We start from the raw sequence: 44,561 nt of genomic DNA on the forward strand, positions 1-44,561 counted from the left end.
TGCAAGGCACCATTGAGAGACACCTCAACAATCTCATCCTCTTCCAGTGCGATTGCGTAGCGCATGAAGCGGCTGCCATCGTTACCATTCAGTTCGCTGGCCGAAGTTATTTCGCCACGCAGGCGCTCATCAAGCGTAAGCTTTTCAAGGCCAACAATAGCCTCGGCAACAGACGGTTGATCAATTGTCTCAGCGCTTTCGGTAGCCGCTTCATCGACGGTCTGCCCCGGCAAGGGAATAATTTGAGCGGCGAGAAAACCAACGGCTGCGCCACCAACCGCCACCAATACAAACGTAAACGAAGAAGATCTAGCCATGAGCAGTTCCTTGTTGAGTCGCAATGACAATTATTAATTAGATAAGCACTCGTGATTATAAGATGCTTACTCAATTTAAGTGAGCGTTTCATGAAAAATACTGCATTGCACAAAAGTCTTTCTTGATCCATTTCACACCTGCACTGATAAGTCACTGAAACCCAAGGCAACATAAGTAGAGATTAAAAAATCTTGAAATTGAACCTATCTGCATCGATCTTCTCAAAGCTTGCTGACTCGTTGCGACAAGGGTAGTATCGAAAGGCCTATCAGGCACCTCATCAAGAGTGTGGGATTCGCAACACGCAAAACCGAGGTACTCCTATGGGAGCCCAAATACGACTGATCCGAACGATTTGCTTGGCAGCAGTAGTAGTAAGCAGTGCTGCCAACAGTGCTTTTGCACATGAGACAGAAACGCAGGAAGGCGTTGCCTCCTTTTACAGTGACCGCTTTCAAGGCGCGACCACTGCCAGCGGAGAGCCCTTTGACCAGCAGGCATTGACCGCCGCGCATCCGAGTTTGCCGTTTGGCACGAAGGTGTTGGTGACACGCCCGGACACGGGGCAAGAGGTAGAAGTACTGATCAATGACCGCGGCCCCTTTATTCAAGGACGCATTATTGATTTATCTAAACGCGCGGCTGCGAAGCTTGGCATGATTCGCCGCGGTACAGCGCCAGTGATGGTAACGCTGTTGGATTAACGGATAACACATCCTTGATTGTTGTGTGATACCCCTTAGCCTAATCAATGCGACAGCACACAAAGCACCATTAACACAAGACAGCAAACAGACAGGGCGACCAGCGATGGTTCGCCCTGTTTTCTTATGCGGCTTACTTCTCGATACATTAACGAACTTGCAAGCAGGCTAAGTGTCTCTATGCTGCAAGGAGTTCAACACGCTATTCGCAGGAGGCACTTATGCAGTCACAATTTTATACCTTGACCGATTACCCCAACGGCCTACCCGACCGGGCGCTATTCAAACTAGAGACACAAACGCTACCCGAACTGGCCGAGGGCGAAGTGCGCATTCGTAACCACTGGCTTTCCGTCGACCCCTATATGCGCGGTCGCATGAGCGGTATTCGTACCTATGTGGAGCCGTTTGAACTCGGCAAGCCGATGGAAGGCGGCGCCATTGGCGAGGTTATCGAGACCAATGATTCAAGCCTAAAAGTGGGCGACAAAGTCAGCCATATGGGCGGCTGGCGGGATATTGCCCAACTGCCCGCAGAAGGCGTCACAAAGCTACCCGACATCGACGTTCCCGAGCAGGCCTATCTGGGTGTGCTGGGAATGCCCGGCATGACCGCCTGGACAGGCCTCAACCTGATTGCTGAATGCAAGCCGGGTGACAATGTACTGGTTAGCGCGGCTAGCGGTGCAGTAGGCTCCCTGGCAGTTCAACTGGCCAAAGCAAAGGGCTGCCATGTGGTCGGTATTGCAGGCGCTGCTCATAAGCTGGCCTGGCTTGAGTCATTGGGCGTTGAACCGGTTAGCTATCGTGACCGCACAGCACAGGAGTTAAGCGACGCCATTAAGCTCGCCAGCCCCAATGGTATCGACGTCTATTACGAAAACGTCGGCGGCATCTGCCTAGAAGCGGCACTTAGCCAGCTAAATGAAGGCGCGCGGATTGCCGTATGCGGCATGATCGACAGCTACAATGCCAAAACACCTACCCCCGGACCCAGTAATCTCGCACAGCTAGTGGTGCGCAAAGCTAAGATGCAGGGCTTTATTGTTGCTGACCACTGGGCTAGCTACCCCTATTTCCTGAACGAAGTAGCCCCCCAGGTAGCGCAAGGTAAGCTTGTTTACAAAGAGACAGTGAAGGAGGGCCTGGAGAGCACACCTGATGCGTTCCTAGCTCTGTTTGACGGTGGCAATACCGGCAAAATGCTGGTCAAGCTATAAACCCCACGCCTTCTACCCAACCCTACCGCGGCATCAACTATGTGGCGGTAGGGTGTACCCGCCTTAGAAAAAACCATCAAATCGTTAGACCAATAGCGAATTGATTATTAAAATCATTAATTATAGCGGTGTGTTTTAACCCATCGGCACTGCCGATGGGTTAAAACGCGTTGTCGTTTCGTCGCTTGGCTCTTCAGGCTAGGCAATTATAGTCCGTTGAAATTTATACGTTTTCACAAGGGGACATCTCATGGAAGAAAACACGCGCGATCACGGTAAAGGGCCAGCGATAATCGTTGGCCTGTTACTACTTATTGTCGGCTTGGCGCTCGCTTTTGGCGGTAGCAAGCTCGTCAGCGTAGGCGGCAGCGCTTACTACTTAATTGCCGGTCTTAGTATTATTGTTTGTGGCGCTCTATTTGCTCTGCGCCGAGGCGCCGCGCTGTGGCTCTACGCGCTGATTCTTTTCGCCACCTTGGTGTGGGCATTGTGGGAGGTTGGCCTCGACTGGTGGCAGCTAGTGCCCCGCGTCGCCATTCTCTGCTTAATCGGCATTCTGCTGCTCCTGCCCTGGTGGCGTAAACCGCTGCATTCAAAAGGCGGCAGTCTGGCGCTTATTGGCAGCATTGCTGCCGCGGTTATAGTGGCCATTTCCAGTCAGTTTAACGACCCCGGCACTATCGAAGGGTCGCTGGCGAATAGCGACACATCAGCCGATAGCGTCAACCCTGCCCAAGTGGCGGGCGATGACTGGCCCGCCTATGGCGGCACCAATGCGGGCACCCACTACTCTTCCCTTGATCAAATCACCCCGGACAACATCGACGAGCTTGAAGAGGTATGGCGGATTCAAACCGGTGACAAAGCGGGCCCCAACGCGCCCCCCGAGATCACCAATCAGAATACCCCGCTAAAAGTGAACGACAGCCTGTATATCTGTACGTCCCACAGCCGGGCAATGGCACTATCTCCTGAAACTGGCGAAACCCTGTGGGCATTTGACCCCGAGATCAGCACTATGGGTGCAGATGACTTCTCTGGCTGGGCGCACATGACCTGTCGTGGCCTCGCTTACTACGATGCGGCCAGCTATTCAGGTACTGAGAACACACCTAACAACGAAACGGCTAACAACGACGCTACCCCAAGCAGTGCTACAGCGCTCTCTTTTGATATCTTCGATAGCAACGACATTTTCAGTCTGGATCTCTCCTTCTTGTCACTGATGTTTGGTGTCGAAGAAGAAAACGGCACGCCACAGCCAATGCTCAGTGAAACCGACGTTATGTGCCCACGCAGGCTCTACTTGCCCACGGCAGATGCGCGCTTGATTGCGCTGAATGCCGACACGGGTGAGCGGTGTGCCAACTTTGGCGATAACGGCGAAATTGATCTCACCAACAATATTGGCGATTTCTCACCGGGCGGTTACTACTCCACATCCCCTGCTACGGTGACCGAGAACCTGGTCATTCTAGGCGGCCACGTCACCGACAACAGCTCCACCGACGAGCCTTCCGGTGTTATTCGTGCCTTTGATGTGCATACAGGTGAGCTGGTGTGGAACTGGGATAGCGGCAATCCCGACAACACCGATCCGTTGCCAGAAGGCGAAACCTACACGCGCAACTCCCCCAACGTATGGGCACCGATTAGCGTTGATGAAGAACTGGGCCTCGTTTACCTGCCCATGGGTAACGCTACGCCTGACCAGTATGGCGCCGACCGCACCGAGAACGACGAAACTTACAGCGCGGGACTGGTAGCACTTAACGTCGATGACGGTCAGGTGGCGTGGGTTTACCAGTTTGTGCATCACGACCTGTGGGATATGGATACACCTGCGCAGCCGGTACTGATTGACCTAGCCACCGATAATGGCACCCAGCCCGCGGTTATTCAGCCGACCAAGCAAGGCAGCCTATACGTACTAAACAGGGAAACCGGCGAGCCGATTGTGCCCATTGAAGAGGTGCCTGCACCTCAGGGCGCCGTAGAAGGCGACTGGACGGCCGAGACGCAGCCGCGCTCAGCGCTCAACCTGCTGCCACCGCCGCTCACCGAGCGCGACATGTGGGGCGCTTCACCGCTTGATCAAATGATGTGCCGCATTCAGTTCAACTCTTTGCGCTACGAAGGCCAGTACACACCGCCTTCGCTGGAAGGCAGCATTATATATCCGGGCAATGTCGGCGTAATGAACTGGGGCGGTGTTGCCGTTGATCCCGAACGCCAAGCGCTGTTTACCGGGGCTAAATATTTGGCCTTCGTTTCCACGCTGGTACCCCGCGAAGAAGTCGAAGAGGCTGAAGGCTCTGCCAGTGAGCAAGGGCTGCAAATTAATGCAGGCGCGCCCTATGCCGTTAAGCTAGGCCCGCTACTTTCAGTGCTCGGCCTGCCCTGCCAAGCGCCCTCCTGGGGTGACGTTGCGGGCATCGACTTGCAAAGCAACGAAGTGGTATGGAAACACCGCAATGGCACCACCCGCGACAGCATGCCCTTCGGCCTGCCGATTGGTTTGAACGTGGGTGTACCTGCACTAGGCGGCCCGTTAACCACCGCTGGCGGTGTGTCATTCTTAAGCGGCACGCTGGATCAGTACCTGCGTGGTTACGACATCACCACTGGCGAAGAGCTGTATAAAGCTCGCCTACCTGCAGGTGGCCAAGCCACACCAATGACCTACACCGGCAAAGATGGCCGCCAGTATGTGGTCGTCACGGCGGGTGGCCACGGTACCTTTGGCACCAAGATGGGCGATTACGTGATTGGCTACGCGCTACCGGAGTAACCGGTTAGCTTAGCGACGTATAAGGGTAATCGCTAACGAGAACGGGCGGCCTCATCAATGAGCGCCGCCCGTTTTTATTTATAAAGCCTTTAAAACTTCTCTCTAGGAGGCTGACCGGCTTGGCCGATCGTCGCGAGAAGAACGGATTTTGAGCCAAATTTATCGATCGATTGAGGCGAATAGCGCGCCATTTAAGGAAATCGATCGAATAAAGTTGGCCAAAATACCGGGATTCGCAGTAGATCAGTGTTAAGTCGGACAGCCTCCTAGCACAACACCTGTTAGCAGAGCACTTTTTAAAAACGCACTTCTAAACCGCCATAAACACTGCGCCCTGGAGCAGGCTCATAGAATCGGCCATAAGTGCCGTTCAAGCGCACGTTGGCGTAGTGCTCTTCATCGAACAGATTGCGCACGCCGACATAAGCATTTAGCCGCGTATCGCTTCCTAACTGCCAGCCATCCCCCACCCGTAGGTTTACCAGCCAGTAGCTATCCACCTCTGTTTCGTTGGCATTGTCCGCCACCACATCGCCTACGTACTGTGTTTCAAGGGTGGCAAAGCGTTCATCTAACCCCTGCCACGTTAGCTGATTGACCCAGGTTTGCTCGGGCAGGCCGGGAATACGGTTACCCGCAAAGCTTTCAGTGGGGGTTGCGAACTGATCAAACTCATAACGGGCTAGCGTTAGGGCACTATTTAGCCGCCACTGGCTGGGCACCTGCCAACCCAGCGCCAGTTCAATGCCATCTCGGTCAGTGTCGCCCGCGTTTTGATAGAAGGTGCGGCCGCCGTCATCATAAGGCACCAGCTCATCACGTACGCGTACTGAAAACAGCGCTAAATCGTAATCCATCGCCAGCGGCTCTATATAACCTCGCAGACCCACCTCACGGTTCCAGGCTTTTTGCGGCGACACCGATGGGTTAAATCCGCCGCCCGCGGGGTTAGCGAACTCTGAGAACGTCGGCGTTTCAAAAGCGGTACCGGTATTGATATAAGCCTGATGCTGCGGGCGGTAACGATAGCTAAGCCCCGCTGAGCCGCTCCATTCGTTGAAGGTTTGCTCGCCGCTTTGATCGCCACCTTCATCGGCCAGATAGCGATCATCTATCTCTAATTCCACCCTATCAAAGCGCGCTCCCAGCGAGAGCGTTACCTGCTCTGACAGCGCTAAATCGCCCTGGGCAAAAACCCCAGCGGAGGTTGCCGTCTGGGTCTCTTCCGCCAACTGTTCGCCAACAACGCCTTGGCCATTTACAGCATTACGAAAGCGCTCGTCGTCCTGACGGGCTACATCCACTCCGGCTATATAGTTAAGCGGCAGGCTGGCTAGTGTGATTTCGTGGTGATACTCGGCACTCGCTCCCAGGTAATCACGCTGATAGCCGATGCGGCTATCGCCCACATAGGGCAACTGCTGCTCAAAATCGCGTTGTGCAACGAAGCCTTTTAAGTAGAACTCGCCAGGGCCTGCGGACAAATCTTCGTACTGTAAGCCAAGAAGTTGCTGATCAACACTTTGTCTTGAGTCGAGACGTGTAGGGGAATAGAACGCGGAGTCGACTGTACCTTGTGGATCATTTCTCACGATTTCACGTGTAATACCCCCCGCATCTTCGGAGCGCGGGTTATCCAGCAGGTTGATAATCGCGGTTAACGCCCGGTCGCTTCCTAACTCGCGGCGCAGCTTGGCATTCAGCAGGTATTTCTCTGTGGAGCTCTGCTCCCGGTAGCCATCTACATTGAGCGCCGAGAGGCTCACATGGTGCGACCAATCACCTTGAGCACCGCCTGTTTGCACGACCGCCTTACGGTAGCCATCGCTTCCCACCTCGGTACGCACACTTGAGCCAGGATTATCACGACCATCCGCGGTGGTGACATCAATCACCCCTCCCGCTGCATTACCGTACAACACAGAAGAAGGCCCACGGATCACTTCTATGCGCTCGGCACTGTCCAGGTCAATGGCATCTAGCTGCGCTTGGCCGTCGGGCAGCGTATAGGGAATACCGTCCACCATCACGGTAATACCGCGAACGCCAAACGGCGCCCGAGCGCCGAAGCCGCGAATGGCGATGCGCTGGCCCTGGGCAAAATTATCACGGTTCTGCAGGAATATTCCCGGCACGCGCACTAACGCCTCATCCAGCCGCGTGCGCTGCTGGCCTTGGGCAATGGCTTCGCGGTCAAGCGTTGTTACCGCAGCAGGCGTGGCGTACAGCTCTCGCGATAGCCGAGGCGCCGTCACTTCCAACGTGGCCAAGCTATTGCTATCGGCCGGACTCTCTTGCGCCCAGCTTTGGCCTGCACCAAGGCAGCTTAATAAGCAAAAAGACGTGGTAGTTACTTTTAAAGGTACTTTTTTTAACGACGTTTTTTTTAACGATACTTTGAACACGGGATTCCTTCCAAACAGCATAGAGCGGAATAAATGGCGGAGTTGAACGAATGTCTACTCGGCTAGTCACATAGGATTCGCCAAGGCATGGATAAATAGATGGATCGTGCCTACACTTGTACAAGTTACACCAATGAAAGCAAAGGAGGCTTCATGGCGTTTACAGCGACTGATCCAATCAAGATGATTTTTGCCGTAATACTTCCCCCGCTCGGCGTATTTTTTGAGGTCGGTTTTAAAGGGCATTTCTGGCTGAACATTATTCTAACGCTATTTGGCTTCGTACCGGGCATCATTCATGCGTTTTATGTGATATTGAAGCACTAGGTTTTAGAAACATTCGGTTTTAGAAGCATTCGTTTTTAACAGAAACGTGTAGCGAATATGACGCCGCCTAAGCTAACGCTTGGGCGGTTTTTTTATGTCAGCGTAGCGTTCATTTTATTAGTGTGGCACAGCGATATCTACCAAGTGAGTAGGCGGCATTAAATCAAGGCTTGCCTTCATGGTGCGCACTTCCTCCGCTGGCGGGCGGCCAAAGAAGCGCTTAAATTCACGACTAAACTGCGAGGGGCTTTCATAGCCTACTCGGCTAGCAGCTGCAGCAGCCGTCAATCCATCACGTATCATTAACAACCGAGCATGGTGTAGGCGGGTCGATTTTATGTACTGGATAGGCGAGGTTTGAGTGACCGCCTTAAAGTGTACGTGGAAGGCTGGCGCACTCATGCCTGCTTCATTCGCCAGGCTGCCTACTTCCAGCGCTTCGGCATAGTTGGCATGAATACGGTTGAGTGCCTTGGCAATTTTACCAAATTGCCCAAAATGGGAGAGCGCTGTTCGAACACTGCCGCCCTGCTCTCCCGTCAATACCCGATAACAGATCTCCCTAACAATAAAAGGGGCGAGAATATATGCATCCGTTGTTGAAGTAAGCGCACTCAGTAAACGTAATGTCGCATCTGCCAGCGGCTCTTCCAGCGGGCTAGACAGCATACTGCGCGGCGCCTCAAACTCATGCCCCCCTGACGCTTCCAACATCGTTACCAACTCGGCGATCACCACCGCATCCAGGCGGATAGCAATACCCAGCATTGGTTCGTCAGGGCTGGCTTCTGTTTCCGAAGTAAACGGCAAGGGAACAGATAGCACCAAATAGCGCTGTGCATCGTAGATATACACTTCATCCCCCAAATAGCCACGCTTTCGGCCTTGGCAGATGATGACGATACTCGGCTCGTAGAGTACAGAGGTGTTTTTAAGCGGGCGGTTAGAGCGCATAAAGCGTACGCCATCCAGTAGCGACTGGGTATACCCTTCGTGTGGTGCGAGTTGATATAAGCGCTCGACGATCTTGCTGTAAACCACAGAATCACTCTTCGATGTCATGTTAACCACCTCGGCCAGACGTGTCGGCACCTGAATCGGCCCTAAGAGCCAATAACGCCATAAGAGCAATATACATGCTTTGTTGCTTGTCTCGCCGCCCACATCTAACAATCAAATAGGATTAGGCAAGCATGCAATAGGATCGCCTATAAAGTTACCAGCCGTGGCAGCTTAATCTTCTTGGGGTACCCACTACCCTGAGGATTATCCAATGACTGCTTCATCAACCTCAACCCCGTCTTCCAAAGTCGTTTTACTGACCGGTGCCAGCAGCGGCATCGGTGAAGCCACTGCTCGCTGGCTTGCAGGTCAAGGGCACCGTTTGATTATTGGCGCACGCCGAACTGACCGGCTGGAAGCATTGACCCACTCCCTTCGCGAAGAAGGAGGCTTAGTGGACTTTCAGGCGCTGGATGTCACCGACCCTAAAGACATGCAGGCGTTTGCGGATTTTGCGATCAACTCCCACGGCCGCATAGATGTGATCATCAACAACGCAGGCGTTATGCCGCTATCACCATTAGCAGCGCTAAAGGTAGATGAGTGGAACCGCATGATCGATGTCAACATTCGCGGCGTACTCAATGGTATCGCCGCTGTTCTGCCCACCATGCAAGCCCAGGAAAGTGGCCAGGTGATCAATATCTCCTCCATCGGTGGGCTCACTGTTATGCCCACCGCAGCAGTCTATTGCGCCACTAAATATGCGGTGCGCGCTATTTCCGATGGGCTACGTCAGGAAACCGACAAGATCCGCGTTACCTGTGTCTACCCAGGGGTGGTGGAGTCAGAACTGGCTAACACCATTACCGACACTGAAACCGCAAAGGTAATCGACCTTTTCCGCAAAATTGCCCTCAAGCCCGAGGCTATCGCTTCCGCCATTGCGCATGCCATCAACCAGCCTGATGATGTGGACACCAGCGATATCGTCGTACGGCCTACGGCGAGTCACTAACTCCGCTTCAGTTGATGCCCGAACTATTGGCCGAACGTAATCATTAGCACGAGCGATACTAATGCAAGAAACCAAGCTTCCTATTTACTGGAAACGGGCACTGGTGGTCGCGGGCATTATCACTATTGTTCCAGCGACCACCTCTGCTCAAACCATCCTAAACGGAGGAAATGACGCCATGGCAGACCACCCGTATGCAGGAATGTGGGTAACTGAAGACGGCTATATCCGACATGAACTTCTAGTTAACAACCGCTACGACGAGGCCCGCGGTGAGCGTAAAAGCGCTTACCAGGGGCGCTATCAGGTGACTGGTAACCACATCGAATACTGGGACGACACCGGCTTTACCGCTGACGGTGAATTCATTGATGACGTGCTTTATCACGCTGGAATGGTGCTATATCGCGAGGAGTAATTTTTAACGTCCGAGGGGGCTCTTGATCTAAGCTTCCAGCATCAAGACTTAAAAACCTGCACAAAATACAAACAGGCATACTAAGTAGCAACAACAACCAATTAAATACAAAAAATTATAGAAATAGGCAATAACGCAAGAGAAACACGTCTATCTCACTAATCCCACCCACCCTATTATTCATCATGTGCTAGCAAGTATTAAAGCAGCACTACATAAGCAATTCCCATCTCGTAGAGAAGACTCTCCTGGTGAGGAGTTAATTACCAAAACTTTTCCACACTCGATTTATTAACCAACCATTCATTGAGTAATTGGCAAATAATATATATCTAGGAGATAAGCTAATGTCGCATATAAGCGTTTGGATAAAATCAATTGCTATCAGCGCGTTTACCCTTAACTTGATAGGGCAAGCATCGGCAAATAACAGTACTAATGAGTTATCGCTGGACTCAGGTACTTCTGCGCCACAAACGGTGTTTGGAAAACATCGCCATGTGTTAGAGGTTGAGCGGGCATCAAACATTACCATTCGAAGCCAGGAATTATTTCCAACCAATGGTGCTTCGCACTTTCAATTGAAAGCAGTTTTATTAGATGCTCACAGTCACATGGTGGCTAGCTCACACAGCATTAAAGGGGGTAATATGGAGTTGAACCACCCAGCGCAGCCTGGCACTTATACTCTGGTAGTGAATGGCCATATGCGCAGTGCAAAACGCGAAGGTTCGGAACAATATATACTTGAATCCAACTTATAAACTTAGCACTAGGCCTCACACAATAGCATTGAAAAGTCACACCATAGCTTATTAAAAGCTAGAACGAGGATCATTTAAATAGATCTCATCTGATTAAAATACGCCCCGAAAACTGGATACTGCATCTAAATTTCGGGGTATTTTTTGTGCTTCAACAAATCTCTGTTAGGAAATGCCTCAAATAGAATTTACCGCAATACGTCATGAACAGAAATAATCGAAGTGACGAACAATCCCACCACTGCCATTTAGATCCGCCCTGTGGCGTGATCGATAAGAAGGTACAACGGTACAGAGCTACGCACTGTAAAATGGCTGCAATAGCAAGCGACCTCCCCCATCATGATGGCTACCGTTTGGCACCTTTATCCAGGAGCGTAGATGCATACGATCAATCCCAACAAGCTGCACCACAGCAAATGGACAGCCGCAGAGCCACTTAACAAAGAGAAGCACTTCATTGTTACCCAGCTGCTACGCGATAAAGAAGAAAACGTAGTAGACGTGGTGCTTGAAGCTATCCACTCTCATCGTGAAATCGTGCTGCCGTGGCAAAGCTTAAAAGATGACAGTATATGGAAGATGGGCTGGCAATAGAGGCTTTCACTGACCTCATAGGCAAGATAATCCAGAAAGGCTTTGACACACGCTACAATTCATGACACTGTAGCGTCAGTTGGTTAGCAAGCAAGCATGGTTTCAGAAGTGTACGAAAAAGATTTAGAAATGTACGAGATAGAAATGTACGAGATCTTTCGGCAAGCCTGTAATTGTATTCCTTGTTTTATCCGCTATTAATCTGGGTGATACCAGGAACTTTACTAAGCGCTTTGCGCGAAAGGATTTTATTATGTCTACTGGCACAGTTAAGTGGTTCAACGATACTAAAGGCTTCGGTTTTATTGCTCCTTCTGACGGTGGTGATGACCTATTTGCCCATTTCTCTGAAATTCAAGCAGACGGCTTCAAAACCCTGCAAGAAGGTGCTAACGTTTCTTTTGACGTTACCCAGGGTAAGAAAGGCCTTCAAGCTTCAAACATTAAGCAAATCTCCTAAGCCTAAGTCTCTTATGACATAGCGCTTTAGAATTTGCCCGAACTTTCCAAAGTTCGGATAACAAGGCCCGCTTACGCGGGCTTTGTTGCGTTTGGAACATGCTAAAGTTGCGTTTGCGCTATCCTCTTATATTCGCGTATATACCACTATTCGTGCATCCACCGTCACTACCAGCATCTCAAGTGTCGCTGCGCGAGCACGCCCTTCGGCGCTGGCCCGGTAAAGATGCGGCGTCATCGCCAACAGATCGGCAATTTCCTTACTTCCATTTAGTCCTAGCGAGTAACTTACTCTCTCGCTGCTGTGGTAAGTAAAGCCTTTCGGCACTTCCGCCTCAGCCGAGCGCTCGGGTTTTAACGTGGGATAGATAACCTCCCGCAGCTCCCGCAGGTGATCGGGCCCCGCCTCAACCAGCAGTAATGCGCCACCGGATTTCAGCACGCGCGCAAACTCACTAACCACCGGAAAGCCAAACATACACAACACGCTATCCAGCGTTTCCGTCTGCACCGGCAGGTGCGCATTACTGCCCACGACCCAACTACTTAGCGGGGGTGCGCATTACTGCCCACGACCCAACTACTTAGCGGTGAGTGTTTAGCATCCTGCTTTGCCGCGGCCAATACCGCCCATTTAGAGATATCCAGCCCCATCAGCGAAAGTGACGGTGAGTTAGCCGCAGCGTCAGCTAGTTGTCGGAGGTAGTAACCTTCACCACAGCCAGCATCCAGGCAGCTAAACGGCAGGTTGTCTACCGTTTGAACCTTGGCATGGCTCAGCACGGCATTACTGACTGACTCCGCAATGGGTTGGTAATGCCCAGCGTCAAGAAAGCGCTGCCGAGCAGCGACCATCGCCTTGCTATCACCAGGGTCGTGGGAACGCTTTTGCTGCACAGGCAGCAGGTTAACGTAGCCCTGCTTAGCGATATCAAAACTGTGCCCGTCAGGGCAGATCCAAGTGTTACCCGAGCGAATTAGCGCTTCGCCATCTAATGGACAGGCCAGAGCCTGGAAGGGAGTGATGCCCATAGCTGTTTCTGTAACCATTGTGGGAGGGTTGGAAGTGCAACGGAGGACTGACCATTCAGCGCGTCACCAGGACAATGCCGACCAAGATAACGCCGCCCCCATCACAAAATTGATGCTTAGCGGCTCGTTGAGCAATAGGGTACCAAAAAGGACGCCGAAAAGCGGCGCCAAGAAGGAGAACACGCCTAATTGCGAAGCACGGTAGCGGCGCAGCAACGTAAACCAAAGCAGCAGCGCGGCAAACGAAATTATCAGCGTCTGAAAGCCGAGGCTGGCTATGGCCATCGGGGTAAACTGCGTGCTCATTAACTGCCCCGATATAGCCGCCACCGGCAGTAACAACAATGCCGTTACACATAGCTGATAACTCAGAGTGAGCTCTGCTGGCGCTTCGGAAAGCGAGGTCTTGCGGATCACGACGGTCGTAGCCGCCCATGAGAGGCCTGCAAGCAAGCCCAGTGCATCACCGAGAATAATCTCGATGCTGTAGGCACCACTTGGCGCCATGGCAACCAGCATACCCAAAAATGCCAAGCCAACGCCCCACCACTGGCGAACGGAGAGTTGCTCCCCAGGTACCCAGAGATGTAAACCCAGGGCGGCGAAGATGGGAGCAGTATAGAGAAAGACCGACATGTGGGAAGCCAAAGTATAGGTTAGCCCCCACGCGACGAAACCGAACTCAGCAGCAAATCCAAGGCCAACCAGTAACCCTGGGGCCCAGTGGTGCCCCAAATCCGCCCAGCGAATGCCGCGCCAATAAGTCAACACACCGACCAGGCACCCAGCCATAGCGGAGCGCAGGCCGATCTGCACCATGGGTGAGATATCTTCAGCCACGCCTTTAATGGCCACTTGCTGAAAACCCAGCACTAGGCAAAATAGCAACATCAACGATGCTGCCGTAGTATCCACTGACTTTCGATCTGATCGACCAACTATGCTGATAGCGTCGGTGTTTGAGACTACTCTATGATTACTCATTACGGGCTCCTATAACATATAGGCGCCCATTGCAGCAGTAAGCGAAATTTCGTACAAACGATTACTTATCGGGTCTAGGCTTAGGAAAACTCACGCCATGAGAATAGAAAGGCTACCGCTGAATGCACTGCGCGCGTTTGCCGAAGCGGTGCGAGAAAATAGTTTCAAAGCTGCCGCTTATCGTCTCGGAGTGACCCCTGGCGCAGTTAGCCGACAGGTCAAACAGTTGGAAGATCGCTTAGGCGTGGTGCTCTTTGAACGTCATGCCAATGGGGTTTGTGTCACCGAAGCAGGCCGGGTACTTGCTGAAGATGTGCAAGCTGGCCTTTTACGCATCGCAAGCGGCGTACAGAACGTCACTGAGCGCTCTGAAGAGGCCTTTCGATTACTCCTGAGCGCACCGCCCTCGTTCCTACAACTCTGGCTACTACCCCGCTTACCCCTTTTTGAAGTGAATGAGCGGCAAATTGAAATCTCTCTGGATGCCGAGGCGCGCTTAATACCACCGCTATGGTTGCCCAACAGGGCGCGCTTATCACTGCGCTACGGCCAGGGCCCTTGGCCCGGTGTCACCAGCCTGCGTCTGTTTGAAGACACGCTATTTCCGGTTTGCTCACCCTCCCTATTAGCCCAGGCAAACATGCAAACCCCCAACGATTTGCTGGCACAGACACTGCTCACCGTGGATTGGTGCAGCCACGCTGGCCACCATATCCCAGGCTGGAGCGATTGGTTTAAAAGCGCCGGAGTAGCACTGAACAAGATGCCCAACCAGCGGCAATACTCGCTTTACAGCCTAGCCCTCGATCAGGCCATTGCCGGCCAAGGCGTGGTACTGGCCAGCTACCCTCTAGTGGCTGACCGGCTCGCTAGCGGTGTTTTGGTACTCCCATTTGCGGAACACTATCCACTCGCATCTCCATTCGCCTACGAACTGATTCTGCCTAGTGGTGGAGAAGCGCCACCTGCAGTGGCTCGCTTTGTCGAGTGGCTAGAACAAGAAGCCGCTCTCTTTCGAAACACATCGCAGTAGCTTAAGAGCTTGTTTGGCCTCCCCTCTTGTAACCCTGAAACAGCCCATACTGCCATTGCCTTACCGCCAGCACCGAGGTCGTGCCAAACCGCTGGTGAATGGGTAACCCACTCTCTCGCTCGCATAGGGAATGGAACTCTTTAGCCAAGCGCTGCATGGTCTGCTGCCATTCAGCATTACCCGCAGAGGATAATAGACCATTGAGTACAATGAGCTTTTCGCTGTCACTATCAAAATGAGAACGGAAAAACTCGTTGGCGATATGCTGCTGAAAAAAACGCTGGATAGGGCCGCCCGCTAGCCAGCGAAAATTGGCGGCTACCCGCCGTCTGATCCGGTTATCGGGAAGTAGATCAATAAGCTTAAGCCGCTCAAGCTTCAGTAACTGCCGTATACACTCTGCTTCACTTAGCTGGTACTGGTGATGAATTTCGTCGAAGCTATAGCCATTGATAACGCAGACAGCCACCAGAAACAGCTCACGATCATCCACAATGCTCTGCTCTTGGGCATAGGTTAGCTCCTGCAAACGCTTCTCGTCAGCTTGCATAGTCTGCACCAGCTCGGCGAATTCGATATTTAGCTGGTCACAGATGCACTCTAGCCGCGATAGGGTAAAGTGCTTTTCAGCGAATAGGCGCTTCACAGAGGCCTCGCTCAACGCCAACCAATGAGCGACATCAGCATAGGTTTTACCCTGAGCGCGAAGCTGGCGCTTTAGCGTTTCAATCAGCGAATCGGCTTGGGACATAGAAACCTCGTAGACAGCAGAAAAAGTCATAGCACATTAAAAGTAGCGCATAATGATACCAACAAGCACCCATAACACAACTTCGTGCAAATGAGTTGCAACCAGTAAGCCTCATATTGAAAGTACTACCACTTCCAGGGATTTATAAGGCTACACAGCTATGCATCGACTACTGCACTTGAAGGGCGCTTGGCCCTATCTGATCGCCATCTTTCTCAATGCCTTTGTGGATTTGGGGCACAAGATCGTCATTCAGAATACGATCTTCAAAAGTTACGATGGCGAAACCCAGGTCGTACTCACCGCGCTGGTTAACGGGCTTATCCTGCTGCCGTTTATTTTGCTGTTTAGCCCCGCGGGGCACGTGGCAGACAGCTACCCCAAGGTGCGCGTTCTGCGCATCTCAGCATGGGCAGCCGTGGCGGTATCGCTGGGCATCACCGCCGCCTACTACCAAGGCTGGTTTTGGCTGGCGTTTGCCATGACGCTACTATTGGCGATTCAATCGGCCTTTTACTCCCCGGCTAAATACGGCTTGGTAAAAGGGCTATTCGGCAAGCCGCGTTTGGCGGAAGCCAATGGGTTGATCCAAGCCGTCACGATTGGCGCCATTCTGGCCGGCACCGTGGCGTTTACTGCACTGTTTGAAACCTGGATAACACCTGATGATCAAACCCCAGCGCAACTATTGCGCCAAATAGCCCCTCTCGGCTGGCTGCTGGTGCTCAATAGCGCTATCCAGGTGGTGACGCTTTACCGCCTTCCGCTTGATGCATCCTCTCAGTCAGAGTCACCGCTGACTTGGCAGCGCTACATTAAGGGTGCTGCCCTGAAAGACAACCTGCGGATTATCGCGCGTCAGCCTGTGATCAGGCTGTCCATTATCGGCCTTGCCACCTTTTGGTCAGTGGGCCAAGTGCTGCTGGCTGCTTTTCCCGCTTATGCCAAAGATGCACTCAGTATAGATAACACCTTAGTGCTCCAGAGCATTCTCGCCGCTAGCGGTATCGGGATTGCGCTTGGCTCCCTATTGGCCAGCAAGCTTTCCCACAACCGTATTGAAACCGGCTTAATCCCCGTCGGCGCTGTTGGGGTAGCCGTTGGTTTGTGGTGTCTGCCACTTTTAACTACGCCCGTTAGCCAAGCGCTGAACTTTGTGTTTATCGGCGTCATGGGTGGGCTTTTTATCGTACCGCTTAACGCACTGATTCAGTTTCACGCCGCCGACAACGAGCTAGGTACCGTGCTGGCCGCCAACAACTGGATTCAAAACATCTCCATGATGGGCTTTTTGGTGCTCACGGCGCTGTTTGCGCTGGCCGGTGTGAATAGCCACTACCTGCTGCTACTCATCGCTACCGTGGCCATGGTGGGCGGTGGTTACACCATTGTTAAGCTGCCCCAAAGCTTGGTGCGCTTTCTGTTGAGTTTCCTGCTGACACGCCGCTACCGCGTAGACGTACATGGATTGCAGAACCTACCCGCCCAGGGCGGCGTGCTGCTATTGGGTAACCATGTCAGTTGGGTGGATTGGGCCATGGTACAGATCGCCAGCCCGCGCCCAGTACGCTTTGTGATGCTGAAAACGGTTTACCAGCGTTGGTATCTGCGCTGGTTTTTCAAAGCACTGGGCTGCATTCCCATTGAGCGCGGCAGCGGAGCCGAAAAAGCCTTGGCCGATGTCGCCGAACAGCTCAACGCAGGCGAAGTGGTGTGCCTGTTTCCTGAAGGGGCGATCAGCCGCACTGGCCAGCTGGGTGAATTCCGCCGCGGTTATGAGCGCGCCTGTGAAATGGCCAATCCCGATGTAAAAATTGTGCCTTTCTACCTTCGTGGCCTCTGGGGCAGCCAGTTCTCACGCTCTTCCAGCAAATTAAAAGAGCTGCGCAACGCCTCACTGCACCGCTCGGTAGTGGTCGCCTTTGGCAAACCGTTGCCCAAAGATACCCCCGCTGATGTGCTTAAACGGCGCATCTTTGAGCAGGCGACGCGTTCCTGGCAGCGGGCTATGGACGAGCTACCCACCCTGCCTAATGCCTGGATTCAAAGCGTAAAGCGCCGCCCTAGTGGCCTTGCCCTGGCAGATACCCTGGGCCGCCCACTCAACGCAAGCCAAGCGCTAACCGCCAGCCTGCTGATGGCAAAACGTATTCGCAGGCTCAACCCAGGGCAGAACGTTGGCCTACTGCTACCGACTAGCAGTGCCGGGGTTATCGCCAATATGGCCACGCTGCTGGCGGGTAAAACGGTGGTTAATCTTAATTACACCGCCGATCACGCGGCGCTCTCTTCTGCCCTTTCCCAGGCTGACATTACCACCGTGTTCACCTCACAGCGCTTTGTGAAGAAGCTTGAGCAGCGCGGGCTCAACGTCAGCCAATTGCTTAGCGAAAAGCAGGTGGTTTTTTTAGAAGACCTGCAGACCACGATTGGCCACGCCGAGCGTTTGAGCACCTGGCTTGCGGTGAGAATACTGCCGACTTGGCTACTGCAGCGCTGCTTCTGCCGCAGCCATGATACCAACGCCACAGCGGCGATTCTGTTCTCAAGCGGGAGCGAAGGCGAGCCCAAAGGCGTGATGCTCAGCCACCGCAACCTGATGGCCAATATCAAACAGACCTCTGATGTGCTCAATACCCAGAGCGACGACGTGGTGATGGGCTCACTGCCGCTGTTCCACGCCTTTGGCCTTACGGTCACCCAACTGCTACCGCTAATTGAAGGGCTACCGCTGGTGTGCCACACCGACCCCACCGATGCCCCCGGCATTGCGGGCGCTATTGCCAAGCACAAGGCCACTATCATGTTTGGCACCTCCAGCTTTTTAAGGCTGTTTGTACGCAGCTCAAAAGTGCATCCGCTAATGCTGAAAAGCTTGAGGGTGGTGGTTGCCGGGGCAGAGAAGCTCGACGAAAACGTGCGTACCAGCTTTGCGCTGAAATTCCACAAGCCTGTGTATGAAGGCTACGGCGCTACTGAAATCGCGCCTGTCGCCTCGGTCAATCTTCCCGACGCCATGGACGTTCACTATCAGCAAGTGCAGCGGGGCAGCAAAGTAGGCACCGTCGGTATGCCGTTACCCGGCACCAGCTTCAAAATCGTCGATCCAGAAAGCGAAGAGGAGCTGCCTACCGGCGAGGCCGGTATGATATTGATTAGTGGCCCGCAGGTGATGAAGGGCTATCTAAATGACGCTAAGCGTACGGCTAAAGCGCTCCACGTGATCGATGGCCACCGCTGGTACATAACGGGAGATAAAGGCTTTATCGATGAAGACGGTTTCTTAACCTTGATTGACCGCTATGCTCGGTTTGCCAAAATCGGCGGTGAAATGATCAGCCTCAGCGCAGTTGAAGGGGCAGTTAAAGCGGCCCTGGAAGATACAGATACGGCGCTGATGGCGGTTAGCCTTCCCGATAGCCGCAAAGGCGAGCGCATTGTGATGCTGTCAGAAACAGCGCTGGATGCCAAAACCGTTAAGGCCGCGATGCTTGCCAACGGTACATTATCCATGATGATCCCCAGCCATTGGTTTACGGTGGAAACCATTCCTCATCTCGGCTCTGGCAAGGCAGATTTCGCAGGGGCGAAACGTTTGGCTCAAGAACTGATAGAGGAAGAACTGAAGCATTAAAAGCTGATGTCTCAATAAGATACTGTACAGTGAAACCCAACCTCAATTTTCGCTGTGCAGTATTTAGTTTTTCTTGATTAATCAACTCGTAAGTCCGCACGCCACTTAGCTTAACAATAGTTCAATCAGTACCATGACTTCATGCCAGACATTGCGTCTTCAGCGCCACTTGACCTCAAGTTCACTTCAGGTTTTAAGCTGCCTTAGTCGAAGCAAAAAGCTACTGGAGATCTTATGCGCTTATTCAGAGTCATCAGCAAAACTATTTGGGATCAAACTCAGCAACTTGGCTATGTGCCCCGCTGCGGCAACGACCATAAGCTCGACTGCGTTCATTTGAATATTGAAGAAGCCGTTCTTTTTATCGCCAACAAATACTTCGTCTACGCAGAAGCGCCGTTGGTATTAGAGATTGATGGAGCGCTATTTAGTGACCGTATTGAGTGGCTGCCTCCCAGCGACGAGCAGCCCTGGCTGCAGCCGAGAGCGCATATCGACAACCTGCCCCAAGCAGCCATCATCACCGCCACACCTCTTAGCTACCGAGATGGTTTTTTTGGATGGGAAAATGATAAACAGTGATTTAAAGGTATTTTAAAAAGAAGTCCAGAAGCAGCTCGTAATGCTTATTCTGCCCAACGCTGCTGGGTATATGATCTTCGCCTTCGTAGTAGTGCACTGCCGGGCTGCGGCCATGTTCATGCAGGCGTTTTTCCAGGCGCTTGGTCATTTCAACCGACCACATGCGGTCTTGGGTGCCATGGGAAAGAAACAGCGGCCCAGGGTAGCGCTCAATTGCTATCGGTGTGGTGGGCAATAAGCCTTCATGGCTCCCCTGCCATGTCCAGGCGCGCTTACTGACATCCCAGGCTTGCCAGCCGGGGTCACCCGCATCGCGAAAACCGCGTGCATCAAAGGCACCGCATACGACATCGGGCGGGCTGTGTGCCGCGATAGCATCTGGCGCTCCTGCGATCTTATCTCTTGCCATCAGTGAACCGAGCAATAACGCGTGCTCAGCGCCGCGTGAAAGACCATAAAGCCCTACTCGTTCATCAACGAACTGGAATTCTCGTAGGGCTTTAAACGCCTCCACACTGCGGTCGAGCGGGTAATCGATAATATGCCCCGCGTTCCAGGCATTACCGCCGCTTGAGTAGCCGTAGGGAAATGCCAGGAACCCATGCACGGCGAACAGCATTGCGTCCCGGTGGCTCCACCCTGCCCACGCGCCTTCAGAGCCATGCAGCAACATGATAGCTGGAAAGGGTCCATCCCCCGGCGGGCCATAAGTAACGCCCCAGCCGGGTAGTGCGCGCTGCACAATATTTAACGGCATTTAGGCTCCCCGCAAGCCTCCCATGTGTTCACCCTCTACCCCGCATACCATCGACAAATCTCACTACTGCAAATAGCCCCTCTAAACGAGTTACCTGTTCCGCCGGTATCCCGCCAGTGACACGGCTAGGCGTACGCATAAAGTGCTGAATCCATTTTTGATCGCCGCCAGTCAGGGTAAACAGCTCTCGGGCTAGGCGAATGAGCAGCAAGGCTAGCTCGCCCTGCTTAGAGTTTGGGTCTAGCTTTAAGTTATTTACAAGCTGCTTAATGGTTGTGCGGTGCACGCCAAACACTTCTGCCAAATCAGACTGTGATAACCCCAACTGCTCGGCGGCACTCAGCACTGCTTTCGCTAAAACCCTTTCAGGGGTGGGTTCTGTTTGAGCAAGGAATGGCATAGCGCACCTCGAAACGATAATTTTTCATCAATAATAGCAACAAGGTCACTTATTCACGCACAAGGCATCATTGTTGTATTAACTCAGGTAGCAAAGCCGAAGATTTCATCCGATGCTGCGCCCCAATAAAGTATTAAGTTAAACTCGCATAGAGGCTGGAAATATTGCTTCCATAGCGTTGAAATTTTAAGGATCATTAGGCTTTAACCGCCACTAAGGATATTACTATGTATCAGCCGATTGCTGTTTTCGACGCAGGTATTGGTAGCTATGCGATTGTTGCCGAGATACATAAACGTCTTCCCAAACAGGATATTGTATATTTCGCTGACCGGGCGAGCTTTCCTTATGGCAACAAAGGGCGGGAAGAGCTACTCGCTGTCATGCATCGCACGCTGCGCTTTCTCGAGGGCTACGCTCCCTCGGCCATCGTCATCGCTTCGAACGCCCCTTCTATCATGGTGCTGGATGACATTCGCCAGAACACCTTGGTGCCATTGTTCGGTGTCTATCCGCCCATCGAAGAAGCACTCGCCATGTCAGCGAGCGGCAAGATTGGCATCATGGGGGTGCACTCACTCATTGAAAGCTCTTCACTGAAGCAGTTCATCGCTCGCCATGCGCCCCACTCGAATAATGTCAGCCTGATCAATGCTTCGTCCATGGTGGAGCTCGTTGAGAATGGCGCCTTTCTATTCGACCCGAACGCTACGCAGAAAGCGGTCACTGCTTTTATCGACGACGTATTCCAACAGCATCCCGATATCGACACTCTGACACTTTCGAGTACGCATTTACCATGGCTGCGTCCCTTTTTCGAAGCAGCGCGACCCAGTTGCCGCTTCCTCGACCCCGCTGAATCAATTGTCGTGGGGCTAGGCAAAGGGACACTGGGTACAGGCCAGATTCAAGGTCTGGTAACTGAAAGTGAGGCCTATGATGTCGAGACCTTCCGCCGTATGTTGCAGCAGTTCGGCGTGGGCATCCCGTTAGAAGTGGTCTCGCTTAAATGAGATTAGGGCCTGTTGAGTTCTCCGCGTGAACCGCATTGCTATGCCCAACAACATCAGACCCTAGACCTTAGCAGCGGCACTTACCGCTGTCTAATCGCCTACTACTCAGGTGAATCTTTCTCAGCACTCTCCGTTCCCGAAGCGCGTTTGCCATGCTCACCACGGGCAATATCGTTGTGACTAATAACCACAATCTCACGTGGCCACCACTCGGGATGGTTATCGCGGATAAATGCCAACAGCTGCTCGCGCACATTCATCTCCGCCGTCCAACCCGCCAAGGGGTCTGACGTCATGAGGTAGCAGGTAACGGTTTGCGCCGTTCCTGTTTGTGCCGTTACATAACAGAGCAGCTTATGGTGTTCGATAACGCTGTCTTCTTCCTTGGCGACCTCGAGAAACTTATCTCTTAACAGCTCTATGTCGGCACTTAGGTGAAGCGTCAACGTTAAAGACCGGTACATTTTCGTACTCTTTACCGACAAATTATCGAAAGGCTTAGAGGTAAAATAGGTGACAGGTACAATCAATCGCCTCTCGTCCCATGACCTCAACCGAATAAAGGTATAAAAAATGCCTTCGACATAGCACCACTCACCTTCAAAGATCACCAGATCGCCAATGCGAATAGGTTTGGCAAACGACAACTGAAAGGAGGAAAGAATATTACCCAGTACCGTTTGGCCCGCCACACCGACTAGAACAGCTAATACGCTAGCAGAAGCCAAAATAGACAAGCCGAGGGTCTCGAAGAGCTGAACCTGACCCAATATGTAGACTGACACAGCAGTCACGGTGATCAGAATAATCGCCCGACGCAACGCATAGAGAGAAGTCAGCAGCCTGCGTTCGTCCCTAGGCTTTGTATCATCAATTTCGCCCACGATGCGCCGCGTCAAACGCAGCATAATGGTATCCACTAAGCTCAACGCAATCGTGCCGACTCCCCAGGCCATAATACTGATTAACAGCACCCGAAACGTTGTGGTGGCGACCGCCGAAAACGACACCACATAATCCAGCAGCATCTGGGTGACTAAGGACATCGCAATCAGCGCGGCAGGCATGCCAATCTGACTGGCAAATATGCTCGACGCACCAGAGGGCAGCCATTTCGATATCAGCCCTACCATGCAGTGAACCACCCATCCGACCATGCCTACGAATACTAAGAAAGCCGGAATGGCGATCCACTCCCATATTCTTAGGATGCCAAACGATGCCTGAAAACGTTCGGGAATATAGCTTTCTAACATTGAAGGGCCATACTGCTCGTACAGCACCGGTATGTACGACACGCTGACGGGCATGATCAGCCAGACCGGCTCCTGTTCACCCACCCGGTATCTACCCAGTCGAATATCGTAGGTTTCTCCATCGGCTTTTAAAGAAGAAACCTCAACATTTCGACGCGTCTCGCCAACGCGAGGGTCCTGGCCAGTGGGATCCTCAATCACAGCGTCTTCTCGGCCTGGCAGATCAGAAACGCTAAGCCAATCGCCGCGCTGAAAAATCTCTGCCAACTGCCGAGCTAGCTCCCCCCCTTGCTCGCGTTGTTCATCTTCTGAAAATTCAGAAAGGTTGAGCATATGAGCAGCGGCTTCATACTTTTCCTGATCCGTCAGCTTCAGAAAACTCCTGATCGACTCCCGCGGCGTTACCCGGTTCGCTTCTTCAGGAGGTTCACCAAGCCCAGTATTTAACAAATCGACGGTAAACCATCGTTCGTTGTCGCTCTCTCCTCCTTGAGTCTGTGCCACGCATAGGCTGGAAAAGGTCAGTGCCATCACCAACACACCCCATGCGAGCCACGAGCCGTTTGCTTTCATATATGCCTTATTCATTGAAGTGGGCCAGTTTGCGTACCCCTGACGACCAGCATTGAGCACTGGATCATCCATGTCAGCGGTTGGATAAAGTACAGACTACCTTGCTTAATGAGACAAGGCGATGTGTAGCGACGGCCACACTCCTAACAAGTAATTAGCTCGTCACATAGCTCGTGGGTCTTGGTTGCCAGAATTGGACTGGAGGTTGCAGCATACAGTTCAGTTATCGGGTTCGTGCAGTGCGCGCTGTTCTCGTCGCCAAGTCGCGGGCGGCATTCCAAATGCGCGCTTGAACGCTTTGCTAAAGGAAGCCTCGGACTCGTAGCCAGTATCCAACGCGATACGCGCGATGGGGGTAAGCGACTCGCGCAGGCGACGGGCGGCGACCTGCATACGCAGCCTAGCGAGATAGCGCATCGGCGGCATACCTACCAAATCAGTGAAACGCCCGGCAAAGGCAGAGCGCGAGAGTCCCACTTGGCGCGCCAGCACTTGCGTTGTCCAGTGACGCTCGGGAGAGTCATGCAATTGGGCCAGCGCACGACTGACGAAGGGGTCGCCCAACCCGCCAACCCAAGCACGCTGCTCGGGCGGCAAGCGGGTCAGATAGAGCTGCGCAGCCTCGATAAACAGCAATTCAGCGAGCCTAGCGAGCAACGTCGGTGAACGCACAGACCCTGCAGCTAGCTCGGAGGCGGCAAAACGGAAGGAGCTCTCAATCCAGGCCCTGGCCGCGCCCTCCACCACATCAAGCGTCATCACTCTGGGCAGTACGCCAATCAGGGCATCGCAAGGTGTCTCGCTATTCAAAAAACCACACAGCAGGCGGGTGGTCTCACCACCGCCACCGTAGACGATCCGTGCCAATCGGCCTTCATTTGTGGGCACCAGCAGATGATCGATGCTGATAGGCAGGGCGCCTAATTCACTGGAGAGAAGATGTGGGTCGTTGCGCGGCAGTAGCACAATATGCCCCGCCGACACCTCTAACGGCGTCTCCTGGCCCACTTGCAACAGCAACCGTCCGGCACTGACATAGTGGTAAGCGAGAATGCCCTTAGGCACTGGGGTGAAAAGCCGACAATCCTCTTGAGTGACCTGCGCCGCCACACACCAGGGTGCAGAGAACTCCGCATCAAGAAAGATGCCGCCGGTAAAGCGAATCATGCGCAGCACATCAAGTGCAGCATCCATGGGGCTGTGTCTCTATCGCGGCGGATCGGACAACAAAGCCGGCGCCTCGACCATTAAAGTCTACCGTACCTCATCGTAGTCTAGCAGCCTGGTGAGCGGGCTGGCCGCCGCCGAGGGGCAAAAATACTATCACCGCCAATTATCACAACGACAAACTGGAGATATCTACTATGCTGACCGACCGCCAAGGCAACGCCCTGCCCGGCGCCACTTCTGAAACCCAGGTGCTTTATCACCGCGCCATCGACGCCTTCAATCTCTACCGCGGCGACCCCGTCACCCCGTTGGATCAGGCGATTGAAGCCGCCCCAAACTTCACTATGGCGCGAATCGCCAGGGCCTATCTGTTTGCTCTGGCCACAGAACCCGCCGCCGCAACCGCGGCCAAAGCCGACCTGGCCGCCACTAATGGTGCACGCTTGAATGACCGGGAAGCCTCCCATGTCGCCATCCTAGCGCAGTTGCTTGCTGGCGAATGGAGCGCCGCGGGGATCGCCCTGGATTACCATAACCTGCGCTACCCACATGATCTGCTGGCCCTGCAGGCCGGTCACCTAATCGACTTCTACCGCGCTAACGCCCGCAACCTGCGTGACCGCCTCGCTCGCGTGCTGCCAAAATGGTCGCCCGATATCCCAGGCCATTCAATCGCCATGGGCATGTTCGCCTTCGGGCTGGAGGAGACAAGTGACTACGCCCGCGCCGAGCAGGTTGGCCGACAAGCGCTGGATCTGCAACCGCTCGATTGCTGGGCGCACCACGCCGTAGCCCACGTCATGGAAATGCAGGGCCGTGCCCAGGACGGCATAGGCTGGATGACCACGCGCGAGCCTTACTGGTCGGGCGACGACAATCTGTTCAAGGTGCACAACTGGTGGCACCTCGCCCTCTGCCACCTCGACCTCGGACAGACCAGAGAAGTGTTGGCCCTCTACGATGGTCCGATCCGTCAAGAACGCAGCGCCATGGTGCTGGATATGATCGACGCCTCAGCGCTGTTGTGGCGGCTGGCCCTCACCGGTCAAGACGTCGGAGAGCGTTGGCAGGAACTGGCGGCCGCCTGGGATCAACACGCGGACGGTCAGCTATACCCTTTTAACGATTGGCATGCGGTTATGGCCTACTTGGGTGCTGGCCGCGACGACCGGGTGGAAACGCTTTTGACGACGCTCCGCAATACCGGCCGCGACTCCGAGACAGCGGACTGGGCTCGACGCATCGGCCTGCCCTTGGCGGAAGGGTTTGTAGCCTTCTGGCGCGGCCACTACACCACTTCAGCCGAGCGCCTTCACTCGGTACGTTATATTGCCAACGCCTTCGGCGGCAGCCATGCCCAGCGCGATGTCATCGACTGGACGCTGACCGAGGCCGCCATCCGTGGAGGCAATCGCGAGCTCGCTGAAGGTATGGCCAACGAACGCTTGGCGCTCAAGCCACATAGCCCCATCAACCGCGACTTCCTACGTCGGGCCACCGCCCCGGCTGTAGCCGAGCGTCAGCTTGCCTGAGACGCGAAAACGGAGGCTCCCGCACCATAAGGCGGGAGCCTTCGTCATTTATTTGCCGGTTCGTAGGGCTCGTGGCTCAGATCCTTTAGCGCTTCATTGTGCAAGGAAACCAACAGCGGTTCACCGTCAGTATTGACACGAAATTGACCATAGCGCGCGGACTCATAGCGTTCGGCCTGGCCTTCCTGAAAGAAGAAAGCGTTGGTAGCAAAGCGTACTTGACCATTGCGAAGCCGATAGCCCAAACGTCTTTCGTTTCCGTTCAGTGGGGCGCCATTGTCCAACCGCTCAAAGCTAGCAAGACGCTTTTCATCGAGTCGCACAACAACAGTGCCATTGTGTGCTTTCGGGGTATCCCCATCGGCCCCAGCCTGATGAAGCGTGCTTTGAATTCGGTTGCTGAGTGCGAAGTTCAGTGCCATATAATCGCCCTGCATCAGCGATCGCGGATCTACCGGTGCCAGCTCAAGATACATAACCTCGCCTTCGGCTAAGTGTCCTTCCTTTTCCCAGATGGCCCAATTAACCGCGGCCAGGATCACCAGTAGGGTTACCGCCACGATGATTTTATTCATCACCTTGCCCCTTTATGTTCCACCACCAGTGCCTTAGCGCAAAGCGCATTGTCAGAATAAGCCCGCCAATGATCAGCAGTGTTAGCGCTTTGGTTAACAGCGTCGCGTCCAGCCAGTAGTAATAACTGCCAATGCCCATTAACAGCAATAGCACCCCAAGCCCCATCACTAGGCGATGCCCTATCGCGAAACCTAACAGTAAGACCACCAAGCCCTGGCCCACCCCCGGCGCATAAAATGAGACCACCAGCAGCGCGATAGGGCTTAGATATAGCACCCAATGGGTTTTGAAATCAGGGATTGTATAAAGCAGCAGCGCCAAAGAGAACGCCATTAACACGGCGTTTAACCAAGCCGCCGACCATGCAAAAGCGGTAGTGCTCTGTGCGTCAAACCAGAAGGCGAACGACTGGCCGCTATGCGCTAATCCCTGCATCACCAGCAGGCCTATTAACAGGCCATAGCCCCATGCGTGCATGTCCCGAATACGGCTGGGCCAACGAAATTCGTTTAACCAGAGCATCGTTAGCGCCAGCAGCACTATCCCACTTGCCACTGGCGCCATAGCGTTCACTGCCAAAGCCATATAGAGCGCCAAGCTGGCGGCAAACGCTGAAAACGTACGGTGAACCAGGCTCGGCATTACCAACGCCAGGGCGCTCTGCAAGGCCAGCAGCGACCACCCCAGCAGTAACCAAAATGGATAAGCAGAGTCATTCCAAAACGCTACCACTGCCCAAGCAATCAGCAGCTGCCCGGCTAAACTAACCGCCAGCGCCAAGTGTTCGAGCACATCACTGCGAGCTTTGCGAAATAACCCATAAGCGGCGCCGATCATCACCAGCCCCAAGCCCAACGACGCAGCGGGACTCTCCGCCACAAACACTACGCCCATGGCGATAAAGCCAAGCAGAAATAGCGCCGCCAACCAGCCGGAAAACGCTTGCAGCGCGCGCACAAACCAGGGCGTTTGCAACTGCGCAGAGGTAGTAGGCTCGTTTAACGTAATGCCCGCTTGAGTCAGCCTGGCTTTAAAGTCATTAACGTTGTTCGTCACTGGGCGAGCTCCCGATGTAGCCGCTTTAGCCATACCACTGCCCCAGCGCCCATCGCCAACACCGCGATAGAGATCAACATCAGGCTTCCTTCCTGCCAATCGCCCTCCCACAGCAAAATTCTGGCAAGTAGCAGCGTGGTCACCGTTATCAATGAGACACAGCCGCCCGCGATCATAAACAGGTCAGGCCACGAGTAGCGATAAACGCTATACAGCGCCGCCAACCAGAATGGATAAATCGCCAGCACTGGCGACCCGACGAGGCCTGTATCAACTATCAACGTCATCATTAACAACGTCACCGGCAGCCCGCTGCCCACCGCCAACAAGCGCACCGCCCACTGCCGTGGCCAGCCCCGGTAACGAGCACCCCATTCCCAGGTTGCCAATGCCAGGGTGTTGAGTAAAAACAACCCCCACAGCGCAGCATCGCTACTGGTCAAAACGCCAAACGGCCCGCCCCAGGTACGAAAATAGAGCCCGACGGCCAGATTCAGCAACCCCAGCCACAGCACCCACAGCAGCTCAAAACGCGCTACCCAGACCCATGGCAGCGTCATCACCGCCCAGGTAAAAAACAGCTGCCAGGGGTCGGCGCCGGTTTGGTACACCTGCCCAAACAGCGCCAACAGTACGCCCACCAATAAAGTGGCCGACGTTAGCGCCACACGCGAAACCATCGGGCTGGCCTTGGGCCAAATGGCGACAACTACCGCCAGCACCGACGCCGCTTGCACTAAGCCAAAACGTGCCCAATGGCTCATCTCCGCCCAGTTGTAGGCAATAAAAAACAGCACTGCGAAGGCCATCGCCAGACCACCCAGCCACAGCAGCATTCGATCAATAAACACGGCCCAGGCACGGGGCGAAGGGCGGAGCTCGGCAACCTGGATAGCCCGCGCCACCTGTTCAGGCGGTATCACGCCCTGCTCAATCAGTGATATCAGTTCACGGCGGGTAGATGCCATGGGTGCTCCTTGTTGAAACTCACTTGTTAAAACTCACTTGTTAAAACTAACTTTTTGAAATACAGGAGTTGGTGTTATTGCCATCGCACTATCATTCGGCCATCCGTGACACTTTTGTGAGATTTGCGCGATACACTCTTTAACACTGCGTGATTCTACTGTGATGGTGAGCACCGAGGATATCTTTAAGCCTGCCAGCCCGGCAGACTTAAAATCCAGGGGAAATCACTATGAACAAGTTCACTACCTTCGCTGCCATCTGTCTACTCAGCCTGATTGCAACGGCCAGCCATGCTGATGAAAAAATGTCCGAAGAGGGCATGATGGAAGACGACATGCATGAGTCGATGGAGCACGAATCAATGGAGAATAGTGACATGAAGACGGACGATATGTCCGACTCTATGGATGACTCCATGACCGATTCAATGGACAGTGATATGCAAGATGACAGCATGTCCGAGGGCGATATGGAAATGGAAGAGGACATGGAAAGCGAGGGAATGTAAGCCTCAGGCACACAAACCTATCGCGGACATTTAAAAATCAGGAAGCTATGACACGAAACGTACTGATTATTGAGGACAACCCCGGTATCGGCGAGCTCGTCCGCATACACGTGGCCGAACTCGGCATGAACCCCGTTCTTTGTGAGCGTGGGGATACTGGGCTTGCGCGTTTTCGCGAAGGGGGAATCGACCTGGTGATTCTCGATCTGATGTTGCCCGGTATGGACGGGCTGTCAGTATGTCGCGAAATCCGCTCCGGCCCAGGCTATGTTCCCGTACTAATACTCACGGCTAAAAGCACTGAGCTGGATCGGGTTCTGGGCCTGGAAATGGGAGCAGATGATTACCTCACCAAACCCTTCAGCGTGGCCGAACTCTCTGCCCGGGTGAAGGCCTTGTTCCGACGCGCGGATGCCATGGCATCCGCGCCAGTCGCAAAAACCTGCGACGAAGAGTTGACCACCGATGGGTTGCGTATTGACCCTGTCCGCCGACGGGTGTTTGTAAAGGAACAAGCCGTCGAGCTCACCGCGCGGGAGTTCGACCTGCTCTGGCATTTTGCCAGCCATCCAGGTCGGGTATTCAGCCGGGTCCAACTGCTCGACGCCGTATGGGGCTACAGCCACGAAGGTTACGAGCACACCGTCAATACCCATATCAACCGGCTGCGGGGGAAGATCGAAACGGACCCCGCTCACCCGGCATTTATCCAGACGGTTTGGGGGGTGGGCTATCGCTTCCGCGAATAATCTATGCTGAAAACACTCTACACTCGGCTAGCCCTTGGCCTATTTCTGCTGTTGCTGGCCGTCGGCCTGCTTTACACCTTTATTAGCCTGTATTCGCTGCGTGAATACAGTGCTTCAGTCAACCAGGCACTGCATCAGGATCTGGCACAGAACTTAGTGTCTGACAGAAACCTAGTCCGTGACGGTAAACTTGACCGTAGCGCATTAGAAGAACTGTTCGCCTTGTACATGGCCATTAACCCCAGCATCGAGATCTACCTGCTGGATCTCGATGGCACACTTCTCTCCTATTCGGCAGACCCAGCGAAGATCAAACGCAATCAGGTATCCCTGGCGCCCATACACAGGCTGATGGATGACATGAGCCTTTACCCGCTACTCGGCGACGACCCCCGCAACCATGACCGGCAGAAAGTCTTTTCTGTTACCCCGGTGCCCTCGGCGGACACTCCGGAAGGCTACCTTTATGTGGTGTTGCGGGGTGAAGAGTATGACGCTGCAGAAACCATGGCCCGTGGTGGCCGTATTCTGAAGATGAGCGCATGGGCGTTGCTGGTTAGCTTGACGGTGGCGATGGTCGCGGGACTGACCATTTTCCACCTGCTGACTCGCCGATTGAGATCGCTAACGCGGCTGGTAGAGCAATTCGAGAATAGCGATATGCGCCAGGACCCGTCCAGCACTTGGTCTAGCACATGGTCTAACTCCCCTGGGTACAGCAAAAGATGGCGCGATAAGCGTCCCGAGGTGCGTGACGAAATCGACTACCTGGGTGTCACCTTCGATGAGATGGCCCGCCGGATTGCCACTCAGATCGAACAGCTGACAGAAAAGGATGCTCAGCGCCGTCGCTTAATTGCACAGGTATCCCATGACCTTCGCACGCCGCTGGCTTCTATGCAGGGCTATATCGAAAGCCTTAAATTAAGACGTGACAGCCTCAGCCCCCAAGAGCAGGATCGCTTTCTCGACATTGCCCTCAAGGAGGGCCGCCGTCTAAGTCGCTTGGTGGATGAACTCTTCGAGCTTGCTGCCCTTGAGGCAAGGGAAAAACAGCCTGTGCCGGAACCCTTCCCACTAGCAGAGCTGGTACACGATGTGGTTCAGAAGCACGGCCAAGCCGCGCGGGACAGTCAGTTGACGCTAAGCCTAAGTGGCGATCCGGCATTGCCAACCGTCTACGCCGACCTCGCCATGACCGAACGTGTACTCGATAACTTAATCAGCAACGCCATCGCCTACAGCCCCCCAGGCAGTAGTATTGATGTCATTGTTGGCCAGACGGGTGGCGAACCAGAGGTTTGCGTGCAGGATAGTGGCCCCGGCATTTCAGCACAGGATCTGCCGCATATCTTTGACCCCTTCTATCGCGGCGAAGCCTCTGGCGGCGTCGGCCATGCCGGGCTCGGGCTGGCGATTGCACGCAGAATCATGACGCTTCAAGGCGGCGATATCCGCGTTGAAAACCTTTCCTCTGGGGGAGCATCCTTCTGTATACGCTTACCGGTATACGCATCGCATTGAGGCGACGTTTAAAAAACGTAATAACTTTGCGAATTTTCTGTGATAAATCTTGTACAAGATAGTCACAGTAGTAACACACCTTATCCATCGCCAATGGAGGCATCCCATGCTGATCAAGATTGCCAAACCGAGTGACTTACACGAATCCGATGTAACGCCTGAGTCCATCTACCTCTCTCGACGGCGCTTTATGGGCGGTATGGCAGGCCTAGGCGCGGGGCTCGCCCTCTCCGGCCACGCTCAAGCAAATGCCGACTACTCGGATGTTCCTGACGGCGATGCCCCCGCGTGGTTAAAGGAGAAAATCAGCGACACCCAGTGGCGGGCTATCACCCCTAGCGACCCTGACAAAGATAAAATAGCCCCCTTTGATGACGCCAGTGGCTACAACAACTTTTTCGAGTTCGGCACCGACAAGGGCGACCCTGCCCGCCATGCAGGCAGCCTGCAGACCGAACCATGGAGTGTGGTGGTGGATGGCGAAGTCAACAACGGTGGGCGTTTTGCCCTGGAGGACTTTGCCAAGCCCTCGCAGTTTGAAGAGCGCATTTACCGCCTGCGCTGCGTAGAAGCGTGGTCGATGGTGATTCCCTGGCTGGGTATTCCGCTGGCGGAAATCATCAAGCGCGCCGACCCCACCAGCAAAGCCAAGTACGTGCGCTTTGAAACCCTGGTAGACCCTGATCAGATGCGCGGCCAGCGCTCCTCGTTTTCGATCATCGACTGGCCATACGTGGAAGGCCTGCGTTTAGACGAAGCCATGCACCCGCTAACGCTATTAGCCATGGGCATGTACGGCCGCGAACTGCCCAACCAAAACGGCGCGCCATTACGGCTAGTGGTACCCTGGAAGTACGGCTTTAAGAGCATCAAGTCGATAGTGCGTATCTCGCTGGTTGAAGAGGAACCGGTTAACTCTTGGCAGCAAATCGCCGCTGATGAGTACGGCTTCTATGCCAACGTTAACCCAGAAGTCGACCACCCCCGCTGGAGTCAAGCCACCGAGCGGCGGCTGCCCAACAGCCTGTTCAGCCCCAATACCATCGACACCCTGATGTTTAACGGCTACGCCGACGAAGTCGCCGAAATGTATGCGGGGTTAGATTTGAGGAAGAACTACTGATGGCAACGCAGCACAAATGGCTAGCCTGGCGCGTGGCGGTATTTCTAGCGGCGCTAGCACCGCTGCTGTTTTGGAGTTGGCAGGTGGCAAATAACGCCGCAGGCCCAGAGCCAGGGCGTTACCTGTTGCTCAACATTGGCATTGGCGGGCTGTGGATGCTGCTGCTGACCCTCAGCCTTACTCCTTTGACCAAGCTCACCCGCTGGAAAGGCTTTGCGCTGATCCGGCGCCAGTTGGGCCTCTGGACGCTGGCCTACGCCACCCTGCATATGCTCAGCTATGCGCTGTTTATCCTCGGGCTTAACTGGGCGCTGCTGGGCAGCGAAATCGTCAAGCGCCCGTATATTATCGTCGGCATGATCGCGCTGATCGGCCTTGCTGTACTGGGGGCGACGTCTAATAAATGGTCGATGAAGCGCCTAGGCAAACGCTGGAAGCCGCTGCACAAATTTTCCTACGCCATTTTGGGTCTGGTGCTGCTGCACTTCTTCTGGGTCGTGCGCGCCGATATGCAAGAGTGGGCGATGTATGCCGCCATTGCTGCACTCATTATGGCCACCCGCCTACCTCCTGTTGCCCGCTTTCTGCCTAAACTGCGTTATCGTTTTAGCCGTTAAAACGCCAATAGATACCCTCGCGTACCGAACGGGTTCATGTTCTGTTCAGCTAATACGTTTATGCTGCGTGCAGTCAATCGGATACCGTTTGGAGTAGTGATAAATGGCAGTAACGTATTTGGGCGCTGGTCGGCTGGTTTCGGCGCTGGCACTGATGTTGATCGGATCTGCTGCGGTTGCTGAGCAGTCTGTCAACGATGAACAGCCTTTGCGAGTCGAACAACTGCAGCGCTGTGGCAACCTGCTGCAACTGGATAGGCAAGCGTTCTGCCTGCGTGTCAGTGGGCTTGAGAATGGCGATTTTCAGCTGAAGCTGAACGGCACAGCGCTTCGGCCAGATAACATCACTCACGACAACGACCGGGTGCGTGTAAGCATCAGCAGCGCTGATGCACAAAGCGGCCCACTATGGTTTGAGCAGCGTGAGCAGTCCAGCAACCCGGTTTGGCTCAGTCTTAACGGCAGTCACGTAGTCGCCGCCACGGATCAAGAGGTGGCGAAGAACATGGATGGCATCACCACCTACGTGGATCTGGTCAGCCTGATTATTGAAGAGAGCCACGATGGCGCCGAGGAAGCCCAGCGTTTGGCAGAGAAGTACGACGCCGAAGTCGTCGGTATGATCCCACCGCTCAACACCTATCAGCTGCGCTTGCCCGCCAACAACCTGGAACAGCGCGACGCGCTGGTACTTAGGCTGGGCAGCGAAGTGAGCGTGGATGCGGTGGTGGTCGAAGAGTCGGGGGCAGAAGAAAGCATTGAGAGCGAGATTGAAAAGCCGCCCGCTGCGGATAATAAGGAGTGGGCGTCGAACCGCTTTCTGGATGCCGTGAACTATTACCAGCGACGCCTATCACGGCAGGGCCACGGCGGGGGTATCGAGACGCAGCCCATACGTATTGGCGTCATCGAGCGCGAGGTGGACTTCGACGCGCCGGATTTTGCCGATTACCTGGGCGACTGCCGCACTGACTCAACGAGAACCTGCGTTTATGCCCGCGATGCGGCTAAGCCCGACGGGCATGGCACAACGGTCGCCGGGGTATTTGCCGCTGCCTGGAATGAAGGCGGCAATAGCGGTTTTTTACGCGGATTGGACGACGTGGGCCCTGGCTTTGATGTAATTGTGGATCGCAATTCAGATGCAGGCATTACGGCGAATGTTGCGGCTTCAGTCAATCTGGTGGAGGACGGCGTACGCGTGCTCAACTGGAGTTGGGGCATCCACCGAGTAGGCGCCATCGACATAAACGGGAAGGAGATCGATTCGCTAGTACGCTCCGGCATCGCCATGAGCGGTTACGAAGAGCTGCTCGAAGAGTTTTTCCTATGGCTGCGCCGCGAACACCCCGATGTGGTGGTCGTGAACTCAGCAGGCAATGCTTCGTCATTTTCGGGAAGTGACGATTATCGCCTGCCCTCCTCGTTTATTACCGACCAACTGTTTGTGGTGGGAGGGCATCAACGCAGCGATGAGGATGTTCAGATTGACGATCCCCGCTACGTGGTCAAACGTAACGCATCCAATATCGATATGCGGGTTGATATAACCGCAGCGGCCTGTGTGCGGGGCTCTTCCCTGGTAGAAGGTGAGCAAGGCGAAGTCCATTGCGGAACATCCTACGCGACGCCTCTAGTCGCCGGCCTATTGGCGGCAATGATGTCGATTGACCCCGAGCTTACCCCGGCACAATTACGCATGCTACTTCGCCGCAGCGCCATGACGATCGGGGAAGAGTTCGATTTCGAGCCGACAGACGCGGATGACCTAACCGCACCGATACTGCCATCGGAACGAGCTAACGAGCTGAACCACCCTGATATAGGCCTTTCCGCTCGGTTGGATATGTACAAGGCGCTGGATCTAACGGTGCAAAGTCTGGATAGGGATCGCTAGGCCAGATAAATCAGCCAAACAAAGCCCAGCTAACGGGATGGGCTTTTGCCGAGCAAGCACTTTGCGAAGATGGTTACGAAAAGCCGCCACTGTTTGCAGAGTTCTAGCCGCCCCGAGCCCCCAGAAGCTGATTAAGCACCCGCGATTCCAGCACAAAGGGAACGGACATATGATCTTCGCCTTCCACGCGGTAAAAGCTACTTCGCAAACCGTATGCCGACAGGTCTTCCAGCCGCTGATAAAGCTGACGGGCATCCTGCTGGTTCTGCAGGGAGTCGTTGTCGGCCACGATCAATGACAAGCTGCGATGGATAACATTGGCCTCTCCAGCTTCAACCTGTTGCCTGAAGTCACGTTCATGTTTCAACAGATAGCTATTATCCCACCACAGGCTGGGACTGGCGGCGACAATGTGGTTAAACATATCTGGCCGGGTAAACAGGGTATAGATTGCAAACATACCGCCAAAAGAGTGGCCGTAAAGACTTTGGTGGTGAGGATCCACAGGAAAGCGCTCGGCGACGGCTGGCATCAGGCTGTGCTCGATAAAATCCAACAGCTCATCCTGCCCGCCCTGAGGTGGCGTGTTCTGCTCCTCTGCCACTGGCGGTGATAAATCGTAGGAGCGCCGCAGGAAGTTATGCGGCGCTTCACCCGGATAAGCGATGCCCACAATAAGGGCCTGACGAAACGGCTCTTGTGCCCGCTTGGCCTCATGCAAGGAAGCGAAATAAGCGTTGCCATCCAACACATAGATGACCGGGTAACCGCCGCTATCAGGCACCTCGCCTTCCGGTTTGCTGATAAGGATACGATAGGTGGCACCCTGATCGTTTTGCACCGTCCATTCCAGCGTCTGATCTAGGGTCACTTGACGTTCAACCGTTATTGGCGACGCCTGTGCTTGCGGCGCCGTCAACAAGAGCAACCCGGTAAACACTAAACTACTCACGAACAGTTGCATGACTCGTTGCCCTCGCGATTCTATCGCTTCATCACCATTGGTAAGCGATGCTACCAATCAGGCTGCGACCAGCGCCGCGATAACAATAAATGCCTTCACAGGAGATATGCTCCTCATCTGTTACGTTAGTGGCGTTGAGGCTGGCACGCACACCCTGTAAAGAGCCCGCGAAATCATAGTGAGCCGCCATATCAATCAGGCTGTATGCACCGTTTTCATTGCTGTTGGCGTTATCAATGTACTCACTCCCGGTGTAGCGCACCCCACCGGACAGATGCAGTCGTTCCAACGCAGGAACGCGATAATCCACCCAAAGGGACGCCAGATGGCGTGGGGTATTCGCCAAGTCACTCCCCTCGTTGCCATCATTGTCTGCGGTGATTTCGCTGCGGTTATAGTTGTAACTTGCGGTCATGCGCAGGTTATCGGTGACATTCCCAACAGCCTCAAGCTCCAGCCCACGAGTGCGCACTTCTCCGGTTTGGATTTGAAACAGCGGATTGTCCAGGTCGTTGGTTTTACGGTTGATTTCATCGATCTGGTAGATCGCCGCAGTCAGCATCGCGTCACTACCTGCTGGCTGGTATTTCAACCCCAGCTCAAACTGCTCGCCTTCGGTGGGATCAAAGTCATTGCCGCTCGCATCAGTGCCGCTCTCAGGCAAAAACGACTGCGCATAGCTAAAGTACGGAGATAGCCCTGAATCGAAGGCATAAAGTGCGCCAAAGCGCCAAGTGTTCTGCTCATCTTGGCTTTCACTGGTAGTACCGGTGAGATGGTTGTGCGTCTCATCTTGCACCCAATCGCGACGCAGGCCTGCGGTCAAACGCCAGTTATCGAGTTTAATCTGATCCTGTAAATAAAGACCTCTGCGATGGTTTTTACCACTGTCGTTTGTCCAAACGTTACTCGGCTGAGCGATAGGCTGACTATAATCCGGGTTGTCGATATCGATCGACGGCGCGCTGCCACCAGCATAAATAACATCGTTCTCAAGATAGGAGTAATCGACGCCTAACATCACTTGATGCTCCACCGCGCCCTGATCAAAGGTCGCCATAAGCCGGGTGTCGGTGCTAAGCGACTCCATCTCTTCGTAAAGGCCTACACTGCTACGGCTTAGCGTTGTACCGGCTAAGGTGCCAGCTGAAAGGTACTGGTTGGTGGCATCCACCTGACCGTAGCGTACATTCTGCTGCAGTTGCAGTTGGTCACTCCAACGGTGGTTAAATTCATAGCCCAGAGCCCACTGCTCTTGCTCCAGCTTGTCGTAGTCTTCATCGCCAGCCCAAAAATGGGTCAGGTTATCACCATCCTGATAAGGGCGTGGTGAAGCGGAAGTCTGGCGCTCCTGATACTGTGTAATAAAGGTAATATCGGTACGTTCGCTCATCTGCCAATGGAGAGTTGGCGCCAGCAGGGTGACGTCATTATCCACCTGTTCGATATCTGTTTGTGCATCGCGCATAACCCCCACCAAGCGGTACTGCACACCGCTGCCTATATCTCCCCCCACATCGAACTGGCCTTGCAGATGGTCATGACTCCCGACCTGCAACTGCACTTCCTTCGTCGCATCTACCTGCGGACGTTTGCTGACCCGGTTCACCAACCCACCGGGTGAAAGCTGACCATAGTGCATCGAATCGGGGCCTTTAACCACCTCAATGCGCTCCAGGTTATAGGGCACGGTAGAATAGTAAGAGAGCCAGCCGCTATTGGGTTGGCGCAAGCCATCAAGAAAATCGCCATGATATACCGTCGGGAACCCCCTCACCGAGATCAAGTCAAAGCGCGGATCCATCCCCGATGCTTCCACTCGAACCCCTGCCGTATAGGCCACCGCCTGCTCTACGGACGACGGCTGACGGTCACGAAGCTGCTCTTCGGTGACCACACTGATGCTTTGCGCAAGCTCTATCAGCGGTGTATCGGTTTTGCTACCCGCCGAGGTGCTAAAGGCCAAATAACCGTCACTACTGATTCGGCTACCCACCACCTCGACGGTATCCAACACCATGTTTTCTGCGCTACCCGCTTTTTCCATGACATAGTCCGCAGGCCCCCGCTTGACCACTTTCAAACCACTGCCCTGAAGCAACTGGGCAAACCCCTCCTCCACGCTATAACGCCCATTCAATCCAACACTGTGCAGTTCATCAGTGAGATAAGCCGAAAAAGACAACACAACGCCCGCATGACTGGCAAACTGACTCAATACACTGCCCAGTGATCCCGGTGCGATGCTGTATGCCTGCTGGTTAGCAGCCTGTTGCGCCTGCCCGTCCGCTGTTTGCGCCTGTGCTGCCTGAAGGGGCAACAGCACCATCGAACTCACTAGGGCACAACCCAGTGCGATGCCGCCAAGCGTGCACACCTGTTTGCCATGGTGATATCGAAAGGATATGTGTGTCTTGTTGGGGTTAAGAGGTATTGTCATCGCTATCTCGTCAATTCCAGAGTCTATAGATTTATCTCTGGGTCGAACGAGATCGAAAAAGGGACAATAAATAATCCACTTTTTTTATCCGATCGCTTTTATCGTTACCCAATAATGGGTCAGGCGGTCGACGCTAACCGGCAACGCATTGGCAATGGCTTGCAGCGCCCGGTCGGTATCATCAATAGGGAAAGCGCCTGACACCCTCAGCCCAGCAATGGCGGGATCACAACGCAGCATGCCTGTACGGTAACGGCTCAATTCTGCCACCAAACGGCTCAACGGCCAGTCTACCGCTACCAGCAGACCGCGCGTCCAGCTATCCGCCTGGGCGCTGGCGGTGGCAACCTCTACAGAGCGTGAGCTCATCTGTGCCTGCTCTCCGGCAACAAGGCGCTGTGTCTTGCCACCAGCCGACTGCGGAATCAACTCGACCTCATCCTCCAGCACAGTAACCTGGGTAAAAGTGCCCTGCTTGCGCACGGTGAACGCGGTGCCCAACGGCACCACAGTGCCCTGCTCGGTATGCACCTGCAGCGCTTCAGCGGCGGCAACGCCTTTCGCCCCTTGGCCCGTGCGAATAAAGATTTCGCCTGCATAGAGGCGAATCAACCGAGTGGTCGAGGTTTCCACTACATCCAGCGCGGTGGCAGTATTCAGTACCAATTGCGTACCGTCGGCCAGGGTATATTCGCGGCGCTCGCCCCGTGCAGTGCGGTGACTAGCCATCCAGCTTTCTACTGGCGCCTGCTGCCAAGCCAACGAACCCAGGACACTGCCGGCTGCCAACAAGGTAAAACTGCGCAGCACTGCTCGACGGCTATACCCCTGGCGCTGCTTGATCTGCAACGCATCAAGCGAAGGGGCGCCAGGAATCACCTGCAGTTGCTGACGCAGTTTTTCCACTTGCTGCCAAGCCTTAGCGTGGGCCGGATCCTCCGCTAACCACGCTTCATGGGCGTGTTTTTGCTGTTCGGTAACCTCCTCCGAGCACAGCAGCGCATACCAGCGGGCGGCAGACCTGAGGATATCTTTGCGGGCTACCCGGGTATCGCTCATAGCGGTTCTTCGCACATCAGTAGCAGGCAGTGCTCGGTGGCTTTGGCTATGTATTTTTTTACCGAACTGACAGAGACCCCCAAACGCTCGGCGATTTCGGCATAACGAAGTCCTTCCAGGTGGCAAAGCAGAAACGCCTCGCTGACCTTCTTGCCCAGCCCTTCCAACATTTCATCGACCTGAAACAGGGTTTCCAGAATCAGGGCCTGCTCTTCCGGCGAGATAAACACCGGCTCAGGTTGCTGCTTCAGGGCTTCCAGCCAGGCTTTTTCCAAAGCATCCCGACGCACAAAATCCACCCACACTCGGCGGGCGATGGTGGTCAGAAAGCTACGCGGTTCATGGAGTTTACTAATTTGGTCGGCGTTACTCGGAGAGGTGAGAATGCGCAGAAAGGTATCCTGAGCCAGATCAGCCGCCTGCCAGCTACAGCCCGTTTTGCGCTGCAACCAGTGCTGCAACCAGCCATGGTGAGCACTGTACATCTCGGCCAGCGGCGTACTTTTAGCTGAACCCGGCATTCTCCCCCTCCCAAACGATCAGCAAACGGAGGGTAATTCTAATAACAGCAATCAGTTAATACAAATCATTATTATTTTCTTTACGTACATTATCATTCTCTTTAGTGTTGACCCGCTTATTGAGCGCTCATTCCTCGACGATGGCGACCGTACACTGTCTAAACCGCACCATCAGTTGAGTCGATGGGCATAGCTCTCGCTTGTGCGAATCGGGCGAATATTCATAGAGTCACTCCCTTTCAACTGCTGTTACCCGACAAGCTGGCTCTTGGATATCTTGTCTTGATGTTATGGAAAATCTTCCACTGCGCATGTTTATCTTCGTCGACCCAAGCGTACAGCGAACCTTTTTTGTTTCCCTTTTCATCGCCGCCACGATCCTTCCGGCATATCAATGTCACGCTGCGCCTCATCCAGCGCCTGACGCAATCCTTCCCGATCGTACGGTATACAATAAGCTGGTTTGGCGCGCTCAAAACGCCAGCTTTCGGCAAGCGACCCCACATCAACAACATCGAAGCCCAGCTGGCGCACCAGGTTTGCGACGATCACCTTGGCCACGTCATCATCCCCCGCTATAGGTAAGGCTCGCCGGGTTCCCGAAGGTAGTGTTTGCCCGCCTTGCTCCAGATCGGTGGCCAGGATCGCATTGAATGCCTTCACGAGATGGGTACCTGTCAAATGCTGCGCCAACAGTCCACTCGTCGTCGCCCTGCGCTCATCCAGTTCCGGAATCGACCCATCTCGATCCGGGTAGTAGTTATTGGCGTCCAACACGATCTTGTCACGTAGCGACTCAACTGGAAGATTCGCGTATTGATGAAAGGGAATGGCGATCAGGATAATGTCACCGAAACCGATGGCCTCTTGCACAGTACCAATTTGTGCACCAATTTTCGGCGGGATGCTGCTGAGTATCTGCGGCCCCCGCGAGTTACTGACCATGACCTCATGGCCTGCCGCAATCGTCAGCCGTGCAAACGCTTGCCCGATAAATCCCGCACCAATCACCCCGATCTGCATGTCTTTCTCCCGGCAGCTTTAAGATAAACTGCACTTTATTCCTCTACCTATACGTGATAAACATCACCTTAGTTACTTAATCATCTAACAAGAGTTGATAATGCTGGATCGGCTAACGAGCATGGCTATTTTTGTACGGGTTGCCGATCTTGGCTCCTTCACGGCCGCCGCCGCAGAATTCGGCCTATCGACGCAGATGGTTTCCAAGCACATCATGGCACTGGAGCAGCAGCTTGGGTCGCGGCTATTGCACCGCACCACACGCAAACAGAGCCTGACCGAGATCGGGCACCTCTATCATGAGCGTTGCCAAACAATCCTCGCAGAAGTCGAGGCGGCCGATGCAGTGACGAAACAAGCCCAGGCCGAGCCACGGGGCCGTCTCAGAATCAACGCGCCCGTCACGTTTGGCAGTCAAAGGCTAGTTCCTTTCGTTACCCGCTACCTTCTTGAGTATCCAGAGGTGGAGGTGGATCTCACCTTGTCGGATCGCTTGGTCGACCCTATTGAGGAAGGCTACGAAGCCGTCATTCGCCTTGGGCCAATCGACGACAGCACCACACTGGTGGCACGTCCGCTTGCTCCCTATCGGCTTATCGCCTGTGCCTCACCTACCTATTTAGCTGAACACGGTGAGCCTAAGACACCTGCGGATCTGGTCGAGCATGAGTGCCTGGGCTTCGCCTATGGGTTCGGCGCTTTGGGCAGAAAGTGGCGTTTCAGTCGCGACAGCTGCACATATGATGTGCCCGTGAATGGGCGGCTACAAATCAACGACTGGAAGGGGCTGCTTCGCGCAGCCCTGGAGGGGTTCGGCATTACATTGGGCTACGAAGCCGCACTAGCTGAGGAGTTATCCGCCGGGCGGCTGGTGCGCATCTTGCCAGACTATGAGGGGCCTTCAAGACCCATGCACTTGCTCTACGCCGCCGATCAGCGCATGACACCGAAGCTACGTCATTTTATAGACGATATTGTGACTACATTCTCTTAATTGTGAACACATTCGCTTAGCCGACTATTGAGGGCGTATCTGCTTCAATCCGTGCCACCTTTGCAGAGAATAGATACCTGACGTCCCCCATCTCGTACTCTTAGCAAATACTATTTAACCCACTACCCACTCATTAAAAGCCCACTGCTCGGTATCGGCTCCCTTGTGGGCATAGTAAACCAGCCGCAGGTGGCGCTCTTCGTCAACGGTGAGCGTCGTGTGTTCAAACGCCACAACGCCGAGCGCTTCAAGATAAAGATGACGCACTCCCTGGCAAGGCACGTTGACCTCCTGGTTTTTCCGCCATGCCTTAAACTCAGGTGCCACTTTGGTTAACTCTTCAACCAACTCATCAATAGCTGGATCTTCGGTTGCACGGGCAAAGTCGCGCTGGAAACTGGATAGCATTTGGCAAACCTGCTCTTCCCAGGGTGATAGCAGTTGGCGCATGGCAGGGTCGGTAAATATCAACCACAGCATATTGCGGCGCTCTGGTGCATGGGCGGAGAAGCTGAACAGCTTATCGGCGACGGCGTTCCAGGCCAGCACATCCCAGCGTAAGTTAAGGATATAGGCGGGCCGGGTGGGCAGGTCGTCCATCAAGGTTTGCACCAGCGGCGGCACGCTACACCAGGTTTTACCTAGCTCTGAGGGTAGCCGCTGATGGGCAAGCAAGAACAAATGGCGGCGTTCCGCCGCATCCAGCTTGAGCGTCTTGGATAAGTTGTCCAGAAACGTCGCCGATACGCTAATATCGCGGCCCTGCTCCAACCAGGTATACCAAGTCAGCCCTACGCCCGCTAACGCGGCGACTTCTTCTCGCCTTAACCCTGGCGTACGCCGCCGACGGCCACGGGGAAGCCCCATCTCTTCCGGCGCGATTTTCTCTCGGTGCTTACGTAGAAACTCAGCCAAGTCTTCCCGCGTTCGAGTCAGCGTCCTGGGAGCAGTCATCTTATTACCCTTCTAATAGCTTGTTACCCCTAGTAATAGCATAAACACTTAAATTGTACCCCCTTTAAAGCCTCTCCAGAATAGCCTCTCGCTGACAGAACTAGCGATGATTTTTCGATCCTTATCTAACGTGGAGAGCGTGATGGCTGACCAATCTCGTTTATCGGTTTATTTAGTTGCCTTGGGTGCGTTTGCGCTGGGGATGGCCTCTTATGTCACCGCTGGGCTCATTCCACTTATCGGCGACGCTTTTAGTGTCTCTGCTGCCAAGGCCGCACAGTTAGTCACGGCGTTCACCTTAGCCTATGGATTAGGCTCGCCCATCGTCGTGGCACTACTGCCCGGCCATCATCAACGCTTGGGCTTACTGGTGGCGTTAGCCATTTTTATTGTGGCTAACATTGCCAGCGCGCTGACCACCAGTTTTATATCCCTCGCTATTTGGCGAGCGGTCGCTGGCATGGGCGCGGGGGTTTATCTTGCCATGGGCATTGCCGCCGCAGCCGCCATCACGCCTGAAGTGCAGCGTGGTAAAGCGATTGCGATCATTATGGGCGGCATGGCGAGTGGAACAGTATTGGGGGTGCCTGTCAGCCTACTGCTGGCGGAACGCTTAGGTTGGGCGTCAGCCATGTGGCTTATCGCAGTACTCGGCTTCATCGCCTATGCGGGGCTACAGCTGAAACTACCTGCACTTCCAATCGCACCAACGCTGTCACTGGTCCGCAAACTAGCTATTTTGAGAAACCCTCATGCCATGGGCATTCTGGCAGTTTCCCTATTGGCGGCCATTGCCAGCTTAGGCATGTATACCTTTATCGCTCCGTTTATGGCGGCCGCCGAGTCA

General features: G+C 54.2%; 42 protein-coding genes (1 of these 42 cut by a window edge). 22 read left to right on the plus strand and 20 right to left on the minus strand.

Features of this window, described 5'->3' with window-relative positions; translation table 11 throughout:
* Nucleotides 1-317, minus strand: the beginning of a protein-coding gene (locus KUC_RS01935) for a hypothetical protein (RefSeq protein WP_007111391.1). The gene continues 1,129 nt to the left of window position 1, outside the view; the window shows 317 of its 1,446 coding nt (coding positions 1-317); its start codon is at nucleotides 315-317; its stop codon lies beyond the left edge, outside the window.
* 324 nt (nucleotides 318-641) lie between these two features.
* On the opposite strand from KUC_RS01935, the gene KUC_RS01940 reads away from it, so the two are divergent.
* From KUC_RS01940 to KUC_RS01950, 3 genes are all read left to right on the plus strand, one after another.
* Nucleotides 642-1,022: a septal ring lytic transglycosylase RlpA family protein gene (locus KUC_RS01940; RefSeq protein WP_040479218.1), complete on the plus strand. Its 381-nt coding sequence runs from the start codon at nucleotides 642-644 to the stop codon at nucleotides 1,020-1,022.
* A gap of 221 nt (nucleotides 1,023-1,243) precedes the next feature.
* Complete coding sequence (locus KUC_RS01945) at nucleotides 1,244-2,242, plus strand: NADP-dependent oxidoreductase (protein ID WP_007111393.1); 999 nt, start codon at nucleotides 1,244-1,246, stop codon at nucleotides 2,240-2,242.
* Between the two features lie 250 nt (nucleotides 2,243-2,492).
* On the plus strand, nucleotides 2,493-5,033 hold the full coding sequence (locus KUC_RS01950; protein WP_007111394.1) for a glucose/quinate/shikimate family membrane-bound PQQ-dependent dehydrogenase: 2,541 nt from the start codon (nucleotides 2,493-2,495) through the stop codon (nucleotides 5,031-5,033).
* Nucleotides 5,034-5,329: 296 nt separating this feature from the next.
* On the opposite strand, the gene KUC_RS01955 is transcribed toward KUC_RS01950, so the two are convergent.
* A complete protein-coding gene (locus KUC_RS01955; RefSeq protein ID WP_083825735.1) occupies nucleotides 5,330-7,459 on the minus strand; it encodes a TonB-dependent receptor family protein in 2,130 nt (709 codons plus the stop codon).
* A 132-nt stretch (nucleotides 7,460-7,591) separates the two neighbouring features.
* Here KUC_RS01955 and KUC_RS19200 point away from each other — a divergent pair, with 132 nt between their 5' ends.
* Nucleotides 7,592-7,765, plus strand: a complete 174-nt coding sequence (locus KUC_RS19200; protein WP_009722289.1) for a YqaE/Pmp3 family membrane protein — start codon at nucleotides 7,592-7,594, stop codon at nucleotides 7,763-7,765.
* Between the two features lie 117 nt (nucleotides 7,766-7,882).
* On the opposite strand, the gene KUC_RS01965 is transcribed toward KUC_RS19200, so the two are convergent.
* Nucleotides 7,883-8,827, minus strand: a complete 945-nt coding sequence (locus tag KUC_RS01965) for an AraC family transcriptional regulator (RefSeq protein WP_040479232.1) — start codon at nucleotides 8,825-8,827, stop codon at nucleotides 7,883-7,885.
* A 211-nt stretch (nucleotides 8,828-9,038) separates the two neighbouring features.
* Here KUC_RS01965 and KUC_RS01970 point away from each other — a divergent pair, with 211 nt between their 5' ends.
* The 5 genes from KUC_RS01970 (at nucleotide 9,039) to KUC_RS01990 (ending at nucleotide 12,024) form a co-directional block, all read left to right on the plus strand.
* On the plus strand, nucleotides 9,039-9,785 hold the full coding sequence (locus KUC_RS01970) for an SDR family oxidoreductase (RefSeq protein WP_007111398.1): 747 nt from the start codon (nucleotides 9,039-9,041) through the stop codon (nucleotides 9,783-9,785).
* A gap of 61 nt (nucleotides 9,786-9,846) precedes the next feature.
* The gene (locus KUC_RS01975) at nucleotides 9,847-10,203 is read left to right on the plus strand and encodes an Atu4866 domain-containing protein (RefSeq protein ID WP_007111399.1); all 357 of its coding nucleotides are present in this window, start codon (nucleotides 9,847-9,849) and stop codon (nucleotides 10,201-10,203) included.
* A 347-nt stretch (nucleotides 10,204-10,550) separates the two neighbouring features.
* On the plus strand, nucleotides 10,551-10,967 hold the full coding sequence (locus KUC_RS01980; RefSeq protein WP_040479235.1) for a hypothetical protein: 417 nt from the start codon (nucleotides 10,551-10,553) through the stop codon (nucleotides 10,965-10,967).
* Between the two features lie 381 nt (nucleotides 10,968-11,348).
* On the plus strand, nucleotides 11,349-11,564 hold the full coding sequence (locus tag KUC_RS01985) for a TIGR02450 family Trp-rich protein (protein WP_007111401.1): 216 nt from the start codon (nucleotides 11,349-11,351) through the stop codon (nucleotides 11,562-11,564).
* A gap of 253 nt (nucleotides 11,565-11,817) precedes the next feature.
* Nucleotides 11,818-12,024, plus strand: coding sequence for a cold-shock protein (locus KUC_RS01990; RefSeq protein ID WP_007111402.1), 207 nt, complete (start codon nucleotides 11,818-11,820; stop codon nucleotides 12,022-12,024).
* A 126-nt stretch (nucleotides 12,025-12,150) separates the two neighbouring features.
* Here KUC_RS01990 and KUC_RS20320 read toward each other — a convergent pair whose 3' ends face one another.
* The 3 genes from KUC_RS20320 to KUC_RS02000 form a co-directional block, all read right to left on the minus strand.
* Entirely contained in the window at nucleotides 12,151-12,558 is a 408-nt protein-coding gene (locus KUC_RS20320; RefSeq protein WP_007111403.1) for a class I SAM-dependent methyltransferase, read from the minus strand.
* Between the two features lie 11 nt (nucleotides 12,559-12,569).
* Nucleotides 12,570-13,055 carry a putative RNA methyltransferase gene (locus KUC_RS20325; protein ID WP_007111404.1) on the minus strand — a complete coding sequence of 162 codons (486 nt, stop codon included), beginning with the start codon at nucleotides 13,053-13,055 and terminating at the stop codon, nucleotides 12,570-12,572.
* Nucleotides 13,056-13,118: 63 nt separating this feature from the next.
* Nucleotides 13,119-14,039, minus strand: coding sequence for a DMT family transporter (locus tag KUC_RS02000; RefSeq protein WP_244264719.1), 921 nt, complete (start codon nucleotides 14,037-14,039; stop codon nucleotides 13,119-13,121).
* A 97-nt stretch (nucleotides 14,040-14,136) separates the two neighbouring features.
* Here KUC_RS02000 and KUC_RS02005 point away from each other — a divergent pair, with 97 nt between their 5' ends.
* Nucleotides 14,137-15,072, plus strand: a complete 936-nt coding sequence (locus KUC_RS02005; protein ID WP_007111406.1) for a LysR substrate-binding domain-containing protein — start codon at nucleotides 14,137-14,139, stop codon at nucleotides 15,070-15,072.
* Between the two features lies 1 nt (nucleotide 15,073).
* Here KUC_RS02005 and KUC_RS02010 read toward each other — a convergent pair whose 3' ends face one another.
* Nucleotides 15,074-15,823: a helix-turn-helix domain-containing protein gene (locus KUC_RS02010; protein WP_007111407.1), complete on the minus strand. Its 750-nt coding sequence runs from the start codon at nucleotides 15,821-15,823 to the stop codon at nucleotides 15,074-15,076.
* A 160-nt stretch (nucleotides 15,824-15,983) separates the two neighbouring features.
* Between KUC_RS02010 and KUC_RS02015 the strand changes: the two genes are divergently transcribed.
* Together KUC_RS02015 and KUC_RS02020 are read left to right on the plus strand one after the other, a co-directional pair.
* A complete protein-coding gene (locus KUC_RS02015; RefSeq protein ID WP_007111408.1) occupies nucleotides 15,984-19,457 on the plus strand; it encodes an acyl-[ACP]--phospholipid O-acyltransferase in 3,474 nt (1,157 codons plus the stop codon).
* Nucleotides 19,458-19,691: 234 nt separating this feature from the next.
* Entirely contained in the window at nucleotides 19,692-20,039 is a 348-nt protein-coding gene (locus KUC_RS02020; protein WP_007111409.1) for a DUF952 domain-containing protein, read from the plus strand.
* Between the two features lies 1 nt (nucleotide 20,040).
* Here the strand turns inward: KUC_RS02020 and KUC_RS02025 are convergent, their stop codons facing one another.
* Nucleotides 20,041-20,796, minus strand: coding sequence for an alpha/beta hydrolase family protein (locus tag KUC_RS02025; RefSeq protein ID WP_040479240.1), 756 nt, complete (start codon nucleotides 20,794-20,796; stop codon nucleotides 20,041-20,043).
* Nucleotides 20,797-20,824: 28 nt separating this feature from the next.
* On the minus strand, nucleotides 20,825-21,196 hold the full coding sequence (locus KUC_RS02030) for an antitoxin Xre-like helix-turn-helix domain-containing protein (protein ID WP_040479249.1): 372 nt from the start codon (nucleotides 21,194-21,196) through the stop codon (nucleotides 20,825-20,827).
* A 227-nt stretch (nucleotides 21,197-21,423) separates the two neighbouring features.
* On the opposite strand from KUC_RS02030, the gene KUC_RS02035 reads away from it, so the two are divergent.
* Complete coding sequence (locus KUC_RS02035) at nucleotides 21,424-22,209, plus strand: glutamate racemase (protein WP_007111413.1); 786 nt, start codon at nucleotides 21,424-21,426, stop codon at nucleotides 22,207-22,209.
* 101 nt (nucleotides 22,210-22,310) lie between these two features.
* Here KUC_RS02035 and KUC_RS02040 read toward each other — a convergent pair whose 3' ends face one another.
* Both KUC_RS02040 and KUC_RS02045 read right to left on the minus strand, forming a co-directional pair.
* On the minus strand, nucleotides 22,311-24,038 hold the full coding sequence (locus KUC_RS02040; RefSeq protein WP_040479252.1) for a mechanosensitive ion channel family protein: 1,728 nt from the start codon (nucleotides 24,036-24,038) through the stop codon (nucleotides 22,311-22,313).
* 219 nt (nucleotides 24,039-24,257) lie between these two features.
* Nucleotides 24,258-25,232 (minus strand): AraC family transcriptional regulator, encoded by a 975-nt coding sequence (locus KUC_RS02045; RefSeq protein ID WP_007111415.1) that lies wholly within the window; start codon nucleotides 25,230-25,232, stop codon nucleotides 24,258-24,260.
* A 170-nt stretch (nucleotides 25,233-25,402) separates the two neighbouring features.
* Between KUC_RS02045 and KUC_RS02050 the strand changes: the two genes are divergently transcribed.
* Nucleotides 25,403-26,740, plus strand: a complete 1,338-nt coding sequence (locus tag KUC_RS02050; protein WP_007111416.1) for a tetratricopeptide repeat protein — start codon at nucleotides 25,403-25,405, stop codon at nucleotides 26,738-26,740.
* A gap of 44 nt (nucleotides 26,741-26,784) precedes the next feature.
* Here the strand turns inward: KUC_RS02050 and KUC_RS02055 are convergent, their stop codons facing one another.
* From KUC_RS02055 to KUC_RS02065, 3 genes are read right to left on the minus strand one after another with little or no spacing between them, the layout of a single operon-like run.
* Complete coding sequence (locus KUC_RS02055; RefSeq protein ID WP_007111417.1) at nucleotides 26,785-27,315, minus strand: GDYXXLXY domain-containing protein; 531 nt, start codon at nucleotides 27,313-27,315, stop codon at nucleotides 26,785-26,787.
* Nucleotides 27,308-28,471, minus strand: a complete 1,164-nt coding sequence (locus tag KUC_RS02060) for a DUF4401 domain-containing protein (protein ID WP_244264720.1) — start codon at nucleotides 28,469-28,471, stop codon at nucleotides 27,308-27,310. Before KUC_RS02060 ends, KUC_RS02055 begins: the two co-directional genes overlap by 8 nt.
* Nucleotides 28,369-29,340: a DUF2157 domain-containing protein gene (locus tag KUC_RS02065; protein WP_007111419.1), complete on the minus strand. Its 972-nt coding sequence runs from the start codon at nucleotides 29,338-29,340 to the stop codon at nucleotides 28,369-28,371. Before KUC_RS02065 ends, KUC_RS02060 begins: the two co-directional genes overlap by 103 nt.
* 230 nt (nucleotides 29,341-29,570) lie before the next feature.
* On the opposite strand from KUC_RS02065, the gene KUC_RS02070 reads away from it, so the two are divergent.
* The 6 genes from KUC_RS02070 (at nucleotide 29,571) to KUC_RS02095 (ending at nucleotide 35,759) form a co-directional block, all read left to right on the plus strand.
* Entirely contained in the window at nucleotides 29,571-29,849 is a 279-nt protein-coding gene (locus KUC_RS02070; RefSeq protein ID WP_007111420.1) for a hypothetical protein, read from the plus strand.
* 47 nt (nucleotides 29,850-29,896) lie between these two features.
* The gene (locus tag KUC_RS02075; RefSeq protein WP_007111421.1) at nucleotides 29,897-30,598 is read left to right on the plus strand and encodes a response regulator transcription factor; all 702 of its coding nucleotides are present in this window, start codon (nucleotides 29,897-29,899) and stop codon (nucleotides 30,596-30,598) included.
* Between the two features lie 3 nt (nucleotides 30,599-30,601).
* Entirely contained in the window at nucleotides 30,602-32,122 is a 1,521-nt protein-coding gene (locus tag KUC_RS02080) for a sensor histidine kinase (protein ID WP_007111422.1), read from the plus strand.
* Between the two features lie 106 nt (nucleotides 32,123-32,228).
* A complete protein-coding gene (msrP, locus tag KUC_RS02085) occupies nucleotides 32,229-33,245 on the plus strand; it encodes a protein-methionine-sulfoxide reductase catalytic subunit MsrP (RefSeq protein WP_007111423.1) in 1,017 nt (338 codons plus the stop codon).
* On the plus strand, nucleotides 33,245-33,862 hold the full coding sequence (gene msrQ, locus KUC_RS02090) for a protein-methionine-sulfoxide reductase heme-binding subunit MsrQ (protein ID WP_007111424.1): 618 nt from the start codon (nucleotides 33,245-33,247) through the stop codon (nucleotides 33,860-33,862). Before msrP ends, msrQ begins: the two co-directional genes overlap by 1 nt.
* A gap of 103 nt (nucleotides 33,863-33,965) precedes the next feature.
* On the plus strand, nucleotides 33,966-35,759 hold the full coding sequence (locus tag KUC_RS02095) for a S8/S53 family peptidase (protein WP_007111425.1): 1,794 nt from the start codon (nucleotides 33,966-33,968) through the stop codon (nucleotides 35,757-35,759).
* Between the two features lie 103 nt (nucleotides 35,760-35,862).
* Here the strand turns inward: KUC_RS02095 and KUC_RS02100 are convergent, their stop codons facing one another.
* The 5 genes from KUC_RS02100 to KUC_RS02120 form a co-directional block, all read right to left on the minus strand.
* The gene (locus tag KUC_RS02100) at nucleotides 35,863-36,723 is read right to left on the minus strand and encodes an alpha/beta hydrolase (protein ID WP_007111427.1); all 861 of its coding nucleotides are present in this window, start codon (nucleotides 36,721-36,723) and stop codon (nucleotides 35,863-35,865) included.
* A gap of 31 nt (nucleotides 36,724-36,754) precedes the next feature.
* Nucleotides 36,755-39,163, minus strand: coding sequence for a TonB-dependent siderophore receptor (locus KUC_RS02105; protein WP_141243392.1), 2,409 nt, complete (start codon nucleotides 39,161-39,163; stop codon nucleotides 36,755-36,757).
* An 84-nt stretch (nucleotides 39,164-39,247) separates the two neighbouring features.
* Nucleotides 39,248-40,222 carry a FecR domain-containing protein gene (locus tag KUC_RS02110; RefSeq protein ID WP_007111429.1) on the minus strand — a complete coding sequence of 325 codons (975 nt, stop codon included), beginning with the start codon at nucleotides 40,220-40,222 and terminating at the stop codon, nucleotides 39,248-39,250.
* Nucleotides 40,219-40,743: a sigma-70 family RNA polymerase sigma factor gene (locus KUC_RS02115; RefSeq protein ID WP_007111430.1), complete on the minus strand. Its 525-nt coding sequence runs from the start codon at nucleotides 40,741-40,743 to the stop codon at nucleotides 40,219-40,221. The genes KUC_RS02110 and KUC_RS02115 overlap by 4 nt, the downstream gene beginning before the upstream one ends.
* Nucleotides 40,744-41,106: 363 nt before the next feature.
* Complete coding sequence (locus KUC_RS02120) at nucleotides 41,107-41,766, minus strand: NADPH-dependent F420 reductase (RefSeq protein WP_007111431.1); 660 nt, start codon at nucleotides 41,764-41,766, stop codon at nucleotides 41,107-41,109.
* Nucleotides 41,767-41,866: 100 nt separating this feature from the next.
* Here KUC_RS02120 and KUC_RS02125 point away from each other — a divergent pair, with 100 nt between their 5' ends.
* The gene (locus KUC_RS02125) at nucleotides 41,867-42,760 is read left to right on the plus strand and encodes a LysR substrate-binding domain-containing protein (protein ID WP_007111432.1); all 894 of its coding nucleotides are present in this window, start codon (nucleotides 41,867-41,869) and stop codon (nucleotides 42,758-42,760) included.
* A 114-nt stretch (nucleotides 42,761-42,874) separates the two neighbouring features.
* Here the strand turns inward: KUC_RS02125 and KUC_RS02130 are convergent, their stop codons facing one another.
* Nucleotides 42,875-43,714 (minus strand): helix-turn-helix transcriptional regulator, encoded by an 840-nt coding sequence (locus tag KUC_RS02130; protein ID WP_040479256.1) that lies wholly within the window; start codon nucleotides 43,712-43,714, stop codon nucleotides 42,875-42,877.
* A gap of 142 nt (nucleotides 43,715-43,856) precedes the next feature.
* On the opposite strand from KUC_RS02130, the gene KUC_RS19850 reads away from it, so the two are divergent.
* The coding region (locus tag KUC_RS19850; protein WP_244264721.1) for an MFS transporter at nucleotides 43,857-44,561 on the plus strand (705 nt) is incomplete at its 3' end.

The sequence above is a fragment of the Vreelandella boliviensis LC1 genome (assembly GCF_000236035.1).
Taxonomy (GTDB): domain Bacteria; phylum Pseudomonadota; class Gammaproteobacteria; order Pseudomonadales; family Halomonadaceae; genus Vreelandella; species Vreelandella boliviensis.

Excerpts from the sequence above, each read along its gene's own strand:
- KUC_RS01940 (WP_040479218.1), top strand. The coding sequence starts at position 642 with ATGGGAGCCCAAATACGACTGATCCGAACGATTTGCTTGGCAGCAGTA.
- KUC_RS01945 (WP_007111393.1), top strand. The coding sequence starts at position 1,244 with ATGCAGTCACAATTTTATACCTTGACCGATTACCCCAACGGCCTACCC.
- KUC_RS01950 (WP_007111394.1), top strand. The coding sequence starts at position 2,493 with ATGGAAGAAAACACGCGCGATCACGGTAAAGGGCCAGCGATAATCGTT.
- KUC_RS01955 (WP_083825735.1), bottom strand. The coding sequence starts at position 7,459 with ATGCTGTTTGGAAGGAATCCCGTGTTCAAAGTATCGTTAAAAAAAACG.
- KUC_RS19200 (WP_009722289.1), top strand. The coding sequence starts at position 7,592 with ATGGCGTTTACAGCGACTGATCCAATCAAGATGATTTTTGCCGTAATA.
- KUC_RS01965 (WP_040479232.1), bottom strand. The coding sequence starts at position 8,827 with ATGACATCGAAGAGTGATTCTGTGGTTTACAGCAAGATCGTCGAGCGC.
- KUC_RS01970 (WP_007111398.1), top strand. The coding sequence starts at position 9,039 with ATGACTGCTTCATCAACCTCAACCCCGTCTTCCAAAGTCGTTTTACTG.
- KUC_RS01975 (WP_007111399.1), top strand. The coding sequence starts at position 9,847 with ATGCAAGAAACCAAGCTTCCTATTTACTGGAAACGGGCACTGGTGGTC.
- KUC_RS01980 (WP_040479235.1), top strand. The coding sequence starts at position 10,551 with ATGTCGCATATAAGCGTTTGGATAAAATCAATTGCTATCAGCGCGTTT.
- KUC_RS01985 (WP_007111401.1), top strand. The coding sequence starts at position 11,349 with ATGCATACGATCAATCCCAACAAGCTGCACCACAGCAAATGGACAGCC.
- KUC_RS01990 (WP_007111402.1), top strand. The coding sequence starts at position 11,818 with ATGTCTACTGGCACAGTTAAGTGGTTCAACGATACTAAAGGCTTCGGT.
- KUC_RS20325 (WP_007111404.1), bottom strand. The coding sequence starts at position 13,055 with ATGGGCATCACTCCCTTCCAGGCTCTGGCCTGTCCATTAGATGGCGAA.
- KUC_RS02000 (WP_244264719.1), bottom strand. The coding sequence starts at position 14,039 with ATGAGTAATCATAGAGTAGTCTCAAACACCGACGCTATCAGCATAGTT.
- KUC_RS02005 (WP_007111406.1), top strand. The coding sequence starts at position 14,137 with ATGAGAATAGAAAGGCTACCGCTGAATGCACTGCGCGCGTTTGCCGAA.
- KUC_RS02010 (WP_007111407.1), bottom strand. The coding sequence starts at position 15,823 with ATGTCCCAAGCCGATTCGCTGATTGAAACGCTAAAGCGCCAGCTTCGC.
- KUC_RS02015 (WP_007111408.1), top strand. The coding sequence starts at position 15,984 with ATGCATCGACTACTGCACTTGAAGGGCGCTTGGCCCTATCTGATCGCC.
- KUC_RS02020 (WP_007111409.1), top strand. The coding sequence starts at position 19,692 with ATGCGCTTATTCAGAGTCATCAGCAAAACTATTTGGGATCAAACTCAG.
- KUC_RS02025 (WP_040479240.1), bottom strand. The coding sequence starts at position 20,796 with ATGCCGTTAAATATTGTGCAGCGCGCACTACCCGGCTGGGGCGTTACT.
- KUC_RS02030 (WP_040479249.1), bottom strand. The coding sequence starts at position 21,196 with ATGCCATTCCTTGCTCAAACAGAACCCACCCCTGAAAGGGTTTTAGCG.
- KUC_RS02035 (WP_007111413.1), top strand. The coding sequence starts at position 21,424 with ATGTATCAGCCGATTGCTGTTTTCGACGCAGGTATTGGTAGCTATGCG.
- KUC_RS02040 (WP_040479252.1), bottom strand. The coding sequence starts at position 24,038 with ATGAAAGCAAACGGCTCGTGGCTCGCATGGGGTGTGTTGGTGATGGCA.
- KUC_RS02045 (WP_007111415.1), bottom strand. The coding sequence starts at position 25,232 with ATGGATGCTGCACTTGATGTGCTGCGCATGATTCGCTTTACCGGCGGC.
- KUC_RS02050 (WP_007111416.1), top strand. The coding sequence starts at position 25,403 with ATGCTGACCGACCGCCAAGGCAACGCCCTGCCCGGCGCCACTTCTGAA.
- KUC_RS02055 (WP_007111417.1), bottom strand. The coding sequence starts at position 27,315 with ATGAATAAAATCATCGTGGCGGTAACCCTACTGGTGATCCTGGCCGCG.
- KUC_RS02065 (WP_007111419.1), bottom strand. The coding sequence starts at position 29,340 with ATGGCATCTACCCGCCGTGAACTGATATCACTGATTGAGCAGGGCGTG.
- KUC_RS02070 (WP_007111420.1), top strand. The coding sequence starts at position 29,571 with ATGAACAAGTTCACTACCTTCGCTGCCATCTGTCTACTCAGCCTGATT.
- KUC_RS02075 (WP_007111421.1), top strand. The coding sequence starts at position 29,897 with ATGACACGAAACGTACTGATTATTGAGGACAACCCCGGTATCGGCGAG.
- KUC_RS02080 (WP_007111422.1), top strand. The coding sequence starts at position 30,602 with ATGCTGAAAACACTCTACACTCGGCTAGCCCTTGGCCTATTTCTGCTG.
- msrP (WP_007111423.1), top strand. The coding sequence starts at position 32,229 with ATGCTGATCAAGATTGCCAAACCGAGTGACTTACACGAATCCGATGTA.
- msrQ (WP_007111424.1), top strand. The coding sequence starts at position 33,245 with ATGGCAACGCAGCACAAATGGCTAGCCTGGCGCGTGGCGGTATTTCTA.
- KUC_RS02095 (WP_007111425.1), top strand. The coding sequence starts at position 33,966 with ATGGCAGTAACGTATTTGGGCGCTGGTCGGCTGGTTTCGGCGCTGGCA.
- KUC_RS02100 (WP_007111427.1), bottom strand. The coding sequence starts at position 36,723 with ATGCAACTGTTCGTGAGTAGTTTAGTGTTTACCGGGTTGCTCTTGTTG.
- KUC_RS02105 (WP_141243392.1), bottom strand. The coding sequence starts at position 39,163 with ATGACAATACCTCTTAACCCCAACAAGACACACATATCCTTTCGATAT.
- KUC_RS02110 (WP_007111429.1), bottom strand. The coding sequence starts at position 40,222 with ATGAGCGATACCCGGGTAGCCCGCAAAGATATCCTCAGGTCTGCCGCC.
- KUC_RS02115 (WP_007111430.1), bottom strand. The coding sequence starts at position 40,743 with ATGCCGGGTTCAGCTAAAAGTACGCCGCTGGCCGAGATGTACAGTGCT.
- KUC_RS02120 (WP_007111431.1), bottom strand. The coding sequence starts at position 41,766 with ATGCAGATCGGGGTGATTGGTGCGGGATTTATCGGGCAAGCGTTTGCA.
- KUC_RS02125 (WP_007111432.1), top strand. The coding sequence starts at position 41,867 with ATGCTGGATCGGCTAACGAGCATGGCTATTTTTGTACGGGTTGCCGAT.
- KUC_RS02130 (WP_040479256.1), bottom strand. The coding sequence starts at position 43,714 with ATGACTGCTCCCAGGACGCTGACTCGAACGCGGGAAGACTTGGCTGAG.